Here is a 57,671-nt window from a genome sequence, read left to right as displayed (position 1 = left end):
GCGTTGTTCGGCGCGTTCCCGCTGGCCTACTCGGTGGTGCTGTCGGCGCTTTACCTGCCACTGATCCTGATGTTGATCGGGCTGATCTTCCGTGGCGTGGCCTTCGAGTTCCGTTTCAAGGCCAAGGACGACAAGCGCCACTTGTGGGACAAGGCGTTTATCGGCGGTTCCATTGCGGCGACCTTCTTCCAGGGTGTGGCGTTGGGAGCGTTCATTGATGGCATTCCGGTGGTCGACCGCCAGTTTGCCGGGGGCTCGCTGGATTGGCTCACGCCGTTCACGATGTTCTGCGGCGTTGCGCTGGTCATCGCGTATGCCTTGCTCGGCTGCACCTGGCTGATCATGAAGACCGAGGGCAAGTTGCAGGAGCAGATGCACAACCTGGCGCGGCCATTGGCGTTCGTGGTGTTGGCGGTAATCGGCGTTGTCAGCCTGTGGACGCCTCTGGCGCACCCGGAAATCGCCTCGCGCTGGTTCACCCTGCCGAACCTGTTCTGGTTCCTGCCGGTGCCGATTCTGGTACTGGTGACTATGTACGGCTTGATCCGCGCGGTGGCGCGAAATGCGCACTACACGCCGTTCCTGCTGACGCTGGTGCTGATCTTCCTCGGCTACAGCGGCTTGGGTATCAGCCTGTGGCCGAACATCATTCCGCCGTCGGTCTCCATCTGGGACGCCGCTGCACCGCCGCAAAGCCAAGGCTTCATGCTGGTGGGCACGTTGTTCATCATCCCGTTCATCCTGGGTTACACCTTCTGGAGCTACTACGTGTTCCGCGGCAAGGTCACCCACGAAGACGGCTATCACTAGGAGGGTCGTTTCATGTCCGGCAAACCTTCGTTGCACGAGATCGAACAGGCCGAGAAACAGCCGTTGTGGCGGCGCCTGGGGTGGCTGGCGATGATCTGGACCGGCAGCGTGCTGGCCCTGTTTGTCGTGGCCAGCCTGATGCGCATGTTCATGAGCGCGGCCGGCCTGACCACCCACTGACATCCCAATCCGGGCCTCGCGGCCCGGCTTTTCAGCCCTGCCACTCGCAAGAGCGGCGGGGTTTTTTTATTTGCGCGCTTTGAGAATCACAAACTTCGGCGTGGCCGCGACTTGCTCGACGCCACGGAACAGCTTCGCCAGCTTGCTGTGATAGCCCAGATGGCGGTTGCCGACGATATATAGCGCGCCACCAACGACCAGGGCGTCACGCGCCTGCTGGAACATGCGCCAGGCAAGGAAGTCACCGACCACCTGCTGCTGGTGGAAGGGCGGGTTGCACAGCACCACGTCCAGCGACTGCGGCGCCTGGCCGGCCAGGCCGTCGTCGGCGCGCAGGGTGACCTCGCGAGCGCCCAGGGCGGCCTGCCAGTTCTCGGCCGCCGATTGCACGGCCATGTAGGACTCATCCACCAGCGTGTAGTGCGCGTCGGGGTTTTGCAGGGCGCTGGCGATCGCCAATACACCGTTGCCGCAGCCCAGGTCGGCCACGCGGGCGCTGCCGAGGCTTTTTGGCAGGTGTGGGAGGAAGGCGCGGGTGCCGATGTCCAGGCCTTCGCGGCAGAATACGTTGGCGTGGTTGAGCAATTCGATGGCCGGTGCGTCCAGGGTGTAGCGGGTAGGGTAGGGCGACACGGCGGTTGGGCGAGCCTCTGCGGTGGCGATCAGCAGCCGGGCTTTTTTGACCGCAAGCGAGGCGTGCATCGGCCCGATGTAGCGCTCCAGCAGTTCACCGGCGGCCCGTGGCAGGTGTTTGATCATCGCCCCTGCGATCACTTCGGCGCCTGGCGCCAGCTGGCCTTGCAGGCGAATCAACTGTTCTTCGAGCAAGGCCAGGGTTTTCGGCACGCGGATCAGCACGCGGTCGAAAGGCCCGGTGGCTACTTGCGAGGCTGGCACAAACGCTACGGCGTCAAACGCCTTGGCGTTGCGCACCAGGTTTTTCTCAAGGCCAAGGGCTGCCAGAAACGAATCGCCACTGGAGGTCACCTGCACCTGGCCTTCGAGGCTGGCCGCCAGGGCACCGAAGCTGTCATTGAGCACCAGCACGCGGGTTGCCGAACTCAGCGACTGTTCGGCCAGGTAGTTGAGCAAGTACTCATCGGCGGCATCAAAGGCCTGCAGCGGGTCATTGTGTTGCTCTGGCTGGCGAATCAGATCGAGCTGGGCGAAGGGGCTGTCAAGCAGGGGCATGGCGGGGGAGGCTCTGGTCATCGATGGGCGTTCGACGGGCGTGGTACCCGGCGTAACCGTCTGAGTGTACGGCGAGGCGGCAACCAAGGCGCAGCTTCAACACTCAGAATTGGCCGTAAATGTTACGTTTTTTTCAGGGGGATTACATGCGGTGTTTCCAGCTTGGCTAAAACCACCCCGCTTTTGAGGCGCGCAGTACAGCTGCGATCTTGTTGGTAACGCCCAGTTTCTTCAGGCAACTGCTGATATGAAAGCCCACCGTACGCTCCGACAGGCACAGAATCGTGGCGATTTCCGAGGCGGTCTTGCCGATGGCTGACCATCTGAGAATTTCTATTTCCCGTGGGGTCAGTTTGCAAGGCGGCGTGATACTCGGTGTGTCGGCATATGTTTGCGCTACAACGGCGTGCATGGCGTGACACAGCCACAGTACCTGGCCTGCTTTCTCGTACAGCTCTTCAGGGCTGACGTTGCCGACACTTCGGGCCAGGGTCAGCATGCTGAACACACCCTGGAAGTCATGCACGGCTTGAGTCCATCCCAGATGCACGCCAAACGATTGGGCCAGCGTCCATAGATGCGGCGCGGTGCTGAACGTTTTTTCATCCCAGACCAGCGGCATTACGCTGCGTTTGCAGTGGGCGACTACGGGATCCACATCAAAAAAATGCGCTTGGTTATAAAGTGTATTCCATTCATTTGGATAGTTGTTTAATCGAATAGGTTTTGTTTGGTTAGCAGGTTGTTGGGAACTCATCGTAAATGAGCAATATTCAAAACCGAGCTGGAAAGTTTGATTGACGATCATCTCGTAAACAGTGGTGATCTTATTCTCGCCTTCCAGTTTTGGGAGTCTCGTGTTGCGCCAGTTAACCATAGGGTGAATCTCCATGGGGTAGGTGTGAGTTGGGTACGTCCTGGCTCCCAATGCGCCACGAACAGGAGTGTAGGATAAAGACTACATATTGAGATGAAAAAGATGTCAGTAAGATTGGCTATTTAAACTTCTTGAACTTGTACAACAGCTGGGCCTTTGTGAAGGTTAGTTGCTGGATGAAGAAAACTTATTGATTTTAATAGGTTGCGGAAACGGCCGATTCAGGGCTGTTTTTATGAACGCCATCATCTAATGGCCTATTGGATGAGGGGCGATAGCTAAATAGTTAGTGTGAGCACGACATTCCCGACGAAGGTGCAATTGCCTCGAAAACATCAGCGTTTCACTGGCGTTACATTCGCGAATGCCCGAGCAATGAAAATGCCAGTACAAACCACCGGTGTTTCCCAGCGACGCTTTGAGGGACACTAGGGCACCTGTTCAACGGAGCCCCCCATGACGGCCAGTGCTGAGAAATTTACCCGCCAGACCTTGCTCGACGTGCAATCGCTGACCCCCAGCCTGTTTACCTTGCGTACCACTCGCGACCCGGGTTTTCGGTTTACCGCCGGCCAGTTCGTGCGCCTGGGGGTGAACACGGCGGATGGCAGCACCGTGTGGCGCGCTTATTCGATCGTGTCCTCACCGTTTGACGAGCACCTCGACTTCTTCTCCATCGTCGTTCCGGGTGGCGAGTTCACCAGTCAATTGAGCCGCCTGCGAGTGGGCGATACCTTGATGGTCGAGCGCCAGGCCACAGGCTTTCTGACGCTGAACCGATTTGTGGACGGGCGAGATTTGTGGCTGCTGGGCACTGGCACAGGCGTGGCGCCGTTCCTGTCGATCCTGCAGGACTTCGAGGTGTGGGAGAAATTCGAGCGCATTGTCCTGGTGTACAGCGCCCGCGAGGCCAAGGAGCTTGCGTATCAGGAACTGATCCACGCGCTGGGCGAGCGTGAGTACCTGGCCGAGTATGCGCACAAGCTGGTCTACATCCCCACCGTCACCCGCGAGCAACACCCTGGCGCCTTGAACGGTCGCATCACCACCTTGATCGAGAATGGCGAACTGGAGCGCGCGGCCGGCGTCGAGTTGACCCCGGAACACTCCCGCGTGCTGATTTGCGGCAACCCGCAGATGGTCGACGACACGCGCCAATTGCTCAAGCAACGCGACATGCAACTGAGTCTGAGCCGGCGCCCGGGCCAGGTGGCAGTGGAGAATTACTGGTAATACGGCGCATAAAAAAGGCGCCTGCAACAGGCGCCTTTTTTGCCAAACCCGTGCCGGTTAAAGCGGCTTGTCGTTCTGTGCCTTGAGCAGATCGCGGATCTCGCCCAGCAACACCTCTTCCTTGGTCGGCGTCGGCGGCAGGCTCGGGGCCACAGCCTCTTCACGCTTGAGGCGGTTGATCGCCTTTACGCCCATGAAGATTGCAAACGCGACAATCAGGAAGTCGACCACGCTCTGGATAAACTTGCCGTAGGCCAACACCACCGCGGGGACGTTGCCCTGAGCGGCCTTGAGTGTGATTGCCAAATCGCCGAAGTCCACACCACCGATCAACAGACCGAGAGGCGGCATCACGACGTCGCCTACAAACGAGGAAACAATTTTGCCGAAGGCGGCGCCGATGATGATACCAACGGCCATATCGACCACATTGCCTTTGACCGCGAAGGCCTTGAACTCACTGATCACGCCCATAGGTTATTCCTTGTTACAGATGAGAAGGGTGGAGGTCAGTGTAAGTCAGTCGTAGAGGGCTTGCGCGACACAACCGTTAACACTGTCAGTTTTTATCGACACATTAAAACTCAAATAGTTTGCAAAGTGCCACCAATCGCGCGCGAAATACTCGCTATTTCAGTGGCTTACCATCGTATTTTCTTAATCGTCCCGGTGGGGTTTTTCTATTTATCTTCTGCGTCGCGGGTCACTAGCCTCTGGCAAGCACAACTGAATGTGCACTAGAAAAACCAGAGGAAACCTCGATGAAGAATCCAATCAAGCGCCGCCCGGTTATCGCGCGACACGCGCTGATACTGGCGAGCGCCAGCCTGCTTTCACTCTCCGTACACGCTGCCAACCTGACCCGCGATAACGGCGCGGCGGTGGGCGACAACCAGAACTCGCAAACGGCCGGCGCCAATGGCCCGGTGCTGTTGCAAGACGTGCAACTGATTCAAAAACTGCAACGCTTTGACCGTGAGCGCATTCCCGAGCGCGTGGTGCACGCCCGTGGCACCGGCGCCCACGGCACCTTCACCGTCACTGACGACCTCAGCGACCTGACCAAGGCCAAAGTGTTCGCGGCAGGCGAGGCCACGCCCGTGTTCGTGCGCTTCTCGGCCGTGGTGCACGGCAACCACTCCCCGGAAACCCTGCGCGACCCGCGCGGCTTCGCCACCAAGTTCTATACCGCCGAAGGTAACTGGGACCTGGTCGGCAATAACTTCCCGACGTTCTTTATCCGCGACGCTATCAAGTTCCCGGACATGGTTCATGCGTTCAAACCCGACCCACGCACTAACCTGGATGACGATTCCCGCCGTTTCGACTTCTTCTCTCATGTTCCAGAGTCCACTCGTACACTCACCGAGTTGTACTCCGACGCCGGCACCCCGGCCAGTTATCGGGAAATGGACGGCAACGGTGTACATGCCTACAAGTTGATTAATGCCAAGGGCGAAGTGCACTACGTCAAGTTCCACTGGAAGAGCCTGCAAGGCATCAACAACCTCGACCCCAAGCAAGTCACCGAAGTACAAGGGCGTGACTACAGCCACATGACCCATGACTTGGTTACCCACATCAACAAGGGTGACTTCCCCAAGTGGGACCTGTATGTGCAAGTGCTCAAGCCTGAGGACTTGGCCAAGTTCGACTTCGACCCGTTGGACGCCACTAAAATCTGGCCGAACGTACCGGAACGCAAAGTCGGGCAGATGGTGCTGAACCGCAACCCGGCGAATGTCTTCCAGGAAACCGAACAAGTGGCCATGGCGCCGGCCAACCTGGTGCCAGGTATCGAGCCTTCTGAAGACCGCCTGCTGCAAGGCCGGGTGTTCTCCTACGCCGACACGCAGATGTACCGCCTGGGCCCGAACGCCCTGCAACTGCCGATCAACGCCCCACGGGTAACCGTTAACAACGGTAACCAGGACGGCGCGATGAATGCAGGCAAAACCACTACCGGCGTGAACTACCAGCCAAGCCGCCTGCTGCCGCGCGAAGAGCCGCAAACCGCGCGCTACAGCCAGTCGGCGCTGTCGGGCAGCACCCAGCAGGCGAAGATCCAGCGTGAGCAGAACTTCAAGCAGGCCGGTGACTTGTACCGCTCGTACAACAAGAAAGAGCGTCAGGACTTGATCGACAACTTTGGCGGCTCGCTGGCCACCACCGATGACGAGAGCAAGCACATCATCCTGTCGTTCCTCTATAAGGCCGACCCGGAGTACGGCACCGGCGTGACCAAGGTCGCCAAGGGTGATTTGGCTCGCGTGAAAGCGCTGGCAGAAAAACTCACTGACTGACGTTGGTTCCGGTCGGCGCCCTTTTACGGGCGTCGACCCCCTGGCAGGAGAACACCCCCATGCGTATTTCGATTGGTTTACTGATGGCGATGCTGGCCTTTGTCGCCCATGCCGAGTCGCCTGACCCGCTCGCGCTCAAGGCGCAGTTGCAGGACTACTATTTCGACGCCGCCCGCCGTGGCGATATCGACATGCTCAACACCTTCATCGAGTCCGGCTACAGCCTCAACACCCAGGACGACAAGGGCTACACCGCGCTGATCCTCGCCGCCTATCACGGCCAGGGCCCTTTCGTGGAGCGCCTGCTCAGCGCCGGCGCCGACGCCTGCGTGCAAGACAAACGCGGCAACACCGCCCTGATGGGCGCCATCTTCAAAGGCGAGCTGAAAATCGCCCAGCGTCTGCTGGCCACCGACTGCAACCCCGACCAACGCAATGGCGCCGGGCAGACCGCGGCCATGTACGCCGGGTTGTTCAAGCGCGTCGAACTGCTCGATGAACTCAAGGCCAAAGGCGCCGACCTCAACGCTGAAGACCCGATCGGCAACAGCGCTTCACGATTGGCCAGTGGTGAAATCCGGACCCCGGCGCCGCGCTGAGCTATCATCGCGGTTTTTCGGTTGGAGGTTCTCAAATGGCAAAGGCCAAGCGCATGTACGGCTGCACGGAGTGCGGCGCGACCTTTCCCAAGTGGGCCGGCCAATGCACCGAGTGCGGCGCGTGGAACACCCTGACGGAAACCATGATCGAAAGCGGCGGCGCCGCAGCGCCCACCGGTCGTGCCGGCTGGACCGGGCAACAGGCGCAGATCAAGACCCTGGCCGAAGTCAGCGTCGAAGAAATTCCGCGTTTCTCCACCGCGTCCGGTGAGCTCGACCGCGTGCTTGGCGGCGGCCTGGTGGACGGCTCGGTGGTGCTGATCGGCGGCGACCCGGGCATCGGCAAATCGACCATCCTGCTGCAAACCCTGTGCAGCATCGCCAGCCGCATGCCGGCGCTGTACGTCACCGGCGAAGAATCCCAGCAGCAAGTGGCGATGCGCGCCCGCCGCCTGGGCTTGCCCCAGGACCAACTGCGGGTGATGACCGAAACCTGCATCGAAAGCATCATCGCCACGGCGCGCATCGAAAAGCCCAAGGTCATGGTGATCGACTCGATCCAGACGATTTTTACCGAACAGCTGCAATCGGCGCCGGGCGGCGTCTCCCAAGTGCGCGAGAGCGCGGCGCTGCTGGTGCGTTATGCCAAGCAGAGCGGCACGGCGATCTTCCTGGTCGGCCATGTAACCAAAGAAGGTGCGCTGGCCGGCCCGCGGGTACTGGAGCACATGGTCGACACCGTGTTGTATTTCGAGGGTGAATCCGATGGCCGTTTGCGGTTGCTGCGGGCGGTGAAGAACCGCTTCGGCGCGGTGAACGAACTGGGCGTGTTTGCCATGACCGACCGTGGGCTTAAAGAAGTCTCCAACCCCTCGGCGATTTTTCTCACACGCGCTCAGGAAGAAGTCCCGGGCAGCGTGGTGATGGCGACGTGGGAAGGCACCCGTCCGATGCTGGTGGAAGTGCAGGCACTGGTGGATGACAGCCATTTGGCCAATCCGCGCCGCGTGACCCTTGGCCTGGACCAGAATCGCCTGGCAATGCTGCTGGCGGTGTTGCACCGTCACGGCGGCATTCCCACCCACGACCAGGACGTGTTTCTCAACGTGGTCGGTGGGGTGAAGGTGCTGGAAACCGCCTCCGACCTGGCGTTGATGGCGGCGGTGATGTCCAGCCTGCGCAATAAACCGTTACCCCACGATCTGCTGGTGTTTGGTGAGGTTGGCCTGTCGGGCGAAGTGCGCCCGGTGCCGAGCGGCCAGGAGCGTCTGAAGGAGGCGGCCAAGCACGGCTTCAAGCGCGCGATTGTGCCCAAGGGCAACGCGCCCAAGGAAATGCCGGCAGGGTTGAAGGTGATCGGTGTAACCCGCCTTGAGCAGGCGCTGGATGCACTGTTCGAATAATTCATGGATCAGTCAGGGATGAGTGCAATGCACAACTCGAATCGCTGGGCAGCCGTTGCCCTGTTCATGGCCTTGGTAGGGTTGCCGATGGGCGCTTTGGCCGAGCCGGCCAAGCTGCCGGTCGGTTACCGATCGGCGCAGACGTTGGCAACGCAAGACGCCAGCGTGTTGCAGGTACTGGAGGACCAGCGCATCAGCGCCCAGTTGCACAAAGACAGCTGGGGCAATGGCCTGGATGAGGACTCGTTTGACGAGCCCGGTGATCTGGTTGAACACCCGCTGCTCAACGCCCGACTGCGCTTGCTGTCGGCGTCCGGAGAAGTGCTGGCAAGCGAAGAACTCGGCTACCCGTTGGCCCAGGTGGAGAACGCCCCCATCAAAGGGCTGCCGGAACCTGTGTATTTTTTGACCATCGATCAAACCGCGCCGATGGGCAGCTACAGCGGCCCCGCGACACAGCTGCTGCTGCCGAGCCGGCAGCAACTCACGCCGCTGAATTACAAAAGCGCCGACGCTAAGGTCGAGCCATTGACCCTGGCCCAGACCGGCAAAGCCGCGTGGCAGATCGCAACGCCCGCCGAAGGAGGCGCGGATGAGTTGTTGCAAGTCTCGTCATTCATGGACGGTGACGGCGATGATGATTTTGCCACCCGGTTTGAAACCTACCGTTTTGTCGACGGGCAATGGCAGGCCACGTCGAGTCAGAAGGCGGGCTACTGGGACGCAGAAAACGAGTTCCCTGCGCGTACGGCGTTTCCCTGACGCGTCACACCTGCAGCAGTGCGCCCAGTTCGCGCTCAAGTTCTTCCTGATCGCCGAGGTTCAGTTCGATCAGCCGACGTAAATGGCTGATCGAGTCCAGGTCGATGTGTTCGCACACAAACCCCAATTGCCCGTGATCGTCATGGGCCAGCTTCACCTGCATCTTTATATGCGCCTGCGGATCAAGGCGAATATCCACGTCGAACGACTCCGTGCGATTGCCCTGCCAGTCATCCGGGCGTTGCACCAGCAAACCTTTGAGCGACAGGTCCACCAGTTGCACCGGCCAATTCCAGCCGTTCTGCGCAATGGTCGTTCGTGCATCGAAGGCGATACGCCGAAAACGGCGTCGATCAGACGACTGTTCGTTCATGTCAAATCCTCTGTGGATAGAAGGATTGTAGCCCCGCGCCATCATCGAGCTTTTATTTGTGCTTTTTTTGCCCGTGCAAGGCTCTAGACCAATGTAGGGGGGTGGCCTTTAAAGCCAACAGCGCTAAACTCGGACTGGCTGTCCTTTCTGTCCACCCTGGCTGGAATATAAAAATGAAAAATAATAATAGCCTGCTACGCCACCTACCCTGGCTGGTGCTGGCAATCGTAGGAGCGTGCGCCCTTGGCGTAGTGGCCTTGCGCCGCGGCGAGGCGATCAACGCCTTGTGGATTGTGGTCGCTGCAGTCGCCATCTATCTGGTTGCGTACCGTTACTACAGCCTGTTCATCGCTAACAACGTGATGCAACTCGATCCACGGCGGGCCACCCCCGCAGTGCTCAACAATGACGGTCTGGACTATGTGCCGACCAACAAACACATCCTTTTTGGCCACCACTTTGCGGCGATTGCCGGTGCAGGCCCGCTGGTCGGCCCGGTACTGGCGGCGCAAATGGGCTACCTGCCCGGCACCCTGTGGCTGATTGCTGGCGTAGTGCTGGCCGGTGCAGTGCAAGACTTCATGGTCCTGTTCCTGTCCACCCGTCGCAATGGCCGTTCCCTTGGCGACATGGTTCGCGAAGAGATGGGCCGCATCCCGGGGACCATCGCGCTGTTTGGCTGCTTCCTGATCATGATCATCATCCTCGCGGTGCTGGCGCTGATCGTGGTCAAGGCCCTGGCCGAGAGCCCATGGGGCATCTTCACCGTAATGGCGACCATCCCGATTGCGATGTTCATGGGCGTGTACATGCGCTACATCCGCCCGGGCCGCATTGGTGAAATATCGGTGATCGGCGTGCTGTTGCTGCTCGGTTCGATCTGGCTGGGCGGGCAGATTGCCGCTGACCCGGTATGGGCCAAGGCGTTCTCCTTCACTGGGATCCAAATCACCTGGATGCTGATCGGCTACGGCTTCGTTGCCGCAGTACTGCCGGTGTGGCTGATCCTGGCACCGCGTGACTACCTCTCCACCTTCCTCAAAATCGGCACCATCATCGCTCTGGCGATCGGCATTCTGGTCACCATGCCAGAGCTGAAAATGCCGGCGCTGACCCAGTTCATCGACGGCACCGGTCCGGTGTGGAAGGGCGGCCTGTTCCCGTTCCTGTTCATCACCATCGCCTGTGGCGCGGTTTCGGGTTTCCACGCGCTGATTTCCTCGGGCACCACGCCCAAGTTGCTGGATAACGAAGTCAACGCCCGTTACATCGGTTACGGCGCGATGCTGATGGAATCGTTCGTGGCCATCATGGCAATGGTTGCCGCGTCGGTGATCGAGCCTGGCGTGTACTTCGCCATGAACAGCCCGGCCGCCGTGGTCGGTGGTGATGTGATGGCCGTGGCACAAACCGTCAGCAGCTGGGGTTTTGCGATTACGCCGGAAGCGCTGCAAGCAGTGGCCCATGACATTGGCGAAACCACCATCCTGGCACGTGCCGGCGGTGCGCCGACCCTCGCGGTGGGTATCGCGCAGATCCTGCACAGTGTGTTGCCGGGTGAAAACACCATGGCGTTCTGGTACCACTTTGCGATCCTGTTCGAAGCGCTGTTCATCCTGACGGCGGTTGACGCCGGTACCCGTGCCGGTCGCTTCATGCTTCAGGACTTGCTCGGCTCCTTCGTGCCGTCGCTCAAGCGCACCGAATCCTGGACCGCCAACCTGATTGCAACCGCAGGTTGCGTGGCAATGTGGGGTTACCTGCTGTACCAAGGCGTGATCGACCCACTGGGCGGCATCAACACCTTGTGGCCGCTGTTCGGTATCTCCAACCAGATGCTGGCCGGGATCGCGCTGATGCTCGCCACGGTTGTGCTGATCAAAATGAAACGCCAGCGCTACATCTGGGTGACCATGCTGCCGGCGGTCTGGCTGCTGATCTGCACCACCACGGCGGGCTTCATCAAGCTGTTCGACGCGAACCCTGCGATTGGCTTCCTGTCGCTGGCCAAGAAGTACAGCGATGCCCTGGCAGGCGGCCAGATCCTCGCGCCGGCCAAGAACATCGACCAGATGCAACACGTGATCTGGAACGCCTACACCAACGCAACGCTCACGGCGCTGTTCCTGTTCGTGGTGTTCAGCATCCTGTTCTATGCGCTCAAGGTCGGCGTCGCCGCCTGGGGCAACAAAGAACGTACGGATAAAGAAGCCCCGTTCCAGGCGGTTCCGGACGCGTAATCGAGGATTGCAACCATGTTCAATGACATCAGTCGCCTCGGTAAATACCTCGGTCAGGCCGCGCGCCTGATGGTCGGCATGCCCGACTACGACACCTACGTCGAGCATATGCAAACCAAACACCCGGACAAACCGGTGATGGACTACAAGGCGTTCTTCCGGGAGCGCCAGGAAGCCCGTTACGGTGGCAAGGGTGGGCCCAAGTGCTGCTGACCTGCCTTTTGGGTTAGCGCAATTGCCCTGTGAACGCAGGGCGTTATGTGGGAGCTGGCTTGCCTGCGATAGCATCACCTCGGTCTGATTGAAAAACCGAGTGGTCTGCATCGCAGGCAAGCCAGCTCCCACATTTGTTTTGTGTTCCTTCAGTCATTTCATCTGAAAAGGAGAATTTTTTTGTCCTCTCCCATCCCCGTCACCATCCTCAGCGGCTTTCTCGGCGCGGGCAAAACCACCTTGCTGCGCCACCTGCTCAAGGCCGAGCACGGCTTGAAAATCGCCGTGATCGAAAACGAATTCAGTGACGCCGGTATCGACACCCAGCTGCTGGGCGCAGAACCGGTGCAGGTCATGACCCTGTCCAACGGTTGCGTGTGCTGCACCATCCACACCGACCTGACCAAAGCCCTGTACCTGCTGCTCGAGCGCCTGGACAGCGGCGAGATTGCCTTCGACCGCCTGGTGATCGAGTGCACCGGCCTGGCCGACCCGGCACCGGTGGCCCAGACCTTTTTCATCGACGAAGAACTGCGCGAGCGCTACCTCCTCGACGGCATCATCACCTTGGTGGACGCGGCCCACGCCGAACACCACCTGACCCAGACGATCGCCCAGGCCCAGATCGGTTTTGCCGACCGCCTGCTGGTGAGCAAGCGCGACCTGGTGGACGCAGCGACCTTCGACGCCCTCAGCCAGCGCCTGACCCGCATCAACCGCCGCGCGCCGATCCGTGTGGTCGACCACGGCGCCATCGACCTGGCGGAATTGCTCGATGTGCGCGGCTTCAACCTCAACGCCGGCATGAGCCTGCGCCCGGTCAGCGCGGCGCCGGCCATCGACCGCATTTCCAGCCTGGTGCTGCGCACCGACCAGCCGCTGGATATCGACCGCCTCAGCGAGTTCATGAACGAGCTGCTGGAAGACCACGGCAAGCAACTGCTGCGCTACAAGGGCGTACTGAACATTGCCGGCGAAGACCGGCGCATGGTGTTTCAAGGCGTGCTCAAGCTTTACGGGTTCGATTGGGACACCGAATGGGCCGAGGGCGAGGCGCGTGAAAGTGTGATTGTGTTTATTGCTGATGAGTTACCGGAAGACAAAATCCGCGACGGCTTTGCCAAGGTCTACCAATCCTGACTTGAAACACGGTCCACTGTCGGAGCTGGCTTGTCTGCGATTGCGGTGGGTCAGGCAATGATGTGCCCGTTGACAGGCCGCTATCGCAGGCAAGCCAGCTCCCACAGGTGATTGCATTTCAAGTTGAAATTCGGGCATAAAAAAGCCCGGCGCTAAGGCCGGGCTTTTTATTCAAGCCACTGCAATCAAGCGCCGTACACCGGCAGCTTTTTGCAGATGGCCTTGACCTTTTCACGCACCGCGTCGATCACGGCTTCGTTGTTCAGGTCAGCCAGGATGTCGCAGATCCAGCCAGCCAGTTCCTTGCACTCTGCTTCCTTGAAGCCACGCGTGGTCACAGCCGGGGTGCCGAAACGCAGGCCGGAGGTGACGAACGGCGAACGTGGGTCGTTCGGCACGGAGTTTTTGTTCACGGTGATGAAGGCTTTGCCCAGGGCAGCGTCAGCATCTTTACCGGAAATGTCCTGCTTGATCAGCGACAGCAGGAACAGGTGGTTTTCAGTACCGCCGGACACCACGTCGTAGCCGCGTTCGATGAACACGCCAGCCATGGCCTTGGCGTTCTTGACCACTTGTTGCTGGTAAGTCTTGAACTCAGGCTGCAGGGCTTCTTTGAAGCAGATCGCTTTGGCGGCGATGACGTGCTCCAGCGGGCCACCCTGGGCGCCTGGGAATACGGCGGAGTTCAGCTTCTTCTCGATCTCGGCGTTGGCGCGCGCCAAGATCAGGCCGCCACGTGGGCCGCGCAGGGTTTTGTGCGTAGTGGTGGTGACCACGTCAGCGTAAGGCACCGGGTTCGGGTAAACGCCAGCGGCGACCAGACCGGCTACGTGAGCCATGTCGACGAACAGGTAGGCGCCGACTTTGTCAGCGATGGCGCGGAAACGTGGGAAGTCCAGGATCTGCGAGTAGGCAGAGAAACCGGCCACGATCATTTTAGGCTTGTGCTCGACCGCCAGACGCTCGACTTCGTCGTAGTCGATCAGGCCGTTGGCATCGATACCGTACTGAACGGCGTTGTACAGCTTGCCGGAGGAGGAAACGCTGGCGCCGTGGGTCAGGTGACCGCCGTGGGCCAGGCTCATGCCCAGGATGGTGTCGCCGCCTTGCAGCAGGGCCAGGTACACGGCGCTGTTGGCTTGGGAACCGGCGTGTGGCTGGACGTTGGCGTAATCGGCGCCGAACAGTTCCTTGGCACGGTCAATGGCCAACTGCTCAACCACGTCGACGTACTCGCAACCACCGTAGTAGCGCTTGCCTGGGTAGCCTTCGGCGTACTTGTTGGTCAGAACCGAACCTTGAGCCTCCATGACCGCGGGGCTGGTGTAGTTTTCCGAAGCGATCAGCTCAATGTGCTCTTCCTGGCGCACGGCTTCTTGCTCCATGGCGGCAAAGAGATCGGCGTCGTACTTGGCAATAGTCAAATCACGGCTGAACATGGCGGTCCTCAAGGATCGGGGGCAGAAAAGGAGGGCATTCTAACCCAATGGGTTTTAGATGGCATATGAAAGGACATCATGTCGCGGACAAGTGGGGCTCATCCAGGGATGGGCGGTGCCTGTACTGGCCCTATCGCAGGCAAGCCAGCTCCCACACTTGAATGGGTTCACGGATCAAAATGTGGGAGCGGGCTTGCCCGCGATGAGGCCATCAGCCGCACCGCAAGATCTCAGTCGAACATGAACAGCGCATCGTTGCTGAACTGCGCCTCAAACCGATTCGCCGGCATCGGCCGTCCAAACAGATACCCCTGCACTTCATCGCAGCCATGCTCGCGCAGGAAGTCCAGCTGCTCATGGGTTTCCACGCCCTCGGCGATCACCGCCAGGTTCAGGCTGTGGGCCATGGCGATAATGGCGCGGGCGATTTGCGCGTCTTGCTCGCCGGAGGGCAGGCCATCGACAAAGGTGCGGTCGATCTTCAACACGTCGATGGGGAATTGCTTGAGGTAGTTGAGCGACGAATAACCCGTGCCAAAGTCGTCGACCGCGATGCTCAGCCCGAGGTTTTTCAGGCTGGCGAGGATCTGCATCGCTTCGTTGACTTCGCGCATCAGGATACTTTCGGTCAGCTCCAGCTCCAGGCACGCCGGCGGCAGGCCGGTGTCCCTGAGAATGGAGGCGATGCGCTCGCCCAGTTGGCCATCGGAGAACTGCCGCGCCGAGATGTTCACCGAGACTTTCGGCACCCGCACCTTGTTCTGGTGCCAGGTCTTGAGCTGGCGACAGGCCTCGCTGAGCACCCAGTCGCCCACGTCCACCACCAGTCCCAACTCTTCCAGCACCGGAATGAAATCACCCGGCGGCACCAGCCCGCGGCGCGGGTGGCGCCAGCGCAGCAGGGCTTCGGCGCCGGTCAAGCGTTTGCCATCGCCACTGAACTGCGGCTGGTAATACAGCACGAATTCGTTCTGATCCAGCGCGTGGCGCAGGTCGCTTTCCAGCTCCAGACGCTCCAGGGCGCTGGCGTTCATGTCCGCCTGATAGAACTGGAAGTTGTTTTTGCCGCGTTCCTTGGCGTGGTACATCGCGGTGTCGGCGTTCTTCATCAGCTGGCTCAGTTCGTTGCCGTCCTGCGGGCTCAAGGCGATACCGATACTGGCGGTCACAAAGAACTCGCGGCCTTCGAGCACAAACGGTCTCACCAGGCTGGCCAGGATCTGCTCGGCCACGTGAATCGCGCGGTTCAGCGCCATGTCGCGGCTCACCCGTGGTTGCAGGAGCAAGGTGAACTCGTCGCCGCCCATGCGCGCCACGGTGTCGTCTTCGGCCACGCAGCCCAGCAGGCGCGTGGCCATTTCCTTGAGCATGCGGTCGCCGGCCGCGTGGCCCAGGGAGTCGTTGATCGGTTTGAAACGGTCGAGGTCGAGGAACATCAACACTACCCACGACTTCTGCCGTTCCGCTGCCTGCAGGGCCGTGTGCAGGCGGTCCTGGAACAGCGTGCGGTTGGGCAGGTGGGTCAGGGCGTCGTAATACGCCAGGCGGTGGATGCGCTGCTCGCTGGCCTTGCGCTCACTGATGTCGCTGAAGAAACACACGTAGCTGGCCAGGTCGCCTTCATCATCGAACACGGCGGTAATGCCGACCCACGCCGGGTAATGCTCGCCGTTGCGGCGCTTGAGCCACACTTCGCCTTCCCAGGTGCTGTGCTGGTGCAGTTGCTTGAGCACATAACGCAGGTGGGCTTCCTGTTGTTCGTCAACGGTGAGCATGTTCGGCAACTGGTCGAGCACATCCGCGACGGCATAGCCGCTGACCCGGCTGAAGGCCTCGTTGGCCTGCACGATATAACCGGCCGGGTCGGTGATCAGGATCGCCGAGGTGGAGTGTTCGAATACCGTGGCCGCCATGCGCAGGTCTTTTTCGGCGCGGCGTTGCTGGCTGATATCGCGGCCCACGCCGAGGATGCCTTCAAACGCGCCGTGTTCGTCCCACACCAGCACCAGGCGCAGCTCGATCGGCACCTTGCGGCCATCGGCGCGCAGGCAGTCGAACAGGAACAGCTGGGTTTGCACGTCATCGCGCAGCTTGTTCAGCGCCGCAGTGTCACCCAGCGAGCGGCTGACCTGCTCCATCAGGCTGTAAATGCCGGACAGTTGTTGCGGGTTGGCGATGATCGACTGCCAGCCATTCTTGAACACCCAATCCACGTCATAACCCAGCACGGCATTGACCGACGGGCTGATGTAGTTGAGGGCCAACTGGCTGTCGGTGGAGCAAATCACGTCGCTGATGCTTTCAGCCAGCATGCGGTAGCGCTGCTCGCTGTCGCGCAGGGACTCGCTGGCTTCAATCTGATCGGTAATGTCTTTGGCCACGCCGATAATCCGCGTAACCACCGCCGTCTTGTCGCGGGCCAGGGCTTGCTCGCGGATATCGAAGCGGCGCCATTGGTTGTTGCGGTGCCGAAAGCGCAGTTGGCAATGCAGCTGCGTGGTGTAGCCGACTTCACGTTGTTGCTGGCGCAGGTCGTGGTAATACTGGGCATCGTCGGGGTGCAGCAGGATTTCCCAGAAGTACTCGCCCATTTGCGCCAGTTCGGCTCTGTTATAGCCAAGGGTGTGGCCCAAATGGTGGTTGCTGAAAATCATCCGCTGGCTGATCACGTCCTGCACATACAGGTGGTCCGGCACGGTGCGCACCACGTCTGACCAGAAACGCTCACGCTCCACCAGCGACAGCTCGATCAGCTTGCGGCTGGTGATGTCACTGATACTGAGGATGACCGCCTTGAAGTCGTCTTGCTGCTCGGGCAGGCGCATCACCAGCCACAGGTACTGGTCGTTGCCGGCGAGGTCGTTGAGTTGAATTTCCAGCTCCAGCTGTTTTTGCTGGGTCAGTACGGCTTCCAGAACCTGATAGCCGATGGCCGTGGCGTTGCGCGGGCAGTCATCGATCAGACGCTCCCAGGCTTGCTCGCAAGAACTGACGTTCAACAGGCGCACAGCCACCTGGTTGACCTCGGTGACGCGTAACTCCTTGAGCAGTTGCTGGCGTTCTTCGACGTGGGTGTGCAGCCAGGCCTGTGATTGCTCGCGGGTGCGCATGTTGGTTTTGTCGAAAAAGGCCTTCAACCCCGACAGATCGAGCACACAAAGCGCTACGCCGGTGCCTTCGAAAATATCCTGATAGCGGCGCCGGCCCTCATGCACCTGGCGCTGGCGACGACGCATGTTCAGCAGCACGATCACCGGGATCAGCGAAAAGGCCAGGCCCAGCAGGCATTTGCCGATGAAGGCCGGCAGCAGTTGCTCCAGCACGGCGCTGCGGTCGAACAGCCCGCGCAGTTGCCAGTCACTTTTGCTCAGGGGCGTGACCAGTACGCTTTTGTTCAATTCGTCCGGGGTCAGCGCAGAGGCCCATTGCGCCGGCATGCCGCTGTCACGGCTGACCACGCGGTGGTTGAGGCGGTTCTCGATGGCCCACATCGGGCGCTGGCCCTGGCCGTCCTGGCGCGTCAGGTTGCTCAGGTAGTTGGGCGCCAGGCGCAGCGCCCAATACATCCGCGAGCCGCCGCTGGGCTGGTGCAGCAGCAGATAAATGATCGTGCCGTCCGGGTTGTTGCTCAGGTAATAAGGTTGCGAGTGACTGCGCTGTACCAGCTCTTCAAGCCAGGCGCTGTCCTGGCTGTCTTTGGCGCTGTCGCTGATCATCGCGCCGCTGGGGGCGAGCAGGGCGACACTGCGCAGTTCCGGCAGCGAACGTTGCAAGGTGCGCATCAGCGCCTGTTGCTGTTCGTCATTGCGCGGCGGCTCGACCATCGGCAGCAAATTCAGGGCGATTTTGGCGCTCAGGGCCATGTTCAAGCTGATCTGTTCAGCCAGGTCGGCGCTGTAGTCGATGGTGTATTGCTGTTGGTTTTTCTGGTTTTGCTGCAGTTGGTCCAGCAGTTGCCAGAACAATAACGCGAGCAGCAGCAGGACAAGCGTCGCCAATGCGCCTTTGAGGGTGCCGTGCAGGGGCGCTCCCGGCGCTATATGAGCGGCGCGCAGGGGAGTGGGCGGCGTGACTTTGGACAAGCTGTGATCCTGCGGTTTGGCTGGACTGGCGCGCGACGTGCACTATAAGCCGGACGCCCGGAGGGCGGCTAGCATGCCTTGACTTGTGGCAAAGTGCCAGCCCTGCCTGGCTGGACTGACCAAGCGCATTCAGGTAGCTTTGCCGGTTACGCGGGGGCGTTCCAGCCCCAGACATTCAGGCTTTTTGCGCACGAAGGCATTGACCACCGTCAACGGCCCGCGCGGCGCATGGCCTGCACGGGCTTCGCCCGCTCAATTCATCAGTCACTGACGCTAGGTTCACCATGGCTCAATACGTCTTCACCATGCATCGGCTGGGAAAAGTTGTTCCGCCGAAGCGGGAAATCCTGAAAAACATTTCGCTGTCCTTCTTCCCAGGCGCCAAGATCGGCGTGCTCGGCCTCAACGGTTCGGGTAAGTCCACGCTGCTGAAAATCATGGCCGGCGTCGACACCGAGTTCGAAGGCGAAGCCCGCCCGATGCCCGAGCTGAACATCGGCTACCTGCCGCAAGAGCCGATCCTGGACCCGACCAAGACCGTGCGTGAAGTGGTCGAAGAGGCCGTGGCCGTGATCAAGAACGCCCAGGCGCGCCTGGACGAGGTCTACGCCGCCTACGCCGAAGAAGACGCCGACTTCGACAAACTGGCCGCCGAACAGGCCAAGCTCGAAGCCATCCTGCAGGCCGGCGACGGTCACAACCTGGAGCGCCAGCTGGAAGTCGCCGCCGATGCGCTGCGCCTGCCGGCGTGGGACGCCAAGGTTGAATTCCTCTCTGGTGGTGAAAAGCGTCGCGTGGCCCTGTGCCGCCTGCTGCTGTCGGCTCCCGACATGCTGCTGCTCGACGAACCGACCAACCACTTGGACGCCGATTCCGTCGCCTGGCTGGAACACTTCCTTCACGATTTCCCGGGCACCGTGGTTGCGATCACGCACGACCGGTACTTCCTGGACAACGTCGCCGGCTGGATTCTGGAACTCGACCGTGGCGCCGGTATCCCTTACGAGGGCAACTACTCCGGTTGGCTGGAAGCCAAGTCCGACCGTCTGGCCGCCGAATCCAAGCAGCAATCGGCCCACGAAAAAGCCATGAAGGAAGAACTGGAGTGGGTGCGCAAAGGCGCCAAGGCCCGCCAGTCCAAATCCAAGGCTCGTCTGCAACGTTTCGAAGAAATGCAGTCGCAGGAATTCCAGAAGCGCAGCGAAACCAACGAGATCTACATCCCGGCCGGCCCGCGCCTGGGTGACAAGGTCATCGAGTTCAAGAACGTCACCAAAGGCTATGGCGACCGCGTGTTGATCGACAACCTGTCGTTCTCCATGCCAAAAGGCGCGATCGTCGGCGTTATCGGCGGTAACGGTGCGGGTAAATCCACCCTGTTCCGCATGCTGATGGGCAAGGAAACCCCGGATTCGGGCACCATCGAAGTCGGCGAAACCGTGCAACTGGCCTGCGTCGACCAGAGCCGCGAAGACCTGGATGGCAGCAAGACGGTGTTCCAGCAAATCTCCGACGGTTCCGACCAGATCCGCATCGGCAACTATGAAATCCCGTCGCGCACCTACGTCGGCCGTTTCAACTTCAAGGGCGGCGACCAGCAGAAGTTCGTCAAGGACCTGTCCGGTGGTGAGCGCGGCCGCTTGCACCTGGCCCTGACCTTGAAAGAAGGCGGCAACGTGTTGCTGCTCGACGAACCGTCAAACGACCTCGACGTTGAAACCCTGCGTTCCCTGGAAGAAGCCCTGCTGGACTTCCCGGGCGCCGCCATTGTGATCTCTCACGATCGGTGGTTCCTTGACCGCGTCGCGACCCACATCCTGGCGTACGAAGACGACTCCCAAGCGGTGTTCTTCGAAGGTAACTACACCGAGTACGAAGCGGACCGTAAAAAGCGCTTGGGCGAAGCTGCTGCCCAGCCGCACCGTGTGCGCCACAAAAAACTGGCCTGATTTGGGTTGGTTGCAAAAAACGGAGCCTTCGGGCTCCGTTTTTTTTGCGTGTGATTCAGGTGCCCGAGGTGGATTTATCGCAGGCAAGCCAGCTCCCACATTTGATCGGGTTTCCAATTTGAAATGCGGTCAAAGGTGGGAGCTGGCTTGCCTGCGATAGCGGTTTAACTGCTGGTGCATCCTCTGATTTGAAATCCCTTTTCTGGTGCAAAAAATCCCAGTTATTTATATCCAATGCACCATTTAAATTCACAAAGGCGACATTTTGCGCTTTTCAGGTGCAACATGAATTGCTAAGGTCCGGCTCAATCTCCTTTAAAAACAATCAATTTGCCGAGACTTTTTCATGATCGAATCCGTTGAATCCTTTCTTGCCCGCCTTAAAAAACGCGACCCCGACCAGCCAGAATTCCACCAGGCCGTGGAAGAAGTCCTGCGCAGCTTGTGGCCGTTTCTTGAAGCCAACCCCCACTACCTGACCTCGGGCATTCTGGAGCGCATCTGCGAGCCGGAACGTGCGATCACCTTCCGGGTGTCGTGGGTGGATGATCACGGCAAGGTCCAGGTCAATCGCGGCTTTCGTATCCAGATGAACAGCGCCATCGGCCCCTACAAAGGCGGCTTGCGCTTTCACCCGTCGGTGAACCTGGGCGTACTGAAATTCCTCGCCTTCGAGCAGACGTTCAAAAACTCCCTGACCTCGCTGCCCATGGGCGGCGGCAAAGGCGGTTCGGACTTTGACCCCAAGGGCAAGAGCGACGCCGAAGTGATGCGTTTCTGCCAGGCGTTCATGAGCGAGCTGTACCGCCACATCGGCGCCGACGTGGATGTGCCGGCCGGCGATATCGGCGTGGGCGCGCGCGAAATCGGCTTCCTGTTTGGCCAGTACAAACGCCTCAGCAACCAGTTCACCTCGGTGCTGACCGGCAAAGGCATGACGTACGGCGGCAGCCTGATCCGCCCCGAGGCCACCGGCTTTGGCTGCGTGTATTTCGCCGAAGCAATGCTCAAGCGCGACGGTCAGCGGGTTGAAGGCAAGCGCGTGGCGATCTCTGGTTCTGGCAACGTCGCGCAGTACGCGGCGCGCAAGGTTATGGACCTGGGCGGCAAAGTGATTTCCTTGTCTGACTCCGAAGGCACCCTGTACGCCGAAAGCGGGTTGACCGAGGCGCAATGGTCGGCCCTGCTGGAGCTGAAAAACGTGCAGCGCGGGCGCATCAGCGAGTTGGCTTCCCGTTACGGCCTGGAATTTCGCGCCGGTAAAACGCCCTGGGAATTGGCCTGCGACATTGCCCTGCCATGCGCGACCCAAAACGAACTCGACGCCGACGCGGCGCGCACCCTATTGCGCAACGGCTGCCTGTGCGTCGCAGAAGGTGCCAACATGCCGACCACGCTTGCGGCTGTGGATATCTTTATCGAAGCCGGCATTCTGTTCGCCCCGGGCAAAGCCTCCAATGCCGGCGGAGTGGCCGTCAGCGGCCTGGAAATGTCGCAGAACGCCATGCGCCTGCTGTGGACCGCAGGCGAGGTCGACAGCAAGTTGCACAACATCATGCAGTCGATCCACCACGCCTGCGTGCACTACGGCGAAGAAAACGGCCGGGTCAACTACGTGAAAGGGGCAAATATCGCAGGCTTCGTAAAAGTCGCTGACGCGATGCTGGCCCAAGGCATCGTCTAAACCTCGGGCTCGACGCGCAGCACTTCGATCACTTGATCACCGACGGGGCGCTTCCACAGCACCTCGTCGCCCACCTCGGCGCCCAATAATGCGCGGCCCAGAGGCGAACCCCAGTTGATCAGATTGGCGGCGGCGTCGGCCTGGTCTTCACCCACCAACTGAATGCGCTGGTGTTCGTCCTGTTCGTTGGCAAAGGTGACCCAGCTGCCGATCTGCACCCTGTGGGTGGACGTCGCCGGTGCCACCACTTGGGCGCTTTGTACCCGCTGATTGAAGTAGCGCAGGTCCCGCTCAAGATCCGCCTGGCGCTGTTTATCGTCCTTGGCAGACTCGAGGCTGTATTCGTGCTGCAACTGCGCGACCTTGGCCTGCAATTGCGCCAACCCTTGCGCGGTGAGGTGGTTGGGTTGCTCACTGACCTGGCGCTCTACCGGTTGGTCGGCCTGGGCGGCAGCGTTGTCTTCGTTAACAAAAGCTCGGCTCATGACAATCTCCTTCAATGGAGTTTGGGCCATGTTCGCCGCGCTTTAGTTTCGATGGATGTCTGAAAGCGACCTACTGCGCGCGATAAGCCTTGGCGGCGTCACGGTCTTTTTCCTGCTGCCAGTCCCGTTCGCGGTCATCCCAGTGGTTGTCCTTGTAGTCGCGCAACGCTTCGTTCTCGCGCATGGCCTTGCACTGGCGAAAGCCGTCTTCCCAGCCTTCGGCGTACTGGCGGTCTTTCAGATACCGCGGCACGTTCTTGCGAAACTCCCCGCTGATCACACCGGCGGCCTGGCGACCGCTGCTGCAACCGTCATCAAAGCCATCGGCAAAGGCCGGTGGATAACCTTTGGCCAGCAAATCCTGGTGGGTTGATTGGCAACCTGACAACCACACTACTGCGCACAGCATTACAGCAGACCGCCACATGGCGTACTCCCTGACCGTTTCACGGCTGATAGGGTGAGTCTAGTCAGGGATTTGTCGGGCCGGTGTGAAAGAGAAGTGAGAAAGGTGTTGGGTTAAAGGGCCATTACGACGCGGCGAACAATATGCCTGGACCGCGCATTAGCTGTGCGAGATGGGCAAGCCGTCGTGGACGACCTGACCCAAGCGATAACACCCGCCACCTAAAGCCTGACACCGCCACAGGTGCTGAACCGGCCTATGTGGCGAGCGGCTTGTCCTGCGTTGGGCTGCGCAGCCGCCCTAATAAACAGGAACGCGGAGTATCTGATACTCCCCGACGACAGACTTGGGGCTGCTGCGCAGCCCAACGCGGGGCAAGCCCGCTCGCCACAGAGGGGGTTATGTCGCCTGGTTGGTCGTCAGCGCGGCATGCTCGGCCAATTCTTGCTGGATAAACGCCGCAATCATCGCGCGATACACCTGCTCAGTGACCTCGGGGTTGGCACCCACCGCCTCGGATAAACCCCGCACCTTGGCGATTACCTGTTCAACCCGCTGCGGCGCCTTGACGCCATCGGCGTCTTTTTTGAAGCGCGCTGCCTGGGAGACGTAATGGCCGCGCTCGGCCAGCAGGGTGACGATGTGTTGGTCGAGGCGGTCGATGTTTGCGCGGACTTCTTCGAGGGTGGTGCAGTTAACGGCCATGTTGATGAAACTCCTGATGGGGTGGGCAACGTGGTGTGCCTGAATGCACGCGGGCCAAATGTGGGAGCGGGCTTGCTCGCGAATGCGGTGGTTCATTCAATACATCATCGCCTGACCGAGCGCCATCGCGGGCAAGCCCGCTCCCACATTTGAACTGCGGCGGGCAAGGGGTTCAGGCCAGGCACAAAACCAGTGTGGGAGCTGGCTTGCCTGCGATGGCGGTGGGGTAGTCAGTCTGGTTGTTACTGATACACCGCTTTCGCGGGCAAGCCCGCTCCCACATTTGAGCTGCGGCGGGCAAGGGGTTCAGGTCTGGCACAAAGCCAGTGTGGGAGCTGGCTTGCCTGCGAAGGCGGTCGGGCAGTCAGTATTGTTGTTACTGATACACCGCTTTCGCGGGCAAGCTCGCTCCCACAGTGGGTCTTCGCCCGGTCTCACAGGTCAGTAGTGATACCACTTCACTTCGAGCAGCACTTCATTCACTGGCGTGGACAGGTGGCTGTACTCGCGCTGGGCGCTCAGGCGCAGGCCCAGGTTGCGCGACAATTCCCACTGCTGGTTCAAGCTGACACTGCGCCGCACTTCGCCATTGGTGAAGAAATCCCCTTTGGCTTCCAGGCTCAAATTGCCCAGCGGGTTTTTCCACAGCACGCCGGTGTTGAATCCGGCAGCCGGGGAGATGGCTTCGCTGAAGTCGTTGTTGTGTTCCACGCGCACGGTGCCGAGGGCGAAGCCGAGCATGTCGTCGGTGAGTTGCCAGGTGCCGCCGGCGCCGCCGTTGACGTGGGCCACGAGGGTTTCGTCGTCGTGTTTGCCTGGCACGCGCTCCAGGCCGCCAGTCACTTGCCATGACCACGGCTGCAACAGGGCGTTGCGCGGGGTCAGGGAGCGGATGGTGGCCAGGTCCAGTTGCTGCAGTTGCCAGTGGTTGCCTTCGTACTGGCGCAGTTTCATCTGCAGGATTTCAATCTGCGCGCCCAACGGGAAGCCTTCGGCGTTGTCGTTGAGGTCGTGGTAGGCCATGCGCAGGCCGTATTCGCCGAAGGTCTTGCTGCCACGGGTGCCGATGCCGGCCTGCCAGGTGCGCGACTCATGGCCGTCTTCCGGCAGGCCGGGGCGTTCGATGTTCAGGTCTGGCGCCGGGTTCTGGTTGATCGCGCGCAGCAGTTCGAAGCTGCGTTGCGAGCGTTCGGTGTCGCGCTCAAGACCATTGGCGCGGTAGCGACCCAGGCGATAGGCGGCGTCGATGATCAGCGCCTGGCGGTCGCGGGGCAGCGCCTTGAAGGCGGGCTCCTGCAGTTGCTTCTGGTCGTCGCTGATGTTCAGTACCCATTGCTGCTCATCACTGTCCAGCGGCTTGGCACGTTCGAGCAGTTCGCGTTCACGGGACGGGCGATAGTCGATCTTCTCCACCAGGCCAGCCTCTTTCACCGCCTTGACGGTGTCGGTGGGGATCGCCGTCAGCGGGAATTGTTCGGTCAGGCGCAGGCTTGGGCGCGCCACTTGCAGCAGCTCCAGCAGGCGGTAGGAGCAGTTTTCGTCGAAAAAGAAGTAGTCGAACTGGATCTGCTTGAGCTCCCACACGTGCCGGACCATGCGTTCGGTCTCGACCTGGGTGAGGTTCAGGCGGTATTCCCACAGGTCGCGGTTCTCGAGGCTACGGTACTCCGAGAGTTTTTCCTGGTAGGGCACCAACGCAAACAGGCCCGGATAGCCGCCCATCAGGCCTTTCCAGGCGTAGAGAATGCTGTTGTCGGAGCCTTCGATGTAGGCACCGAAATTGATCGCGTAGCTGAGCAGGGCGGTCTTGTCTCTTTGCACGTCAGCCTGGTCGATGCGCAGCAACGTGTGGCCGAACATCGACGACGGGCTGTTGAGGTAGGCCGCCGGGAAGATCATCACCGCGCTGTGGGGCGCGACGTCCTTGAACCACTGAGTGAATTCTTTGCACTCCAGGGTGGGCAAGTCGGTCAGCTGCAACTGTTCCTTGAGCCAGCGCGTACGTGCGGGGTAAACACATTGGGCGTGTTTTTCGCCGAGGCTGGCCGGGGCGTACAGCGCCTCTACGGTCGCCTTGAGTTCCTCGTCCGGGTGGTGGGCGCCATCAGGGGCGAGGAAGAATTTTTTGTCGCTGACATAGCTGCGCCAGCCCTTGAGCTTGCCGGCTTCGTAATGGCCCAGAGACAGCCAGAACGGATCGTTGGCCAATTGCTGCAAACGTTGATCATCAATATGCGGGGCCGCATACAGCGGGGCGCAGGCGAAGAGTGCCAACCAGGCAAAGCGTTTGAGCATAGGGGCAACTTAAGTCGGAAATAGTGAGACCCAAAGGGGAGGCGGGTCCAAAATAAAACCCGCGCCTCGAAAGGCGCGGGCGGGTCGAGCTTAAGCCTGGGTAGCGTATTTTGCCAGGCGGGCATCGCTTTTCAGTACAGCCAAGGTGTTGTTGTGCACGTCATCGGCGGTCACGTCAGCTTTGCTGAAGATCTGCTGGAAGTGCTCGTGGGTCACGGCCGCGAAGTGATCGCGATCTTCCGGTGCAACGCCCAGTACCACCGCGTAGGTGGTCAGCGCTTCGCCGTTGCCTTTGGCCATGTCTTCGGACAGCTCGTTCATCATGCCATTCATGGCAATCCAGGACTTGCCGCCGTAGGTCAGGGCGCTGTTGGTGCTGCAACCGTTGGTGCCCGAGGTCATGCCGAAAGTGGCGTTACCCGAGGTGCCGTTGGTGGTGGAAGCGAGGAAGTGAGCTGGAGTACCGCGCTGGCCTTCAAACAACATGTTGCCCCAACCGCAGTTCGGGCCACCTGGTGCTTCTGCCATTGCATTGAGGGAGACGACGGTGAAGAGAGTACCAAGAAGGATCCGTTTCATAGCTTTGTTCTCTTTGTGTGCAAACCAATGGACAAGGGTTCAGGCGCGTTGCAGCGCCCTAGGGGCCAGTTATTAGTCCAACCCGCGCAGTTTGGAGTTTAGGCACGTTCCTGGGGTTCCGTTATTTTTTATAAAACAATCGAAGTGATCGCGCACGGTTGTCGCGATTTTTTTGTAGGACGCCTCCCGTGTCTACGCTTTCCCACAGGCGCGCCTTGCCAGAGCGCGCAACCGAGAGCCAGAATGCCGTCATCTGCCCCGCCTGATGTAAGGAAGCCCGATGCCTGATCCTGTTGCTGCCAGCTTGCGTCTAGCGCCTGAAGCGCTGACTCGCCCTTTCTCCGCTGAACAGTTCAGCTTCTCGACCACCAATGATTTGGAGCCCTTTCGCGGTGTGCTTGGCCAGGAACGCGCAGTTGAAGCGTTGCAGTTCGGTGTGGCGATGCCACGCCCCGGTTACAACGTGTTTGTCATGGGCGAGCCTGGTACCGGCCGCTTTTCGTTCGTCAAACGCTACCTGAAAGCCGAAGGCAAACGCCTGCAGACCCCGTCGGACTGGGTCTACGTCAATAATTTTGATGAGCCGCGTGAGCCACGCGCCCTGGAATTGCCGGGCGGCGGCGCAGCAGCGTTCATCGCCGATATCAACGCTCTGGTCGACAACCTGGTCGCCACCTTCCCGGCGGTGTTCGAACACCCGACTTATCAACAGCGCAAAAGCGCCATCGACCGCGCCTTCAACCAGCGCTACGACAAGGCCCTGGACGTGATCGAGCGTCTGGCCCTGGAAAAGGACGTGGCGCTGTACCGCGACAGCACCAACATCGCGTTCACGCCGATGCTTGATGGCAAGGCGCTGGACGAGGCCGAGTTTTCGCAGCTGCCGGAAGCTGATCGTGAGCGCTTCCACACTGATATTTCCGAGCTGGAAGAGCGCCTTAACGAAGAGTTGGCCAGCCTGCCGCAGTGGAAACGTGAGTCCAACAACCAACTGCGCCAATTCAACGAAGAAACCATCACCCTGGCCCTGCAGCCTTTGCTGGCGCCGCTGTCGGAAAAGTACGCAGAAAACGCAGCGGTGTGCGGCTACTTGCAAGCCATGCAGGTGTACCTGCTCAAAACCGTGGTCGAGCAACTGGTGGATGATGCCAAGACCGACGCTCAGGCCCGCAAGCTGCTCGAAGAGCAATACTGCCCCAGCCTGGTGGTGGGCCACCCGGTCAACGGCGGCGCGCCGGTGGTGTTTGAGCCGCACCCGACTTACGACAACCTGTTTGGCCGTATCGAGTACAGCACCGACCAAGGCGCGCTCTACACCACGTATCGCCAGTTGCGCCCCGGTGCGTTGCACCGTGCCAATGGCGGTTTCCTGATTCTGGAAGCCGAAAAAATGCTCGGCGAGCCGTTTGTATGGGACGCGCTCAAGCGCTCCCTGCAGTCGCGCAAGCTGAAGATGGAATCGCCGCTGGGCGAGCTGGGCCGTCTGGCCACGGTAACCCTCAACCCGCAGATGATTCCGTTGCAGGTCAAGGTCATCATCATCGGTTCGCGCCAGCTGTACTACGCGCTGCAGGACGCCGATCCGGACTTCCAGGAGATGTTCCGCGTCCTGGTGGATTTCGACGAAGACATCCCGATGGTCGACGAAAGCCTGGAACAGTTTGCCCAGTTGCTTAAAACCCGCACCTCGGAAGAAGGCATGGCGCCGTTGACGTCGGACGCGGTGGCGCGGCTGGCGACTTACAGCGCCCGCCTGGCCGAACATCAGGGGCGGTTGTCGGCGCGCATTGGCGACTTGTTCCAGCTGGTCAGTGAGGCGGATTTCATTCGCCACCTGGCGGGCGACGAGATGACCGACGCGGGGCATATCGAACGCGCGCTCAAGGCCAAAGCCACACGTACTGGCCGTGTGTCGGCACGGATTCTCGACGACATGCTTGCCGGGGTGATCCTGATCGACACCGCCGGTGCGGCGGTCGGCAAGTGCAACGGGCTGACGGTGCTGGAGGTCGGCGATTCGGCGTTCGGCGTGCCGGCGCGGATTTCCGCCACGGTGTACCCGGGCGGCAGCGGCATCGTCGACATCGAGCGCGAGGTTAACCTCGGCCAGCCGATTCACTCCAAGGGCGTGATGATTCTCACCGGTTACCTGGGCAGCCGTTATGCCCAGGAATTCCCGCTGGCGATCTCGGCGAGTATCGCGCTGGAGCAGTCCTACGGTTATGTGGATGGCGACAGTGCTTCGTTGGGCGAGGCGTGCACCTTGATTTCGGCGCTGTCGAAGACGCCGCTCAAGCAGTGCTTTGCCATCACCGGCTCGATCAACCAGTTTGGTGAAGTGCAGGCGGTGGGCGGGGTCAACGAGAAAATCGAAGGCTTCTTCCGCCTCTGCGAAGCACGCGGGCTGACCGGTGAGCAGGGCGCGATCATCCCGCAGGCCAACGTCGCCACGCTGATGCTTGACGAGAAGGTGCTGCAGGCCGTGCGCGCCGGGCAGTTCCATATCTATGCCGTGCGTCAGGCGGACGAGGCGCTGAGCTTGTTGGTCGGTGAGCCCGCCGGTGAGCCGGACGAGGAGGGCCAATTCCCTGAAGGCACCGTGAATGCGCGCGTGGTAGAGCGTTTGCGCGCGATTGCCGAGATGATCAGCGAAGACGACTTGAAGGAAGCGGAAAAGGAGCTGGCACAGCAGGCGTTGGCGGAAGCCAAGCCCACCTGATGGTGCGTAGCGAGCGGGCTTGCCCCGCGTTGGGTGGCGAAGCCGCCCCAAACCAGCCAGTCCAATCTGCCTGACAGATTGCAGTGGGCTGATTGGGGCTGCTTCGCAGCCCGACGCGGGGCAAGCCCGCTCGCCACAACAGGCCCGCTGCCACGACGAGCGCGTTCGCCACAATTTTGACTCGCGTGTAGGGCCAACGCCCGTTGGTCCCTACAAGCTTGGTTTGTACTGGTTTTCTTCTATTCTCACTTCAAGGGATATCCACAGGAGTCGCTGGACAGAGACAGCCTTGCCCTGCGCGAGGTTGAACACCGATCTACCGAGGGTCGCCGCCATGCCGCGCAACCTTTGCCTTACCCGCCAATGCCTGGGCCTGGTCACCCGTATCGAATGCTCCATTCGCCCTCTCGCCGGGGATAACGGGATGTGGACGCTGTTGTTTGCTGCCGGAATGACCGGCGAACAGCCTTCCACCATCAAGTCTCAAGGCCCGTTTCATGGGCCCTTCGTGGCAGAAACCATTCTGGGATCGATCGTCGAAAGCTTGACGCTGCACGGCTACGAGCTGGCGGACGACCCACAGATCTGGTGCCTGCACCTGCAGGCACATCTGCGACAGCTCAATGGCGGGCGAGCCCAGACGCTCAGCGATACTCGCCACTGAGCGTTTATTTGCTGTCGGGCTTGTCCAGTTTGACCTCAAAGCCGTATTGCACGGTGTCGAGGTCGGTGCGCTGGTAGCTTTCCAGGCTGGTCGGCTGGCCGTAGAAATAGTGCACGTCAAACAACGCTGTGCCGTATTCCTCGGCACGGTGGCTGACGCCGAGAATTTCCTTCAGGTAGTTGCCGCTCGCATCCTTGGCGTAGAAGCGCCAGCTGTCGGCGGGAAATTCCTTTTGATCGACGATCAATGCGTTGTCCTTGAGCGACAGGCCCTTGGGCAGCTTGGCAACGTCAATCGTGGCTTTCTCTATGGTGGCAAGAAACAGCGGAATCGAGCCCACCGCAAACGCCGGGGTTTCCGGGAACAGGTTGAGATCGTAGGTGAGCGTGCCGGTGGCGGCGTTCAGTTCGAAGGCCTCGGCCGGCAGTTCGATGGGCTCGCCGCGTTCACCTTTGTCGTCCGCCGCAAAGAAGGTGATGGGCGCGTCGCTGTTGTTGCGATCGGCACCGACCAGGTCGTCATTGAAGGTGAACGGGTGGTCAAAGACGATCTTCGCAGCGCTGGCGTCTTCGGTTGATTGGCTGATCGTCACGCTGTTTTTCAGTTGGTCCTCCGTCATTGCCGCGTCTTTGAGCCAGCTGGCAGCGCTGTCGTCATACACGGTGACCGGCATCGGCAAGGCTTGCACGGTCTTTTGCAGGCTGTTCTTGTCAAAACGCAGCACCGGCAGGTCGAGGTCCTTGCGGGTGACGGTGGCCTTGGAAAAATCCAGGACGTCGACCTGCAGGTTGTCGATCAGGCCATTGAAATACACCTTGGCGTAGTGGCTGCTTTGTTTGTGCTCGAAGGCTTTTTGCTCGTCCGTCAGTTGTTTTTCAAAGGCATCCGACCAGGCTTGCTGTTTTTGCATCTCGGCCAGTTGTTTCTCGTAAAACGCCACTTGCGCGGCGTTTTCGTTGATCGAGCCTGAGCGGGTGAGAAATTGCCCGGTGCTGTCGCGCGCCTGCACCAGCAATGGGTTTGGCGATTCGTCGCCGACTTCCGGCGCCAGTGGCTCGCTGTTGGTCAGCTCGATCTCGGCGTAGTTTTTCTCAAGCAGCAGCAGGTTGAGGGTGATGTTGCCCTCGGTGCGTTTGTGGCCGACGTCTTTTTTCGACAAATCGAAGGTCAGCACTTTGCCCGGCGCCACCACCTCGACCGCGCCCTTGAGGCTGACGGGCTGCGGCTGGCTCTTGTTCTCGGTCTCTACGCCCTCGATGAACGGGTAAGTCACCGTCAGGTCGTCGGGGTTGGTCAGGTTGGAACTGCTCGGGCTGAGCTGGATACCCGGGTCGGTTTCCGACCATTCGGGCTGAAAGGGAATGACCTTGTTGTTGCTCAACGTCACCGACTGCCATTCAAGGCCGTGGGGGAAAGGGAATTGGTCCGGGGTGTTGAAGTTGAAGGGGAACACCGGCTGCAAATCGGTCAGGTAGTCGGAATGCGAGGCTTTGCGCAGCACGAACAGGCCATTGATGTAGGTGTCCACCAGTGCCTGGGGCGTGGGGTAGTGCTTGAGCAGGGCCAGGGTGTCTTCGCCGTATTCGGCTTCGATGGGCTTGTTGGCGAGCTTGACTCGCGCCCGTTCCAGCAACAGCAGCGAGCCACCAAGGTCGGCGATGGCGTCTCTGAGCTTGGGGTCTTGAATGCTGTCCAGCGATTGTTCGAACTTCGCGGTTTTCTCTTCGAGGGTGGCCTGCTTCTGCTCTTCTTTGGGCGAGCAGCCGCCAGCCATCAGCAACACCGCACACAGGCCGAAACTGGCCAAAGGGGATCGCACATCCATTATTCGAGTCTTCCTGTTCGTCAGCATCGAGCCGATTTGATGGGCTCGACACTAGCAGAAAAATTCTCTTACAGATGCCGCTCAGGTCAGTTTTCTCGCGGTTACAGGTGTTTGGTAGCGGCTGGTATACTCGCGGCCATTCTTAGCCAGGCTGTGTGAGATTCAATGGAACGCTTTATCGAAAATGCCATGTACGCCTCGCGATGGCTGCTGGCGCCGATTTATTTCGGCTTGTCCCTGGGGTTGCTGGCGCTGGCGCTGAAGTTCTTCCAGGAAGTGATTCACCTGCTGCCGAGCGTGTTCTCGATGGCCGAGTCCGACCTGATCCTGGTGCTGCTGTCGTTGATCGACATGGCCCTGGTCGGCGGCTTGCTGGTGATGGTGATGATTTCCGGCTACGAGAACTTCGTCTCGCAGCTGGATATCGATGAGAGCAAGGAAAAGCTCAACTGGCTGGGCACCATGGACTCTTCATCGCTGAAGATGAAAGTGGCGGCGTCTATCGTGGCGATCTCGTCCATTCACCTGCTGCGCATCTTCATGGACGCCAAGAACGTCGATCCGCAGCATTTGATGTGGTACGTGATCATCCACATGACCTTTGTGATCTCGGCGTTCGCCATGGGTTACCTGGACAAGCTCACCAAGCACTGATACCCCCGCGCCAGCCTTACTGCTCGACGAAGTAGTAAGGCTGACGGTTGATCGAGATTTGCTTGATCACCGTGACCTTCTCGGCCAACTGCTCCGTGCGGTCCAGCAACGCGATGTTGCCAGGCTTGGCCGTGAGATAGCTGCGCAACTCAGCTTCGGTTTGCAGGATCGGCAAGTAGGCCTGCAGATAGAACACGCTGGCCCCGGCGATGCGTTCGTTGGGCTGGAACAGCACCACGTCCTTGCCTTGGGCCTGGTAGGCCTGAACCTGACTGATAACGGGTACAAACGACTGGCGCACGTCGGCTTTGGGCGCAAACCAGAACGCGGCCGTCAGGTAGCAGGCGATCGCCAAGGTGAAAACCCCGCCGATCACGCCACGGTGATAGCGGTACAGCGCCGGCCTGTTCGCTTTGAGCCATTCCAATAACACCCCGGCGTATTCCGCTGCCAGTACGGCGGCGGCGGGTGTGAGTGCCATCAGGTAAACCACGCGCTTGCTCGAAGCCAGGGTCAGCAGGGTGAACTGCGCCACCAGCCACACGCTGAAAAACAGCCGGTAGCGGTTACGCACCAGGCTTTTGCGAAAGTGCCACAGGCCCAGGTACACCAGGATGTTCCACGGCAGGAAAGCCTCGGGCAGTTTGGCGATGTAGTAGTAGAAGGGCTCGTAGTGCCCGGCCTCGACAAACGAACCGCTGAAACGCCCGACGCTGTTGGTCCACAGCACTTCGGCCACAGCCTGCATGCCGCCGCGCTGGAACAGGAAGCCCAACCAGATGAGCAACGGCACCAGGGCCAGCAGCGTGAACAGCGCTGGCTTGAGCCAGTCGCCAATGCGCACACGCTTATCCATCACGCTGGTGCTGGCCAGGTACACGAAGATCACAATGCCCGGCATCGCCAGGCCCAGTACACCTTTGCTCAGGGTCGCGATGACCATGCCGACGGTGAACAACGCCCAGGCCCACGTACTTGAACCTTCGCGGTCCGGCCGCACCGCTTGGTAGAACGCCAGCAGCGCGGTGGTCACGCCGAGGCTGAGCAGCGAGTCTTCACCCACGCCCCGCACGTTGCCCCAGTAACTGGCCATGGTTGCCAGAATCAGCGCTGCGCAGAATGCCATTGGCTTGGGCCGCCCAAACTTGCGCAGCATCGCGTAAAACAGCATCACGCTGAACAGGCCGGCAAATGCCGACGCCAGGCGCACGGCCCACGTCGTGCCGCCGAACAGGCGAATGGCGCCGGCGTCCAGCCATAGGCTCAGCGGCGGTTTTTCCAGGAAAGGTTCGCGGAACAGCCGCGGGATGACCCAGTCATTGTCCAGGTGCATGGCCATGGCGATCCCGGCGACGCGGGCTTCGGTGGAGCCTTGCAGCTCATGGCCACCCAAGGCAAAGAAGAACAACACACCAGCGAGAAGGAGCAGCAGAGGAGCGGGACGCGTCATGGTTTCTGGCTACCGGAGCAAGGGACCGTTCGGGGGAACGGCCGTGGCGATCGGCTAGTATCTGCCAGCACTTCTGAACATTTCATGAATGAGTGTCAGTTTTTTGTAAGGCTGGCTGGCGTGCAACTCAGGGCAGTTTCAAACTTGGCACGGCTGCCTTGCCTTGCGCTGTGAGTACCGGTTCCAACTGCTCCCAGGTGAAGGACAAGTCGTTGTCGCAGCCGTCTCCCGTGGCCGGTGTCGAGAGTTGCAGGCCTTGGGTGTTGAAGCTCAGGTCAAAGGAGGAATAGCGGCTGATGGCCGGGCAGCCCTCGTCAGTGGTGGTTTGCGTGGTCAGCCAGCGGCTGAATGCGCTGGGCAGCTTGATTTGGCCGGAGTACGGGCTGTCCCATTCTTCGCGCCCACCCAGCCAGGTCCACGGGTCTACGCTGTCGCCGGTTTGCAGGTTCCAGCTGTGCAAGCCCCAACTGATGCCGCCGCGACCGTAACCGGCTGTCCAGCGGTAAAACCGCACGGTGATCCACTGTGACGACCAGTAGAAGGGCTCTACGGTGATTTCACTGGTTGAGGTGCTGCCGCTCTGATCCAGGGCGTTGCGCCGCTCGCGGTAGAAGTCTGCCTGGCCGTCGGGGTTGACTGCCAGGCGCGCCAGGTCGCGGTTGATCTTCTCGATCGCCGGCCCGTCGCCTTCGAGCTTCAAGGTGACCTGCCCACCCTGGGTTTTCACTTGGTAGGCGTGCTCGGCGAACGTCTTCTTCTCGATCATCACCGCCGGCGGCACCGCCTCGAGCGGGTTGTTATAGGTGTCGCTGGCGCAGCTGTCCGAATCCGCCCGCTTGAGCGCCAATGCCAGGCTTTTACCGCCCAGTGTTTTACTCCAGGTTCCCGTCAGCGTGTCGCCTTGCGGTTCGTCCAGTTGCCAGAAACCGGTATTGCCCTCTTCGGCCCACGGCTCGCTGGCGTTGGCTTGGGTCAGCTGGATGGGGGTGAGAATGCGCTGGTAGTAATAACTGCCATTGGCCCCGTGAGTCCCGTTGAAACAGGCCGTAATGGAGGACTTGCCCAGCGTGCCTTTCCAGACACCTGCCAGGTCGGCAGCAGAGACGAGCAACGGCGCGCAGGCGAGTGCGAGGACAGCGAGAGGCTTGAGCACGGGTATCGGACTTCCGGTTGTCTGATAAAGGCCGTCAGGGTAATGGGAAGTGTGAGGGGTTTCCAGAGGGCGAGGCGTTGTGAGGCGGCTCGCCCTTTTGACGTCGCTTAGGGCTGAGGCGTGTGGCTGGGGAAGGGGAGGGTATTCAACACACGGTCGATGAGTAGCTCGCCTAAAACGGTCAATTGCTGAGCGGCCAGCAGCGTGTGGCGATGCGAGCCTTCAAGCTTGAAGGCCAGGTCTGTGGTCATGGCGTTCAGGGAGGCGAGGGTTTCGCTGGCTTGGATCAGCAGGGTTTCGGGATCGACGCCTTCAGTAATTGTGAAGAGCGTTGTTGGAGGATTGGGGGTGATTTTTTTCATGGCGCAAACTCCTTGATTGATGGAGTCGCCAGGCATCGCTGCTAAACGAAAAGGGTGGCGACTGTACGCGGGTTAGCAGACCAGGAATCAAGGAACCCAGCGCACCCGAAAGTGCCCCACGCACAGCCGCCATAATGCAGTCCAGCAGATGCTGGGCAGGTGGTGGCGTTGCAGGCCTTGATATTAACCGAGCTGCTAAACCCGGTCGCTGATTTTGCAGCGACTGGGGGAGGTTAGCGGGGAGGGGAAAGCGCGGCCAGTTCACCGACAGCGCGACATATTGAAGGAAAAATCCGAAGGCCCGCTGGCTGGGCTTTCCATCCTCCAGAAACAACAAAACCCGCACTGGGCGGGTTCTGTTGATGCTTCGAATTGGCCGGAATCACCACCTGGCCATCGCCATCGCCGCGCAACCAATCATCCGGTTGTACCCGCACGCCGCCCAGCGTCACGGGCGCCTGGATCGCCTTAACACGCACCCGATCCTTTCCGGTGCGCGTCCAGTTACCCCAGGAAAAAATCGGGTAATTAAGCTCCAGCGCACGGTCGACATCGCTGCAGATACCGTCAATCACCGTCCCGGCCAACTGCTTACGGGCGGTGGTAGAGGTCAGCAAGTCGCTCAATGGTGGTATCGAGCCGCGCCTGGTTGTCGATCACCACCACCTCGCATTGCTGAGGTCGGTGCAACTCAGGGCGTTGAGACGGGTAAAAATAGAGGTTTGCATGGTGTGGCCTTCCTTGTGTCCGATAGGTTAACGCACGCTGGCGGCGTTACTGAATGCATGGATCTTGTCGACGATCTGGCGCGATGCCGTCCTGATTGCCGTGGTGGTATTGCCGGCGATATGCGGCGTTAATTGCGCGCAGGGAATGCCGGTCAGTGGCGAGTCGAACCGGTCCTTTTCCAGGGCAAAGGTATCGATGGCGACCGCCTTGATATGCTTGGGAAACTGACGCATGAAGGCTGCCAGCTGGTGTTCGTCGACGATCCCGCCGCGTGCGGTATTGATCAGGATTGAACCTGGGCGCATCTGCCGGAACTCGGCAGTGCCGAACAAGCCTCGGGTCAGCGTGGTGAGCGGGACGTGGATCGAAACGATGTGCGCCTCGGCCAGTAACTGCGCAAGGTTTGCTCGTCGCTCAAGCTCAAGGCTGCGTGCCATCGGTTCGGTGAAACGCTCCGACCCGGTGGCGATCACCTTGATGCCCAGCGCCGCCGCCTTGCGTGCCACCTGCCGGGCAATGCTGCCGGTGCCCACCAGCCCAAGCGTGAGTTCGGCGTATTCGGGGCTAGGTGCCAAGGTGCCTTTTGCCCAATGGCCGTTGTGGGTTTGGGCGTTGTAGTAATCCAGGTCGCGAGACAGAAACAGCGTCTGGGCCACGACGTACTCGGCAACCGCGGCCGCGTTGGAACCTGGCGTGTTGAGTATCGCCACGCTGCGCTGCTCGCACTCAAGCCGATCAATATGATTAACCCCGGTGCCGGCCTGGGCAATAGCGCGCAGTGGCGTGGCCAACGCGGGCGAGCTGGCGGCGCGGATCAGGCTGGCGCCCAGGGGGATGTTCAAGCGCGTCTTGAACACGCTGTAACCCCCGGCCCGACTCACGGCGGCAATAAAGGCCGGCTCGTCGTGGCAGTTGATCTCGGCATACTGAATGCGCGTGGTGTAGTGCTGCCGGATGCGCTCTTTGTCCGCGAAATAGTGCAGGTTGAGGGTGACGGCCAGACCCAGCTCAAGAAAGCGATCAACTTCCTCAAACAGTAACGGTGGGCCGGGGGCATCGAGTATCAGGGTAGTAAATGCCATACAGTTGATCCTCTTGGAGGGTAGCGCCTGCCAATACCCAGGTTGCCCTGGGTATTGGGGCTGATCACCAGGTGAAATGGCGGGCGCTGATGGGATCGACCAGACCTGCATCGGTACTCACGGCCGCGAGGAACCCGCTGTAGAAATCATTCAGCGATGAAGACTGGATGAACTCGGGATTGCTCTTGGCGTAGATAAGAAACAACCGATAGATTCTCAGGTTCTTTTCCTTGCGGTAGACCTCTGCCTTGAGGCTAGGCCACAGGTTGAGCAAGCTGCCTTGTCCAGACACGACAGCGTATCGATTTCGGCGTAGATCCTCAGGCAGGCGCGAGTGTGCGGGGTTTGCGAAGCATCATCCGTGTTTGCCTTGAGTGCGTGCTCCAATGCTCGCCATAAAACGTCATACAGTAACGCGGGGTTGGTATGGCCGATTGACGGGCGAGTTGATGCATTTTCCAGTATGGAGTTGATCACATGATTCATGGGTTCAAGCCTCGATAATTACAAATCCCTTATTTGCATGGCGCCAAACAGGCACAAGCAAAATCATCAATGTCCCAGGCTTAACCCACTGCGTCGCAACGAACGGAACTCACCTGTTCGCCGACAGAAAGGCTCCTTGTCGGTACCAAAAAAAACGGCAAAAATTGAAACAACTTGTTACATCTGTGAGCAATAAAGCATGTCCCCGCTTTCCCGACAAAAGACCTTTTGGGAATAAGCGGCATCAAAAAAATGATAGGGAGCTATTCAATATTGTTGGATGAAGTTCTGATTTTGAGGGCCGACATTTTCTTAAGCTTCTGTTTTTTCGAGATGAAAAATAGCTAAAAGAAAAAATAGCCAGAAAAGCGTTGGTGCAACGGCGAGGTATTTTCTAGAGGGAGATGAAAAAAGTTTCTTGAGGCTAACAGCCGCTCCCCGCTCCCATACACGAGCCTTTATAGGATCCAAATGAACTCTCGGAGGCTAAAAATACGCCCGTTGGCGCTTCGAACCTCGTCTTTAACGACATACGCCAGCGCGACTTCGGTCAGCTCCGGATCCCACCCATGCTCATTCAGGACGGTGCTGGTCATGAGCGCACGCGGTGGCTGACCAAGCGGTCGTGAAAACCCATGCGTTTCAATGCCATGTTGGCGGTCTGGCTATTGGCGACCATCGGGGCATTCACTTCTGATAAGGGCGTTGATTTCATGCTCGGACATACATGCAGCGTGAGTGAGCACCAGATGTCTTCGGCATATGCGGGAGTGACGCAATCCTTCTTCAATTACGCGGTGGCCACGTTCTCGAACGTATATTGCGTGTCCGCTCGTTTAGCTTCCTGTAGCTCATCGCGTTGAGCTTTGGGGCCGATACCCTGCGCAAACAGCTCTCTGGCCTCAACGGTTTTCTTCCTGGCTTGCGCAAGAAAAACCTCGGGGTATGAGCCGAGTGCCATGTTGATTCGATTCTTGGTGACGTGCATCGAGCGATTGACTCTGACACGCAGCTGAAACCCGTCGCCATCGGTGAGGACGTCTTCCTTGTCTCTCGGTTTGATCGCCTCGAGCTGGCGGTCGGAGAGGCGGGTGGTTTGAGCGCACATGAGAAGTACTCCATCACGCTTTTTGGTCTTCCCAGGATTAGCCCTAGGTAGCCGGGAATACCATTGGGAATACCAGACTGCCTGGAGTTCAAAAAACCTGGAAAGCCTCCAGCAGCCCTGAAACCCCGTATTCACTGGGTTTCAGGCACAAAAAAAGACGTCCGTGGACGTCTTTAGATGTTGAAGTGGTGGAGCCGGGGGGATTTGAACCCCCGTCCGCCAGTACTCCGCTGTCGGTACTACATGCGTAGCCGTATCTATTAAGTTAACCCTCAGCGACCCGAAGGGCAGGGTGCTTTGGGCGAGTTGTGTAAGTTTTAGCCGCTTCGTCCACAACGTACTGCACGGCGATTCTGTTCTATATGACAATCACTTTGGGTTTACAGACATCCCCTGGTGATTGCTGGACCCGAAGGTACCAGAAGCTCAGGTCTAAGGCTGCTTACGCAGCGATAGCGAATTCCTGGCCGTAGTTTTCGTCATTGGCAACTATAAGAAGTTGCAACAGTGGATTTACGAGTTCTGTTACCAACTCGGCATGCACCTAAAGTTTCGCGACCGGCGTCGAATCCTAAACGGCCCCGTGCTTGTAACTCGTTGTTTCATAGTGAGTGACAAGCCTGTGCAGTGTACGCCAAACCGTCACAGAAGGCCAACCCGAAGGTTGACCTCTGCGGCTGGCGTGGTTACTGATTGCCACCTTTGTCGCTGTTCTGCAGGTCTTGCAGGGCTTTGGAGGTGATCTCGATGCACTTCTTGTCATCACCGGCCGCGTGCGCGGCTTTGGCTTGGGAGACAGCGGTATCGATTTCGCCTTTTTTGCCACTGGTATCGGTTGCGAGCAGGGCTTGGCCGTTATTGATTTTGTCCAGATTGATTTTGCACAGATCAGGCTCACCGGCAGCAAAAACAGGGGAGGCCATCATCGCAGCGGTAATGAACAAGCCAGCAAGAGCGGAACGCTTCATAGGGTATCTCCTTGCGAAAAAGGGCTCGACGCTGCTGGCGTTCAGAGGCGGCCAGCGACATCACTGTTAAGCCTCGTACGCCGAGGCCTATTCAAATGACTACGCAGACGCACAGGCGTTCGGTTTAGTGGCCATTTAATGCACTCGAGCTTGCGTTACCCGGTCCACCAGGTACACCAACCCGTGATAATCAATGCCTCCATGCTGGCTCAGGCCGATCTCGCAGGTGCGGCTGGTGGAAATGCCTTCGCTGCAATGTTGCACGGCGTCCTTGAGCGATCGCAGTGAGTGGGCGTTGAGCTCGGGCGTGGTAAAGCCTTTGTCGCCGGCAAAACCGCAGCAATGGATGCCTTCCGGGATCACCACGTTTTTTGAGCAGCGTCGCGCGAGATCAATCAACGCCTGGCTCTCGCCCAGATGCTGAGTGCTGCAGGTGACGTGCACGGCGATGGGCGCCTCCTGCGGCGTGAAGTCGAGGCGGTCCATCAGGTGGGTGCGGATAAAACGCACCGGGTCGTAGAGGTCCAGGCGTGTTTCGCCCAGGTCTTGTACCAGGCGCAGGGTGCAGGGGCTGGTGTCGCAATAGATCGGGTCGAGGCCGCCGCGGCTGGCGTGGAGCAGGGCGCCGATCAGTTCCTGGCGTTTGTGCTCGGCTTGTTCGGCATAGCCTTTGGAGGCGAAAGGCTGGCCACAGCACAGGCTGTCCTGATTGTCGGGAAAGACTACCTGGTAACCGGCTTTTTCCAGCAGCCCTCGGGTCTTTTCGTACAGCGACATCTGCTCTTTATCACCCGCCGCCGGGCCCATGGCGCGTGAGACGCAAGCTGCCAGGTAGACCACGCGCGGTCGCTCATCCGTCACGGCCGGGCTGAAGCGAATGGCTTTTTCCGGCTGAGGTATGGCGCTGCTCCACTGCGGGATTTGCCCCATGGACAGCTTGGTCACCGTCGCGGACAGTTTGGCCAGGCGTGGCGCGCCCAAGAGCATGCGCGCGCCGTTGGCGACATGCAGGGTAAAGCGCGCACCTTGCAGTGCCGTGGCGAAATGGCTGGCAAGCCATTCGGCGGTTTTCTGACTGTCAGCGTCACGGGCGCGCAGCTTTTTCACCAGGTCGCCGGTATTGATGCCTACAGGGCAGCGTTGAGCGCATAACCCGGTGGCGGCGCAGGTGTCGATGCCTTGGTAGTGGTAAGCCGCTTCCAACTCGGTGGTGTCTGCACCCGCGCGTTTCTTCGCCTGGATATCGCGCCAGATCACAATGCGCTGGCGCGGGCTCAAGGTCAGGCCCTTGGAGGGGCATACCGGCTCGCAGAAACCGCACTCGATGCACTTATCCACAATCTCGTCGGCCGCAGGCAATGGCTTGAGGTGTTTGAGGTGAATGTGCGGGTCTTGGCTGAGCACCACGTCGGGGTTGAGAATGCCATTGGGGTCGAGCAGGCGTTTGAGCTGCCACATCAACTGATACGCATCGCTGCCCCATTCCAGTTCAACGAACGGCGCCATATTGCGGCCAGTGCCGTGTTCAGCTTTCAGCGAGCCACCGAACTCGACCGCTACCAGTTGCGCGACGTCGTCCATGAACGCTTTATAACGTGCGATTTCTTCAGTGCTGTTGAAGCCTTGGGTGAACACAAAGTGCAGATTACCTTCCAGGGCATGTCCGAAAAGGATGGCTTCGTCGTAGTGATGTTTGTCGAACAACTCGATCAAGCGGTTTACGCCGATGGCCAACTGCTCGACCGGGAAGGTCACGTCTTCGATGATTACGGTGGTGCCGGTTTTACGTACAGCACCGACGGCGGGGAAGGTGTCTTTGCGGATGGCCCACAGCCGTGCGTTCTCAACCGGGTCTTCGGTGAAGTCGACCTGTTTTTCCACAGGGAAAGGTGCCAGGGACGCCATGATCAGCGACAGTTGCTCGTGCAGCAATGACGGCGACGCGGCGCGGGATTCGATCAGCAGCGCACAGGCGTTTTCCGATAACTGCTGTACGAAAGCCGGCATGCCCGGTTTGTCCTGTACCGAACGCATGCTGCGCCGGTCCAGCAATTCGACGGCCGAGACCGGCTGGGTTTTCAGCACCGTCACCGCGTTGCAGCAGGTTTCGACATCCGGGAACACGATCAGCGCCGAAGCTTTGTTCGGGTGATCGATCACCGTGTCGTAAGTCACCGCGCTGATAAAACCCAGGGTGCCTTCGGAACCCACCAGCAAGTGGCTGAGGATATCCAGTGGCTCGTCGAAATCCACCAGGGCATTGAGTGACAGGCCGGTGGTATTTTTCAGACGGTATTTGTGGCGGATTTTGGCCGCCAACTCAGCGTTTGCCCGCGTCTCACGTCCCATCGTCGCCAAGCGTTCCAGCAGCGCGCCATGTTGGTTACGAAAGGCCGCGACGCTGGCTGCATCTTCGGTATCCAGGCGGCTGCCATCGGCCAGTACCAGCCGGATGCCAGCCAGGGTGTGATAGGTGTTCTGCGCGGTACCGCAGCACATGCCGCTGGCATTGTTGGCGACGATGCCGCCAATTTTGCAGGCATTGATCGACGCGGGGTCCGGACCAATCTTGCGTCCGAACGGCGCAAGCCACGCATTGGCCTGCGCGCCAATCACGCCGGGTTGCAGGCGGATCTGTGTGCCTTGCCCACGAATCTCGCGACCGTTCCAATTGTCACCCAGCACGATCAGCACCGAGTCGCTGATGGCTTGGCCTGACAGGCTGGTGCCCGCCGCGCGGAAGGTCACGGGTACGCGATCACGCTGAGCCAATTGCAGCAGTGCAGCTACTTCGTCTTCCGACTCCACGCGAATCACCAGCTGTGGGATTAGTCGGTAAAAGCTGGCGTCGGTGCCGAAGGCCAGGGTGGAAAGTGGATCGTCGAAGCGACGATCTTTCGGGATCAGTTGTGCGGCGTCGCTCAGGAAAGCAGCAGGCAGGCTCATCGGTCCTCCAGAAATAGCTGACGCCGGCATGCGTGTCCGGCGTCGATTCTTACCCTATTACGTGCAGGTTTCAGTGCACCAGCATACCGGTGAACCAGTAGGCCTGCGCCAGCGTGATCAGCCCGACGATGGTGGCAAAAAACAGGCTGTGCTTGAGGGTAAAGCGGAACAGATCGGATTCCTTGCCCACCAGGCCGGTGGCGGCGCAGGCGACGGCGATCGACTGCGGCGAGATCATCTTGCCGGTCACGCCGCCGCTGGTATTGGCGGCAACCAATAGCACGTCGTTGACGCCGATCTGGTGGGCAGTGGTGGCTTGCAGCGAGCTGAACAGGGCATTGGACGATGTGTCAGAGCCTGTCAGAAAAACGCCCAGCCAGCCAAGGAACGGCGAGAAGAACGGGAATGCAGCACCGGTTCCGGCCAGCACCAGTGCCATGGTCGAGGACATGCCGGAGTAGTTGGTAACGAAGGCAAACGCCAGCACCATGCCAATCGAGAGGATCGGCCAGCGCAGCTCGTAGAAGGTCTCTTTTAAAGTGGTCAGACCAGTTTTTGCGTTGATCTTGAGCACCAGCATCGACACGAGTGCGGAGAAGAAAATCGCCGTGCCGGTGGCTGAAATGGGGTCCAGTTTGAACACGGCTGGAATCGCTGTTGGGGTGGTGACGATCGGGGCGACCTTGATCACCAACTGGTCCAGGTGCGGGATCGCGAAGTTGAAGACCCAGCTGTACATCGAACCGCCCGCCGCGAACATTGCCTTGAAAGGTTTGAGGGTCCAAAGGGTGACCAGGATGGTCAGGATCAGGAACGGCGACCAGGCTTTGAAAATCTGCCCCAGGCTGTAGGGCGAAGCGACCGTTTGGCGTGGTTGGCCGAAGCCGCCGGCACTGGCGGTAACTGCGGCGCTGGACGTCGCGCCGGCAATCTGCGCGCCCGCGGTGCGCTTGGGCTGCCAGACTTTCAGGAACAAGGTCAGGGCTATCAGGGCGGCCAGCGCGGAAGTGATGTCCGGCAGCTCCGGGCCGATGAAGTTGGAAGTGAAATATTGGGTAACGGCAAAGCTCAGGCCTGCCACCAAGGCGGCCGGCCAGGTTTCACGAACGCCACGCAGGCCGTCCATCATGAACACCAGCCAGAACGGCACGAACAGCGACAGCAGGGGCAGTTGGCGGCCGGTCATGGCGCCGATTTTGAATGCGTCAATGCCGGTGACCTGGCCTGCGACGATGATCGGAATACCTAGCGCGCCGAAGGCCACCGGCGCCGTGTTCGCGATCAGGCACAGACCGGCGGCGTACAACGGGTTGAAACCCAGGCCGACCAGCAGGGCGGCGGTGATCGCCACAGGTGCGCCGAAGCCGGCCGCGCCTTCGAGGAACGCGCCGAAGCAGAAACCGATCAGCAGCACTTGCAGGCGCTGGTCGTCGGTAATCGACAGCACTGAGCTGCGGATGATCTCGAACTGGCCGCTCTTGACCGTCAGTTTGTAGAGAAACACGGCTGCGACGATGATCCACGCGATAGGCCACAGGCCGTAGGCAAAGCCATAACCAGCGGCGGCCAGTGCCATGTCCACGGGCATCTGGAAGGCAAAGATAGCCACCAGGATCGACAGCCCCAAGGTGATGCTCCCGGCGACGTGGCCTTTGAGGCGAAACACGGCCAAGGCGAGGAAGAAAAATACGATTGGAGTGACGGCGGCCAATGCGGACAGGCCGAGGCTGCCGAGCGGGCTGTAGAGCTGTTGCCAGGTTTGCATATGGGGTGGCCCCTGATTGTTGTTGTTAGGTCAGCGTGGGTAATTGGTAATACCAATTTACAGTTGCTGTTGGCTAGAGTAAAAGCCTGGGATGGGGTGTGTCAATTTGCCGCTCGCGAAACTTTGGTCGTAGCTGGGCGGCGCAGAGGTTCTGCTCGGGTAAATCGAGGGCGTTCTGATAGGTGCCGCAAGCGCGGCGATAGGCCAGAATAGAGGGCCCGGCGAGTGGTCGGGATTGTGGAGAGTGAGTTATGGGGTTTGATCAGGTGCGTCAGCGCCGTTTGTCTGACGATATCGTCGAGCAGCTTGAGGGCATGATCCTCGAGGGCACGTTGAAGTCGGGCGAGCGCTTGCCGGCCGAGCGCGCGTTGGCTGAGCAATTTGGCGTGTCGCGGCCGTCGTTGCGCGAGGCGATCCAGAAGCTGGCGGCCAAGGGGTTGCTGGTCAGTCGCCAGGGCGGCGGCAACTATGTGGCGGACTCCCTGGGATCGACGTTCAGCGACCCGCTGCTGCACCTGCTGGAAAATAACCCCGAGGCCCAGCGGGATTTGCTGGAGTTTCGCCAGACGCTTGAAGCATCGTGTGCTTATTACGCCGCACAGCGCGCCACCGAGGTCGATCGTGAGCGGCTGACTGCAGCGTTTGAGGCATTACAGGACTGCTACACGCGCGTTGATGAAGTGAGTCGGGTGGAGGAGGGCGCGGCGGATGCGAGGTTTCACTTGGCTATCGCCGAGGCCAGCCATAATGCGGTGTTGCTGCACACCATCCGCGGCTTGTTTGATCTGCTCAAGCGCAACGTGGTGACCAACATCGGTGGCATGTACCAGCAGCGTACGGAAACCCGCGACATGCTGATCAGTCAGCACCGGGATTTGTACCTGGCGATTATCGAGGGACGGGCCGAACAGGCGCGTGAAGTTTCAACACGCCATCTGCTGTATGTGCAGGAGGTCTTGGAGGAGGTGCGTCAGGAGGTCCAGCGCGTGGCGCGGGCGGAGCGACGTAAAGGCCTGTAGCCCGGGTGAGTCACCCAGGGCTACATCGTCACAAGGATTATTCTTCCTTGCCCTTGTTACGTACGGCGCGATGCAGCTCACGATTGGAGTCGCGCTCGCGCTCGGTATCGCGCTTGTCGTATTCCTTTTTACCCTTGCCCAATGCGATCTCGCACTTGACCAGGTGCTTGCTCCAGTACCACGACAGGCAGATGCAGGCATAGCCCTTCTGCTGTACAGCGGCGGCGAGCTTTTCGAGTTCGCGGGCATTGAGCAACAGCTTGCGCGTGCGCACCGGGTCAGCAATCACGTGGGTGCTCGCGGTGGTCAGCGGGGTGATATGACTGCCGAGCAGCCATGCCTCGCCATCCTTGAGCAATACGTAGCTGTCGACCAGTTGCAGCTTGCTGGCGCGCAGACTTTTTACTTCCCAGCCGGCCAGGACCAGACCAGCCTCGAACCGATGTTCGATGAAGTAATCGTGTCGCGCCTTTTTATTTTGCGCGATGGTCCCTGTGGGGTGTTTCTTTTGTTTAGCCATAGGGGCGGCATTATAGGGAGTTGCGAGCGTGTCGGCTACGGTCAACCTGCGTGCTTGAGCGTGTTGGACGAATCCCGGACAATACCGGCAGTTCTTTGGTTTTTTTCTCTCGCGGATTGGGCTGTTCTTTCGCGATGTTTGCCTCAGCAGTGGAAGTAACGCTCACATGACGACGCATATTCAACGTTCGGCTTTATTGCCTTATCCGGCGCAGGCGCTCTATGACCTGGTCAATGACGTGGCGCGTTACCCGGAATTCCTGCCATGGTGCAACACCGCCGAGGTGCTGGAGAGCAGTGATGAGCACATGGTTGCCAGTGTCGGTGTGGCGAAGGGCGGCCTTAGCCAGCATTTTGTTACGCGCAATGTGTTGGTCCCTGGGCAATCCATCGAAATGAATTTGCAAGAGGGGCCGTTCACCCAGCTTCATGGGGTGTGGGTGTTCAAGGCGCTGACTGACAAGGCCTGCAAGATCAGTCTGGACCTGTCTTTTGATTATGCGGGGCCAATTGTGCGGGCAACGTTGGGGCCTTTGTTCAACCAGGCGGCCAATACGCTGGTGGACGCGTTCTGCCAGCGGGCCAAGCAACTGCATGGTTGAGATTGAGGTGGTGTATGCCGCCGAAGACCGCCAGGTCTTGTTGGCGGTCACGGTGCCGGCGGGCACAAGCCTGAGGGCTGCGGTGCAGGCGTCGGGTATCGCAGTGCACTTTCCAACAGTGGTCTTGGCTGATTGCCCTTTGGGCATATTCGGCAAGGTAGTTGCGGATGCGGATACGCGCGCTGTGCGGCCGGGTGACCGTATCGAGATTTACCGGCCCTTGCTGGCAGACCCCAAGGAAGTGCGCAGGCTGCGCGCGGCCAAGGCGGCGAGAGCACGGCAGAAATTTTCATGACCCCCTGCTAAAAGGCAGGCAACAAAAAGCCCGGCATGCCGGGCTTTTTATCGAGCGCCGCAAACTTACTGCGGGTCGGTGTCCAGAGGCTGAGGCGTCGGGACTGGAACGGTTTGCACGCCGTCCACGTCCTTCTGGATCTGATCCAGCAAGGAGCCTGGCTTGGCCGGTACTTCAGACTTCGGCTTCTCTGCTTCCTGCGCGGGCGCAGTCACATTGGTGCCGTTGTCCTTGCCCAGCAAGGCTTCATCACGGCTTACGCCAGGCATGAAGTCACCGGACAGGCTGACAAGCTGGTCACTGCCATTGAAAATGACACTGACGCGTTCCTGCTGGCGTTCACCGCCACCAGGCTGGATGCTGTAGAGATAATCCCAGCGATCGGCATGAAAAGTGTCGGTCAGCAGGGGGTTGCCCATAATAAACCGTACTTGCCGTCGGGTCATTCCCGGGCGTAACTGGTCTATCATGTCCTGCGTGACGACATTGCCCTGCTGGATGTCGATTTTGTAAACCCCGGGGAATGAACAACCGGCGAGTGCGAGCAGTCCCACAAGGGTGAAACTGGTTAGCAAGAGCTTGGTGTTTTGCATCGGTGGGCGACTTCCACTATCTTGGCTGGGACAACGTAAACGCCGATCATACCCGTATTAAGAGAAGCTGCGAAGCAGCATCCGCGAGAAAGCTAACCATGGTTGAAAATAGCGAACTACGCAAAGCCGGTCTTAAAGTGACTCTGCCACGAGTCAAGATTCTACAAATGCTCGATTCTGCTGAGCAGCGCCACATGAGTGCCGAGGATGTTTACAAGGCGCTGATGGAGTCTAACGAGGACGTTGGCCTGGCCACGGTTTACCGTGTGCTGACCCAGTTTGAAGCCGCAGGGCTGGTGGTTCGTCATAATTTCGACGGCGGTCATGCGGTGTTCGAATTGGCTGACGGTGGTCATCACGACCACATGGTTGACCTGGATACCAACGAGGTTATCGAGTTCACCAGTCCGGAAATCGAGAAGCTCCAGAAGGCTATCGCCGAAGAGCATGGTTTCGATTTGGTGGACCATAATCTGGTGCTGTACATCCGTAAGAAAAAGTAAAAATCGACGCAGATTTGCTCTGCAAAACGATTGAAGGCGACCCTAGGGTCGCCTTCGTGCTTTCTAAATAGAAGAAATAACCGGGTTTTAGGCCTTGGCTGCCACGACCATTTTCTTCGCGTGGGCCAAAGACTCTTTGGTCAGGTCGATCCCGCCCAGCATCCGCGCCACCTCTTCCACGCGTTCCGACTTGTTCAGTTTGGAGACGGCCGTGTGGGTTGCATCGCTGCCGCGTACTTTATGTACAAACAGGTGCTGATGCCCTTGAGCGGCCACTTGCGGCAAGTGGGTCACGGTCAAGACCTGCCCACGTTCTCCCAGGCGGCGCAGCAATTGGCCAACAATTTCCGCAGTCGGCCCGCCGATACCCACGTCTACTTCATCGAATACCAGTGTGGGTACCCGCGAGGTTTGCGCGGTAATGACCTGGATCGCCAGGCTGATTCGCGACAGCTCGCCGCCAGACGCCACTTTCGCCAACGCCTTGAGCGGCTGACCGGGGTTGGCGCTCACCAGCAGCTCCACCTGTTCCAGGCCGTGGGGTTGCAGCTCATTGCTGGTGTTGGCATGCAGTTCGATGGTGAAGCGCCCGCCCGGCATGCCCAGGCGCTGAATTTCCTGTTCTACCGCTGCGGCCAGGCCTGTGGCCGCCTGCTGGCGCAGGTCGCTTAATTCGTGAGCTTTCTCCTGGTAGTGGCGAGCAAAGGAGGCGAGCTCGTCACCGAGGCGCTCAATGGATTCGTCATTCGCGTTCAAGGTTTCGATTTCATCCAGCAACTTCTGCTGCATCGTCGCTACTTCGGTTGGCTGAATTCGATGTTTGCGGGCCAGGGTGTAAATAGTGTCCAGACGTTCTTCGATTTCCTGCAGGCGCGCTGGGTCCGCGTCGAAGTGATCAAGGAAGCGATTCAGTTCGCCCACGGCCTCTTCGACCTGGATCTGTGCGCTGGTCAACAGTGTTGTGGCTTCACTCAGCGAGCCGGACGCGTTGTTCACGCTGGACAGTCGATTGAGGCTGGCGGTCAATGCGTTCAGGACATTGCCCGAATCACTTTCGCTGCACTGCTCCACCACTTGGCGACAGATACCCAGCAGGGTTTCGGCATTGGTGAGGTTCTTGTGCTCCTGCTCGAGCTGCTCAAGCTCGGTTTCGCCAAGGCCCAGGCTTTCGAGCTCTTCAAGCTGATAGCTAAGCAACTGATGGCGAGCGCGCTGCTCGTCGCCGGAATTGGAAAGACGCTCCAGCTCCTGACGAGTCTGACGCCAGCGCTGGGCGGCAAGTTGTACCTGCCGGGCCAGGTCGGTGGCGCCGGCATATTCATCGAGCAGGCGGCGATGGGTATCGGTTTTCAGCAGGGATTGGTGTTCGTGCTGGCTGTGGATATCGATCAGCAGCTCGCCCAGTGCTTTCAAGTCGCCAAGAGGGCAGGGCGTGCCATTGATGTAGCCGCGGGAGCGGCCTTCCGCGGTGATGACCCGGCGCAGGATGCACGGGCCTTCATTATTAAGGTCGCGCTCGGCCAGCCAGATTTCGGCTTCTGGAATGTCTGCCAGGTCGAAGGTCGCCAGGATATCGGCCTTGTCCGCACCGGGTCGCACCACGCCGCTGTCGGCACGGTCGCCAAGCGTCAGGCCCAAGGCGTCGAGCATGATCGACTTGCCGGCACCGGTTTCGCCTGTGATTACGCTCATCCCGCGATCCAGTTCGAGGTCCAGATGTTCAACGATGGCGTAGTTATGTACAGACAGGTGCACGAGCATGGCGGCCGCTCCGAGGCGTTAGGTCTGGTTATTTATACAGTGTTTTGTTTGAGGCTGACAATCCTGATGCTTAGCTCGATTTGCTTGATTGCAGAAGTTTCTTAGCTCAATGAGGAATGAGTGCGCAGGAATTGATCCAGAGCAGGCGAAAGACTTTTGGTAACGCCTGCGCTCTTGAACCTGGAAATTGTGGCCCCATATACCGGAACAGAAGCGCGAGTTGAGTTCGCGCATGATTTTGAAAGGAGAAATCTATGGCTGACGAACAGACGCAGGATACGCAAACTCCAGACGCCAATTCGGCTGCCGGTGATGAGCTGGCGACTCGTGTGCAAGTGCTCGAAGAGCAATTGGCTGCTGCGCAGGATCAGTCTTTGCGTGTTGCCGCCGATCTGCAGAACGTCCGCCGCCGTGCCGAGCAGGATGTCGAGAAGGCTCACAAATTCGCGTTGGAAAAATTCGCCAATGACCTGCTGCCGATTATCGATAGCTTGGAGCGTGGCCTTGAGCTGTCCAACCCGGACGATGAAAACATCCGCCCGATGCGCGAAGGAATTGAGCTGACGCTGAAAATGTTCCAGGACACCCTCAAGCGTTATCAGCTGGAAGCTATCGATCCGCAAGGCGGCGAGCCGTTCAATGCAGAGCATCACCAAGCCATGGCGATGCAGGAAAGCCATGACCTGGAGCCCAACAGCGTATTGAAAGTGTTCCAGAAGGGTTATCAGCTTAACGGTCGCTTGTTGCGCCCGGCGATGGTGGTGGTGAGCAAGGCTCCTGCACCTGTTGCACCTTCTATTGATGAGCAGGCTTGAAATCAGTCGTAACGGCCCCATCTATAAGTCAAGCGTTTAAGTGCTACCGCAGTTAGCCACCACTGCTGCGGCAACCAAATTAAAGTTTCGGGAGAGTAAATCATGGGCAAAATTATCGGTATCGACCTGGGGACTACCAACTCCTGCGTCTCCGTGCTGGAAAACGGCGTTGCTAAAGTTATCGAAAACGCCGAAGGCGCGCGTACCACGCCGTCGATCATTGCATACGCCAACGACGGTGAAATCCTCGTAGGTCAGTCGGCCAAGCGTCAGGCTGTGACCAACCCGCACAACACCCTGTACGCGGTGAAGCGTCTGATCGGTCGTAAGTTCGACGAAGAAGTCGTACAGAAAGACATCAAGATGGTCCCTTACAAAATTGCCAAGGCTGACAACGGTGACGCCTGGGTTGAAGTAAACGGCCAGAAAATGTCGCCGCCGCAGATCTCGGCTGAAATCTTGAAAAAGATGAAGAAAACCGCCGAAGACTACCTCGGTGAAGCAGTGACTGAAGCGGTGATCACCGTTCCGGCCTACTTCAACGACAGCCAGCGCCAGGCGACCAAAGACGCCGGCCGCATCGCGGGCCTGGACGTAAAACGTATCATCAACGAACCTACCGCAGCGGCTCTGGCTTACGGTATGGACAAGGCCAAGGGCGACCACACTGTGATCGTTTACGACCTGGGTGGCGGTACTTTCGACGTCTCCGTGATCGAGATCGCTGAAGTTGACGGCGAGCACCAGTTTGAAGTGTTGGCCACCAACGGCGACACCTTCCTGGGCGGCGAAGACTTTGACATTCGTCTGATCGACTACCTCGTTGACGAATTCAAGAAAGAAAGCGGCATGAACCTCAAGGGTGACCCGCTGGCCATGCAGCGCCTGAAAGAAGCCGCTGAGAAAGCCAAGATCGAGCTGTCTTCCGCTCAGTCGACCGACGTGAACCTGCCGTACATCACTGCAGACGCCACCGGTCCTAAGCACTTGAACGTGAAGATCTCGCGTTCCAAGCTGGAAGCACTGGTTGAAGACCTGGTTCAACGCACCATCGAGCCTTGCCGCATCGCGCTGAAAGACTCCGGTATCGACGTTGGCTCGATCAACGACGTGATCCTGGTTGGCGGTCAGACCCGTATGCCACTGGTTCAGAAGCTGGTCACCGAGTTCTTCGGCAAAGAAGCCCGTAAGGACGTGAACCCGGACGAAGCCGTTGCCATGGGTGCTGCTATCCAAGGTGCGGTACTGGCCGGTGACGTGAAAGACGTGCTGCTGCTGGACGTCAGCCCGCTGACTCTGGGTATCGAAACCATGGGCGGCGTGATGACCGCGCTGATCGAGAAAAACACCACGATTCCTACCAAGAAATCGCAAGTGTTCTCGACTGCCGACGACAACCAGGGCGCTGTGACCATTCACGTGCTGCAAGGTGAGCGTAAGCAAGCGGCGCAGAACAAGTCTCTGGGCAAGTTCGACCTGGCTGAGATTCCACCAGCACCACGTGGCGTGCCGCAAATTGAAGTGACCTTCGACATCGACGCCAACGGCATTCTGCACGTAGGCGCTAAAGACAAGGCCACAGGCAAAGAGCAGAAGATCACCATCAAGGCCAACTCCGGTCTGTCTGATGAAGAAATTCAACAGATGATTCGTGATGCTGAAGCCAACGCTGATGCAGATGCCAAGTTTGCTGAGCTGGCCGGCGCCCGTAACCAAGGCGATGCCCTGGTTCACTCGACGCGCAAAATGATCTCCGAAGCAGGCGACAAAGTGACTGCTGAAGAGAAAACCGCAATCGAAGCAGCTGTGGTTGCCCTGGAAGCCGCCATCAAAGGCGACGACAAGGCTGCCATCGAAGCCAAGGTTGAGGAGCTGTCGAAAGTTTCCGCACCGGTTGCTCAGAAAATGTACGCCGAACAAGGCCAGCCGGCAGAAGGCGCTGCGCAGCACGCAGAGCCTGAAGCCAAGCACGACGATGTTGTCGATGCCGAGTTCGAAGAAGTTAAAGACCAGAAGTAAGTTGGTCGCCCGGTTGACCGCTATCAAGCGGTGACTGGTAGGATGTCGCCGCGCGGGAGCTTGCTCCCGCGTTGGCGTGTCTGGGGTATGCGAATTTTTACAACATGCGACAAGGTTCGGATGTTGGCGGTGTGACTGGGAATGCTCCTGCTTCCTGGCGACAGTCACCGCGTTTTTGGCCGGCTCCCTGGCTAAAAGCAGTTATGACCAGGATCGTTGAATTGACGTGAGTTGGGTCCGGGCCTGTATTGGGGCTCAACGAGTTTGGCAAGGCTCAGGAGGGTCTGGCCGAACGTCCTTAAGAGTGCAAAGACTTATGGCAAAGCGTGACTATTACGAAGTGTTGGGTGTGGAGCGTGGCTCCAGCGAGGCGGACCTGAAAAAGGCATACCGTCGCCTGGCGATGAAGCACCACCCGGACCGTAATCCGGATAGCAAAGAATCCGAAGAACTGTTCAAAGAGGCCAATGAGGCCTACGAGTGCCTGTCTGATCCCAACAAGCGTGCGGCCTACGACCAGTATGGTCATGCGGGTGTTGACCCAAGCATGGGCGGCGGCGGTGCTGGCTTTGGTGGTCAGAATTTCTCCGATATTTTCGGCGACGTATTCAGCGACTTCTTCGGCGGTGGTCGAGGCGGCCAGCGTGGCGGCGCTCAGCGTGGCAGCGATTTGCGCTACACCCTGGAGCTGAACCTGGAAGAAGCCGTGCGCGGCACCAGCGTCAATATCCGTGTGCCGACGCTGGTCAATTGCAAACCGTGCGATGGCTCGGGCGCCAAGAAAGGCTCCTCGCCGATCACGTGCCCAACCTGCGGCGGTATTGGCCAGGTGCGTATGCAGCAGGGCTTCTTCTCGGTGCAGCAGACCTGCCCGCGTTGCCATGGTCAGGGCAAGATCATTTCTGATCCGTGCGACTCCTGCCACGGCGAAGGCCGCGTAGAAGAGTACAAGACCCTCTCGGTGAAGGTGCCGGCGGGTGTCGATACCGGTGATCGCATTCGTCTGTCGGGCGAAGGTGAGGCGGGGACTCAAGGTGGGCCTACGGGCGACCTGTATGTGGTGATCAATGTGCGCGAGCACTCGATCTTCCAGCGCGATGGCAAACACCTGTTCTGTGAAGTGCCGATCAGCTTTGTCGATGCGGCCCTGGGTGGCGAGTTGGAGATTCCGACGCTGGACGGTCGGGTCAAACTCAAGATTCCTGAAGGTACGCAGACCGGCAAACAGTTCCGTATTCGTGGCAAAGGCGTTGCGCCGGTACGCGGTGGCGGTGCTGGCGACCTGATGTGTCGCGTGGCGGTGGAAACACCGGTCAACCTCGGGCGTCGTCAGCGCGAACTGCTGGAAGAGTTCCGCAGTTCGTTGGAAGGTGATGACTCCCATTCGCCGAAAACCACCGGCTTTTTCGATGGCGTGAAGCGCTTCTTCGGCGACCTGTAAGGAAGTGAGTATGCGACGTATAGCCGTAATGGGCGCTGCCGGGCGCATGGGCAAGACGCTGGTCGAAGCGGTGCAGCAGCGTTCGCCGGCCTCGGGGCTGACGGCGGCGATTGTTCGCCCGGGCAGCACGTTGATCGGTGCGGATGCAGGTGAGCTGGCCTCGCTGGGGCGCATCGGCGTTTCGTTGTCTGGCAACCTGGAGCAGGTGGCTGACGAGTTCGACGTGCTGATCGATTTCACCCTGCCGGAGGTGATGCTGAAAAACCTGGCGTTCTGCCGCAAGGCGGGCAAAGCCATGGTGATCGGTACTACGGGCTTGAGTGCTGAGCAGAAGCAGTTGCTGGTGGAGGCGGGCAAGGATATTCCAATCGTCTTCGCTGCCAATTTCAGTGTGGGCGTGAACCTGTCGCTCAAGTTGCTGGACCTGGCCGCTCGCGTGCTGGGTGATGAGGCGGATATCGAGATCATCGAAACCCATCATCGCCACAAGATCGACGCGCCGTCGGGTACCGCATTGCGCATGGGCGAAGCCATCGCCGATGCGCTGGGGCGTGATCTGTCGAAAGTCGCGGTGTATGGCCGTGAAGGTCATACCGGGGCGCGTGCGCGTGACACCATCGGTTTTGCCACTGTGCGCGGTGGCGATGTGGTGGGTGATCACACCGTGCTGTTCGCCTCCGAAGGCGAGCGCCTGGAGATCACGCACAAAGCCTCAAGCCGCATGACATTCGCCAAGGGTGCGGTACGTGCCGCCCTCTGGTTGGAAGGTCGTGAAGCGGGGCTGTACGACATGCGTGATGTGCTGGATCTGCACTAATCAGTAGCTAAAACGGGGCCTCAGGATTATCCTGAGGCCCCGTTTTTACCCGCTAGGCGACTTCCTGTCGCATTCCCCTGCCTTTAAGGCTCATTAGCGGTGGACCAAAAAAGCCTTTTTCTGTAAGCTACAGCTTTAGTGTGTCCACTAAAAGCGCGCAGAATAATTCAGTGAAGAAGCGGGGTGACGTGTCCATACGTCACTCCGCTTTTTTACAACCTGCGATCGCCCTTTCAGGCTTTATTTACGGGAGGTCTTCTTGACTAAGCCAGCCATACTCGCCCTTGCTGATGGCAGCATTTTTCGCGGCGAAGCCATTGGAGCCGACGGTCAAACCGTTGGAGAGGTAGTGTTTAACACTGCCATGACCGGCTATCAGGAAATCCTTACCGATCCTTCCTACGCCCAACAGATTGTTACCCTGACCTATCCGCACATCGGCAACACCGGTACTACACCGGAAGACGTCGAGTCTGATCGTGTCTGGTCGGCTGGTCTGGTCATTCGTGACCTGCCGCTGGTTGCGAGCAACTGGCGTAACACGATGTCGCTGTCCGATTACCTGAAAGCCAACAATGTTGTGGCAATCGCCGGTATCGACACGCGCCGCCTGACACGCATCCTGCGTGAAAAAGGCTCGCAGAACGGCTGCATCATGGCGGGTGACAATATTTCCGAAGAAGCGGCGATTGCCGCAGCGCAAGGCTTCCCTGGCCTGAAAGGCATGGACCTGGCGAAAGTTGTCAGCACCAAAGAGCAGTACGAGTGGCGCTCCACTGTCTGGGACTTGAAGACCGACAGCCACGAGACCATCGACGCTGCCGACCTGCAATACCACGTGGTCGCCTACGACTACGGGATCAAGTACAACATCCTGCGCATGCTGGTTGAGCGCGGTTGCCGCGTGACCGTGGTGCCGGCGCAAACCCCGGCCAGCGACGTGCTGGCCCTGCAGCCGGACGGTGTGTTCCTGTCCAACGGCCCGGGTGACCCCGAGCCTTGCGACTACGCCATCAAAGCGATCAAGGAAGTGCTGGAAACCGAGATTCCGGTATTCGGTATCTGCCTCGGTCACCAGCTGCTGGCCCTGGCCTCCGGCGCCAAGACCCTGAAAATGGGTCACGGCCACCACGGCGCCAACCACCCTGTGCAAGACCTGGACACTGGCGTTGTGATGATCACCAGCCAGAACCATGGTTTTGCGGTGGATGAAGCGACTTTGCCGGCTAACGTTCGCGCTATTCACAAGTCGCTGTTCGACGGTTCCCTGCAAGGCATCGAGCGCACCGACAAGAGCGCGTTCAGCTTCCAGGGCCACCCTGAAGCCAGCCCGGGCCCTAACGACGTAGCGCCGCTGTTCGACCGTTTCATCAATGAAATGGCCAAGCGACGCTGACTGAGCGGCCTGCGGGCGGCCCCGAATGTCGGTGGCCCCCGCAGGCTCTTCAAAGAGTGTTCAAGACGGCTTGCCGACTGACCTGCGGATTTGAGTGACAAACCCATGCCAAAACGTACAGACATAAAAAGCATCCTGATTCTCGGCGCTGGCCCGATCGTGATCGGCCAGGCCTGCGAATTCGACTACTCCGGCGCCCAGGCCTGTAAAGCCCTGCGCGAAGAGGGTTACCGCGTCATCCTGGTGAACTCGAACCCGGCCACCATCATGACCGACCCGGACATGGCCGACGCCACCTACATCGAGCCGATCAAGTGGCAGACCGTTGCCAAGATCATCGAGAAAGAGCGTCCGGACGCGCTGCTGCCAACCATGGGCGGCCAGACCGCACTGAACTGCGCCCTGGACCTGGAGCGCGAAGGCGTCCTGGAAAAATTCGGCGTAGAGATGATCGGCGCCAACGCCGACACCATCGACAAGGCTGAAGACCGCTCGCGTTTCGACAAGGCCATGAAGTCCATCGGCCTGGATTGCCCGCGTTCCGGTATCGCCCACAGCATGGAAGAGGCCAATGCGGTCCTCGAAAAGCTGGGCTTCCCGTGCATCATCCGTCCGTCTTTCACCATGGGCGGCACCGGTGGCGGTATCGCCTACAACCGTGAAGAGTTCGAAGAAATCTGCGCCCGTGGTCTGGACCTGTCGCCGACCAAAGAGCTGCTGATCGACGAATCCCTGATCGGCTGGAAAGAGTACGAGATGGAGGTTGTCCGCGACAAAAAGGACAACTGCATCATCGTCTGCTCGATCGAAAACTTCGACCCGATGGGTGTGCACACCGGCGACTCGATCACCGTTGCTCCGGCGCAGACCCTGACGGACAAGGAATACCAGATCATGCGTAACGCCTCGTTGGCGGTATTGCGTGAGATCGGCGTGGAAACCGGCGGTTCCAACGTTCAGTTCGGCATCTGCCCGGACACCGGCCGCATGGTCGTGATCGAGATGAACCCGCGTGTATCGCGTTCTTCGGCG

General features: G+C 59.5%; 49 protein-coding genes, 1 other RNA gene and 1 pseudogene (2 of these 51 cut by a window edge). 25 read left to right on the top strand and 26 right to left on the bottom strand.

Features of this window, described 5'->3' with window-relative positions; translation table 11 throughout:
- Positions 1-810, top strand: partial view of a cytochrome d ubiquinol oxidase subunit II gene (gene cydB, locus FPT15_RS14740; protein ID WP_124418507.1) — the 3' portion only. The gene continues 198 nt to the left of window position 1, outside the view; only the last 810 of its 1,008 coding nucleotides appear in the window; its start codon lies off the left edge, out of view; the stop codon is at positions 808-810.
- 12 nt (positions 811-822) lie between these two features.
- Complete coding sequence (locus FPT15_RS14735; RefSeq protein ID WP_071489954.1) at positions 823-990, top strand: DUF2474 domain-containing protein; 168 nt, start codon at positions 823-825, stop codon at positions 988-990.
- A 66-nt stretch (positions 991-1,056) separates the two neighbouring features.
- Here FPT15_RS14735 and FPT15_RS14730 read toward each other — a convergent pair whose 3' ends face one another.
- Positions 1,057-2,181 carry a methyltransferase gene (locus tag FPT15_RS14730; protein ID WP_145162233.1) on the bottom strand — a complete coding sequence of 375 codons (1,125 nt, stop codon included), beginning with the start codon at positions 2,179-2,181 and terminating at the stop codon, positions 1,057-1,059.
- Positions 2,182-2,347: 166 nt separating this feature from the next.
- On the bottom strand, positions 2,348-3,058 hold the full coding sequence (locus tag FPT15_RS14725) for a LuxR family transcriptional regulator (RefSeq protein WP_145162230.1): 711 nt from the start codon (positions 3,056-3,058) through the stop codon (positions 2,348-2,350).
- A 456-nt stretch (positions 3,059-3,514) separates the two neighbouring features.
- On the opposite strand from FPT15_RS14725, the gene FPT15_RS14720 reads away from it, so the two are divergent.
- Positions 3,515-4,291 (top strand): ferredoxin--NADP reductase, encoded by a 777-nt coding sequence (locus FPT15_RS14720; protein WP_145162227.1) that lies wholly within the window; start codon positions 3,515-3,517, stop codon positions 4,289-4,291.
- A 57-nt stretch (positions 4,292-4,348) separates the two neighbouring features.
- On the opposite strand, the gene mscL is transcribed toward FPT15_RS14720, so the two are convergent.
- Positions 4,349-4,765 carry a large-conductance mechanosensitive channel protein MscL gene (mscL, locus tag FPT15_RS14715; RefSeq protein WP_106579295.1) on the bottom strand — a complete coding sequence of 139 codons (417 nt, stop codon included), beginning with the start codon at positions 4,763-4,765 and terminating at the stop codon, positions 4,349-4,351.
- A 287-nt stretch (positions 4,766-5,052) separates the two neighbouring features.
- Here mscL and katB point away from each other — a divergent pair, with 287 nt between their 5' ends.
- From katB to FPT15_RS14695, 4 genes are read left to right on the top strand one after another with little or no spacing between them, the layout of a single operon-like run.
- Positions 5,053-6,594, top strand: coding sequence for a catalase KatB (katB, locus tag FPT15_RS14710; RefSeq protein ID WP_119740979.1), 1,542 nt, complete (start codon positions 5,053-5,055; stop codon positions 6,592-6,594).
- A 59-nt stretch (positions 6,595-6,653) separates the two neighbouring features.
- On the top strand, positions 6,654-7,193 hold the full coding sequence (locus tag FPT15_RS14705; RefSeq protein ID WP_145162225.1) for an ankyrin repeat domain-containing protein: 540 nt from the start codon (positions 6,654-6,656) through the stop codon (positions 7,191-7,193).
- A 35-nt stretch (positions 7,194-7,228) separates the two neighbouring features.
- Complete coding sequence (gene radA, locus FPT15_RS14700) at positions 7,229-8,596, top strand: DNA repair protein RadA (protein WP_017139308.1); 1,368 nt, start codon at positions 7,229-7,231, stop codon at positions 8,594-8,596.
- 27 nt (positions 8,597-8,623) lie between these two features.
- A complete protein-coding gene (locus FPT15_RS14695) occupies positions 8,624-9,358 on the top strand; it encodes a hypothetical protein (RefSeq protein ID WP_145162223.1) in 735 nt (244 codons plus the stop codon).
- Positions 9,359-9,362: 4 nt separating this feature from the next.
- On the opposite strand, the gene FPT15_RS14690 is transcribed toward FPT15_RS14695, so the two are convergent.
- Positions 9,363-9,731, bottom strand: coding sequence for a PilZ domain-containing protein (locus tag FPT15_RS14690; protein ID WP_106579292.1), 369 nt, complete (start codon positions 9,729-9,731; stop codon positions 9,363-9,365).
- A gap of 173 nt (positions 9,732-9,904) precedes the next feature.
- Here FPT15_RS14690 and FPT15_RS14685 point away from each other — a divergent pair, with 173 nt between their 5' ends.
- From FPT15_RS14685 to yjiA, 3 genes are all read left to right on the top strand, one after another.
- Complete coding sequence (locus tag FPT15_RS14685; RefSeq protein ID WP_106579291.1) at positions 9,905-11,971, top strand: carbon starvation CstA family protein; 2,067 nt, start codon at positions 9,905-9,907, stop codon at positions 11,969-11,971.
- 15 nt (positions 11,972-11,986) lie between these two features.
- Positions 11,987-12,184, top strand: a complete 198-nt coding sequence (locus FPT15_RS14680) for a YbdD/YjiX family protein (RefSeq protein WP_003194308.1) — start codon at positions 11,987-11,989, stop codon at positions 12,182-12,184.
- Between the two features lie 180 nt (positions 12,185-12,364).
- Positions 12,365-13,324 carry a GTPase gene (yjiA, locus tag FPT15_RS14675; protein WP_145162221.1) on the top strand — a complete coding sequence of 320 codons (960 nt, stop codon included), beginning with the start codon at positions 12,365-12,367 and terminating at the stop codon, positions 13,322-13,324.
- A 185-nt stretch (positions 13,325-13,509) separates the two neighbouring features.
- On the opposite strand, the gene glyA is transcribed toward yjiA, so the two are convergent.
- Together glyA and FPT15_RS14665 are read right to left on the bottom strand one after the other, a co-directional pair.
- Positions 13,510-14,763, bottom strand: coding sequence for a serine hydroxymethyltransferase (glyA, locus tag FPT15_RS14670; protein ID WP_145162219.1), 1,254 nt, complete (start codon positions 14,761-14,763; stop codon positions 13,510-13,512).
- Between the two features lie 230 nt (positions 14,764-14,993).
- Complete coding sequence (locus FPT15_RS14665) at positions 14,994-18,845, bottom strand: bifunctional diguanylate cyclase/phosphodiesterase (protein ID WP_145162217.1); 3,852 nt, start codon at positions 18,843-18,845, stop codon at positions 14,994-14,996.
- A 284-nt stretch (positions 18,846-19,129) separates the two neighbouring features.
- Here FPT15_RS14665 and ettA point away from each other — a divergent pair, with 284 nt between their 5' ends.
- The gene (gene ettA / locus FPT15_RS14660) at positions 19,130-20,794 is read left to right on the top strand and encodes an energy-dependent translational throttle protein EttA (RefSeq protein WP_145162215.1); all 1,665 of its coding nucleotides are present in this window, start codon (positions 19,130-19,132) and stop codon (positions 20,792-20,794) included.
- 346 nt (positions 20,795-21,140) lie between these two features.
- Entirely contained in the window at positions 21,141-22,478 is a 1,338-nt protein-coding gene (gene gdhA / locus FPT15_RS14655) for an NADP-specific glutamate dehydrogenase (RefSeq protein ID WP_145162213.1), read from the top strand.
- Here gdhA and FPT15_RS14650 read toward each other — a convergent pair.
- The 5 genes from FPT15_RS14650 to FPT15_RS14630 form a co-directional block, all read right to left on the bottom strand.
- Positions 22,475-22,963, bottom strand: a complete 489-nt coding sequence (locus FPT15_RS14650; protein ID WP_145162211.1) for a GreA/GreB family elongation factor — start codon at positions 22,961-22,963, stop codon at positions 22,475-22,477. The genes gdhA and FPT15_RS14650 overlap by 4 nt on opposite strands.
- Before the next feature lie 70 nt (positions 22,964-23,033).
- On the bottom strand, positions 23,034-23,390 hold the full coding sequence (locus FPT15_RS14645; RefSeq protein WP_145162209.1) for a hypothetical protein: 357 nt from the start codon (positions 23,388-23,390) through the stop codon (positions 23,034-23,036).
- A 378-nt stretch (positions 23,391-23,768) separates the two neighbouring features.
- A complete protein-coding gene (locus tag FPT15_RS14640) occupies positions 23,769-24,074 on the bottom strand; it encodes a chorismate mutase (protein ID WP_145162207.1) in 306 nt (101 codons plus the stop codon).
- A gap of 441 nt (positions 24,075-24,515) precedes the next feature.
- On the bottom strand, positions 24,516-26,369 hold the full coding sequence (locus tag FPT15_RS14635; RefSeq protein ID WP_145162205.1) for a DUF4105 domain-containing protein: 1,854 nt from the start codon (positions 26,367-26,369) through the stop codon (positions 24,516-24,518).
- Positions 26,370-26,459: 90 nt separating this feature from the next.
- A complete protein-coding gene (locus FPT15_RS14630) occupies positions 26,460-26,948 on the bottom strand; it encodes a DUF3015 domain-containing protein (protein WP_083356699.1) in 489 nt (162 codons plus the stop codon).
- Between the two features lie 280 nt (positions 26,949-27,228).
- Here FPT15_RS14630 and FPT15_RS14625 point away from each other — a divergent pair, with 280 nt between their 5' ends.
- Positions 27,229-29,667 carry a Lon protease family protein gene (locus FPT15_RS14625; RefSeq protein WP_145162203.1) on the top strand — a complete coding sequence of 813 codons (2,439 nt, stop codon included), beginning with the start codon at positions 27,229-27,231 and terminating at the stop codon, positions 29,665-29,667.
- Positions 29,668-30,001: 334 nt separating this feature from the next.
- Positions 30,002-30,331: a hypothetical protein gene (locus FPT15_RS14620; protein WP_145162200.1), complete on the top strand. Its 330-nt coding sequence runs from the start codon at positions 30,002-30,004 to the stop codon at positions 30,329-30,331.
- A 4-nt stretch (positions 30,332-30,335) separates the two neighbouring features.
- On the opposite strand, the gene FPT15_RS14615 is transcribed toward FPT15_RS14620, so the two are convergent.
- A complete protein-coding gene (locus FPT15_RS14615) occupies positions 30,336-32,156 on the bottom strand; it encodes a hypothetical protein (RefSeq protein ID WP_145162196.1) in 1,821 nt (606 codons plus the stop codon).
- Between the two features lie 165 nt (positions 32,157-32,321).
- On the opposite strand from FPT15_RS14615, the gene FPT15_RS14610 reads away from it, so the two are divergent.
- Positions 32,322-32,810 (top strand): TIGR00645 family protein, encoded by a 489-nt coding sequence (locus FPT15_RS14610; RefSeq protein WP_106579278.1) that lies wholly within the window; start codon positions 32,322-32,324, stop codon positions 32,808-32,810.
- 16 nt (positions 32,811-32,826) lie between these two features.
- On the opposite strand, the gene FPT15_RS14605 is transcribed toward FPT15_RS14610, so the two are convergent.
- From FPT15_RS14605 to FPT15_RS14555, 11 genes and pseudogenes are all read right to left on the bottom strand, one after another.
- Positions 32,827-34,260, bottom strand: coding sequence for a glycosyltransferase family 39 protein (locus FPT15_RS14605; protein ID WP_145162193.1), 1,434 nt, complete (start codon positions 34,258-34,260; stop codon positions 32,827-32,829).
- Positions 34,261-34,387: 127 nt separating this feature from the next.
- Positions 34,388-35,413 carry a hypothetical protein gene (locus FPT15_RS14600; protein ID WP_145162190.1) on the bottom strand — a complete coding sequence of 342 codons (1,026 nt, stop codon included), beginning with the start codon at positions 35,411-35,413 and terminating at the stop codon, positions 34,388-34,390.
- Between the two features lie 107 nt (positions 35,414-35,520).
- Positions 35,521-35,775 (bottom strand): DUF6124 family protein, encoded by a 255-nt coding sequence (locus FPT15_RS14595; protein ID WP_145162187.1) that lies wholly within the window; start codon positions 35,773-35,775, stop codon positions 35,521-35,523.
- A 233-nt stretch (positions 35,776-36,008) separates the two neighbouring features.
- Entirely contained in the window at positions 36,009-36,401 is a 393-nt protein-coding gene (locus FPT15_RS30025; protein WP_256676457.1) for a hypothetical protein, read from the bottom strand.
- Positions 36,402-36,530: 129 nt separating this feature from the next.
- Entirely contained in the window at positions 36,531-37,586 is a 1,056-nt protein-coding gene (locus FPT15_RS14585; protein WP_145162184.1) for a D-isomer specific 2-hydroxyacid dehydrogenase family protein, read from the bottom strand.
- Positions 37,587-37,650: 64 nt separating this feature from the next.
- Positions 37,651-37,878, bottom strand: coding sequence for a hypothetical protein (locus FPT15_RS14580; RefSeq protein WP_256676456.1), 228 nt, complete (start codon positions 37,876-37,878; stop codon positions 37,651-37,653).
- A 688-nt stretch (positions 37,879-38,566) separates the two neighbouring features.
- Positions 38,567-39,180 (bottom strand): annotated as a pseudogene (locus FPT15_RS14575) (integrase arm-type DNA-binding domain-containing protein); the annotation flags it as partial.
- Between the two features lie 186 nt (positions 39,181-39,366).
- Positions 39,367-39,763, bottom strand: a transfer-messenger RNA (tmRNA) gene (ssrA, locus tag FPT15_RS14570).
- A gap of 103 nt (positions 39,764-39,866) precedes the next feature.
- Complete coding sequence (locus FPT15_RS14565; RefSeq protein WP_106579272.1) at positions 39,867-40,148, bottom strand: hypothetical protein; 282 nt, start codon at positions 40,146-40,148, stop codon at positions 39,867-39,869.
- Between the two features lie 135 nt (positions 40,149-40,283).
- Entirely contained in the window at positions 40,284-43,094 is a 2,811-nt protein-coding gene (locus FPT15_RS14560) for an FAD-binding and (Fe-S)-binding domain-containing protein (protein ID WP_145162180.1), read from the bottom strand.
- A gap of 70 nt (positions 43,095-43,164) precedes the next feature.
- The gene (locus tag FPT15_RS14555) at positions 43,165-44,859 is read right to left on the bottom strand and encodes a lactate permease LctP family transporter (protein WP_145162177.1); all 1,695 of its coding nucleotides are present in this window, start codon (positions 44,857-44,859) and stop codon (positions 43,165-43,167) included.
- Positions 44,860-45,110: 251 nt separating this feature from the next.
- Here FPT15_RS14555 and FPT15_RS14550 point away from each other — a divergent pair, with 251 nt between their 5' ends.
- Positions 45,111-45,878, top strand: a complete 768-nt coding sequence (locus FPT15_RS14550) for an FCD domain-containing protein (RefSeq protein ID WP_106579269.1) — start codon at positions 45,111-45,113, stop codon at positions 45,876-45,878.
- 37 nt (positions 45,879-45,915) lie between these two features.
- Here FPT15_RS14550 and smpB read toward each other — a convergent pair whose 3' ends face one another.
- Positions 45,916-46,398, bottom strand: a complete 483-nt coding sequence (smpB, locus tag FPT15_RS14545; RefSeq protein ID WP_003176160.1) for an SsrA-binding protein SmpB — start codon at positions 46,396-46,398, stop codon at positions 45,916-45,918.
- Between the two features lie 166 nt (positions 46,399-46,564).
- Between smpB and FPT15_RS14540 the strand changes: the two genes are divergently transcribed.
- A complete protein-coding gene (locus FPT15_RS14540; protein ID WP_124418492.1) occupies positions 46,565-46,999 on the top strand; it encodes a type II toxin-antitoxin system RatA family toxin in 435 nt (144 codons plus the stop codon).
- Positions 46,992-47,294 (top strand): RnfH family protein, encoded by a 303-nt coding sequence (locus FPT15_RS14535; protein ID WP_145162174.1) that lies wholly within the window; start codon positions 46,992-46,994, stop codon positions 47,292-47,294. Before FPT15_RS14540 ends, FPT15_RS14535 begins: the two co-directional genes overlap by 8 nt.
- A gap of 65 nt (positions 47,295-47,359) precedes the next feature.
- Here the strand turns inward: FPT15_RS14535 and FPT15_RS14530 are convergent, their stop codons facing one another.
- Positions 47,360-47,887, bottom strand: a complete 528-nt coding sequence (locus FPT15_RS14530) for an outer membrane protein assembly factor BamE (protein ID WP_145162171.1) — start codon at positions 47,885-47,887, stop codon at positions 47,360-47,362.
- 98 nt (positions 47,888-47,985) lie between these two features.
- On the opposite strand from FPT15_RS14530, the gene fur reads away from it, so the two are divergent.
- Positions 47,986-48,390: a ferric iron uptake transcriptional regulator gene (fur, locus tag FPT15_RS14525; protein ID WP_024077449.1), complete on the top strand. Its 405-nt coding sequence runs from the start codon at positions 47,986-47,988 to the stop codon at positions 48,388-48,390.
- A gap of 87 nt (positions 48,391-48,477) precedes the next feature.
- Here fur and recN read toward each other — a convergent pair whose 3' ends face one another.
- Positions 48,478-50,151, bottom strand: a complete 1,674-nt coding sequence (recN, locus tag FPT15_RS14520) for a DNA repair protein RecN (RefSeq protein WP_145162168.1) — start codon at positions 50,149-50,151, stop codon at positions 48,478-48,480.
- Between the two features lie 254 nt (positions 50,152-50,405).
- Here recN and grpE point away from each other — a divergent pair, with 254 nt between their 5' ends.
- From grpE to carB, 6 genes are all read left to right on the top strand, one after another.
- The gene (gene grpE / locus FPT15_RS14515) at positions 50,406-50,966 is read left to right on the top strand and encodes a nucleotide exchange factor GrpE (RefSeq protein WP_017139264.1); all 561 of its coding nucleotides are present in this window, start codon (positions 50,406-50,408) and stop codon (positions 50,964-50,966) included.
- Between the two features lie 102 nt (positions 50,967-51,068).
- A complete protein-coding gene (gene dnaK / locus FPT15_RS14510) occupies positions 51,069-52,985 on the top strand; it encodes a molecular chaperone DnaK (protein WP_106579264.1) in 1,917 nt (638 codons plus the stop codon).
- Positions 52,986-53,301: 316 nt separating this feature from the next.
- Positions 53,302-54,426 carry a molecular chaperone DnaJ gene (gene dnaJ, locus FPT15_RS14505; RefSeq protein ID WP_119741042.1) on the top strand — a complete coding sequence of 375 codons (1,125 nt, stop codon included), beginning with the start codon at positions 53,302-53,304 and terminating at the stop codon, positions 54,424-54,426.
- Positions 54,427-54,436: 10 nt separating this feature from the next.
- Entirely contained in the window at positions 54,437-55,243 is an 807-nt protein-coding gene (gene dapB / locus FPT15_RS14500; protein WP_145162164.1) for a 4-hydroxy-tetrahydrodipicolinate reductase, read from the top strand.
- Positions 55,244-55,502: 259 nt separating this feature from the next.
- On the top strand, positions 55,503-56,639 hold the full coding sequence (gene carA / locus FPT15_RS14495; RefSeq protein ID WP_145162161.1) for a glutamine-hydrolyzing carbamoyl-phosphate synthase small subunit: 1,137 nt from the start codon (positions 55,503-55,505) through the stop codon (positions 56,637-56,639).
- Positions 56,640-56,744: 105 nt separating this feature from the next.
- Positions 56,745-57,671: the 5' portion of a carbamoyl-phosphate synthase large subunit gene (gene carB, locus FPT15_RS14490; RefSeq protein ID WP_145162157.1), read on the top strand. 2,295 nt of this gene lie beyond the right edge of the window; only the first 927 of its 3,222 coding nucleotides appear in the window; the start codon lies at positions 56,745-56,747; the stop codon falls past the right edge of the window.

Source organism: Pseudomonas sp. RGB, from assembly GCF_007713445.1.
Lineage (GTDB): Bacteria > Pseudomonadota > Gammaproteobacteria > Pseudomonadales > Pseudomonadaceae > Aquipseudomonas.
This window is presented reverse-complemented; position numbering and strand designations above follow the sequence as displayed.

Bases quoted from the DNA above. Each gene is read 5' to 3' on its own strand.
- FPT15_RS14685 (WP_106579291.1), top strand. From the start codon at position 9,905: ATGAAAAATAATAATAGCCTGCTACGCCACCTACCCTGGCTGGTGCTG.
- glyA (WP_145162219.1), bottom strand. From the start codon at position 14,763: ATGTTCAGCCGTGATTTGACTATTGCCAAGTACGACGCCGATCTCTTT.
- FPT15_RS14605 (WP_145162193.1), bottom strand. From the start codon at position 34,260: ATGACGCGTCCCGCTCCTCTGCTGCTCCTTCTCGCTGGTGTGTTGTTC.
- dapB (WP_145162164.1), top strand. From the start codon at position 54,437: ATGCGACGTATAGCCGTAATGGGCGCTGCCGGGCGCATGGGCAAGACG.
- FPT15_RS14535 (WP_145162174.1), top strand. From the start codon at position 46,992: ATGGTTGAGATTGAGGTGGTGTATGCCGCCGAAGACCGCCAGGTCTTG.
- FPT15_RS14595 (WP_145162187.1), bottom strand. From the start codon at position 35,775: ATGAAAAAAATCACCCCCAATCCTCCAACAACGCTCTTCACAATTACT.
- FPT15_RS14585 (WP_145162184.1), bottom strand. From the start codon at position 37,586: ATGGCATTTACTACCCTGATACTCGATGCCCCCGGCCCACCGTTACTG.
- katB (WP_119740979.1), top strand. From the start codon at position 5,053: ATGAAGAATCCAATCAAGCGCCGCCCGGTTATCGCGCGACACGCGCTG.
- FPT15_RS14555 (WP_145162177.1), bottom strand. From the start codon at position 44,859: ATGCAAACCTGGCAACAGCTCTACAGCCCGCTCGGCAGCCTCGGCCTG.
- FPT15_RS14640 (WP_145162207.1), bottom strand. From the start codon at position 24,074: ATGGCCGTTAACTGCACCACCCTCGAAGAAGTCCGCGCAAACATCGAC.
- FPT15_RS14530 (WP_145162171.1), bottom strand. From the start codon at position 47,887: ATGCAAAACACCAAGCTCTTGCTAACCAGTTTCACCCTTGTGGGACTG.
- FPT15_RS14650 (WP_145162211.1), bottom strand. From the start codon at position 22,963: ATGAGCCGAGCTTTTGTTAACGAAGACAACGCTGCCGCCCAGGCCGAC.
- FPT15_RS14635 (WP_145162205.1), bottom strand. From the start codon at position 26,369: ATGCTCAAACGCTTTGCCTGGTTGGCACTCTTCGCCTGCGCCCCGCTG.
- recN (WP_145162168.1), bottom strand. From the start codon at position 50,151: ATGCTCGTGCACCTGTCTGTACATAACTACGCCATCGTTGAACATCTG.
- mscL (WP_106579295.1), bottom strand. From the start codon at position 4,765: ATGGGCGTGATCAGTGAGTTCAAGGCCTTCGCGGTCAAAGGCAATGTG.
- FPT15_RS14560 (WP_145162180.1), bottom strand. From the start codon at position 43,094: ATGAGCCTGCCTGCTGCTTTCCTGAGCGACGCCGCACAACTGATCCCG.
- FPT15_RS14645 (WP_145162209.1), bottom strand. From the start codon at position 23,390: ATGTGGCGGTCTGCTGTAATGCTGTGCGCAGTAGTGTGGTTGTCAGGT.
- FPT15_RS14705 (WP_145162225.1), top strand. From the start codon at position 6,654: ATGCGTATTTCGATTGGTTTACTGATGGCGATGCTGGCCTTTGTCGCC.
- FPT15_RS14730 (WP_145162233.1), bottom strand. From the start codon at position 2,181: ATGCCCCTGCTTGACAGCCCCTTCGCCCAGCTCGATCTGATTCGCCAG.
- gdhA (WP_145162213.1), top strand. From the start codon at position 21,141: ATGATCGAATCCGTTGAATCCTTTCTTGCCCGCCTTAAAAAACGCGAC.
- FPT15_RS14680 (WP_003194308.1), top strand. From the start codon at position 11,987: ATGTTCAATGACATCAGTCGCCTCGGTAAATACCTCGGTCAGGCCGCG.
- FPT15_RS14615 (WP_145162196.1), bottom strand. From the start codon at position 32,156: ATGGATGTGCGATCCCCTTTGGCCAGTTTCGGCCTGTGTGCGGTGTTG.
- FPT15_RS14720 (WP_145162227.1), top strand. From the start codon at position 3,515: ATGACGGCCAGTGCTGAGAAATTTACCCGCCAGACCTTGCTCGACGTG.
- FPT15_RS14565 (WP_106579272.1), bottom strand. From the start codon at position 40,148: ATGAAGCGTTCCGCTCTTGCTGGCTTGTTCATTACCGCTGCGATGATG.
- FPT15_RS14620 (WP_145162200.1), top strand. From the start codon at position 30,002: ATGCCGCGCAACCTTTGCCTTACCCGCCAATGCCTGGGCCTGGTCACC.
- FPT15_RS14610 (WP_106579278.1), top strand. From the start codon at position 32,322: ATGGAACGCTTTATCGAAAATGCCATGTACGCCTCGCGATGGCTGCTG.
- radA (WP_017139308.1), top strand. From the start codon at position 7,229: ATGGCAAAGGCCAAGCGCATGTACGGCTGCACGGAGTGCGGCGCGACC.
- FPT15_RS14725 (WP_145162230.1), bottom strand. From the start codon at position 3,058: ATGGTTAACTGGCGCAACACGAGACTCCCAAAACTGGAAGGCGAGAAT.
- smpB (WP_003176160.1), bottom strand. From the start codon at position 46,398: ATGGCTAAACAAAAGAAACACCCCACAGGGACCATCGCGCAAAATAAA.
- FPT15_RS14690 (WP_106579292.1), bottom strand. From the start codon at position 9,731: ATGAACGAACAGTCGTCTGATCGACGCCGTTTTCGGCGTATCGCCTTC.
- dnaJ (WP_119741042.1), top strand. From the start codon at position 53,302: ATGGCAAAGCGTGACTATTACGAAGTGTTGGGTGTGGAGCGTGGCTCC.
- FPT15_RS14625 (WP_145162203.1), top strand. From the start codon at position 27,229: ATGCCTGATCCTGTTGCTGCCAGCTTGCGTCTAGCGCCTGAAGCGCTG.
- FPT15_RS14540 (WP_124418492.1), top strand. From the start codon at position 46,565: ATGACGACGCATATTCAACGTTCGGCTTTATTGCCTTATCCGGCGCAG.
- FPT15_RS14695 (WP_145162223.1), top strand. From the start codon at position 8,624: ATGCACAACTCGAATCGCTGGGCAGCCGTTGCCCTGTTCATGGCCTTG.
- FPT15_RS14630 (WP_083356699.1), bottom strand. From the start codon at position 26,948: ATGAAACGGATCCTTCTTGGTACTCTCTTCACCGTCGTCTCCCTCAAT.
- dnaK (WP_106579264.1), top strand. From the start codon at position 51,069: ATGGGCAAAATTATCGGTATCGACCTGGGGACTACCAACTCCTGCGTC.
- grpE (WP_017139264.1), top strand. From the start codon at position 50,406: ATGGCTGACGAACAGACGCAGGATACGCAAACTCCAGACGCCAATTCG.
- FPT15_RS14735 (WP_071489954.1), top strand. From the start codon at position 823: ATGTCCGGCAAACCTTCGTTGCACGAGATCGAACAGGCCGAGAAACAG.
- FPT15_RS14550 (WP_106579269.1), top strand. From the start codon at position 45,111: ATGGGGTTTGATCAGGTGCGTCAGCGCCGTTTGTCTGACGATATCGTC.
- fur (WP_024077449.1), top strand. From the start codon at position 47,986: ATGGTTGAAAATAGCGAACTACGCAAAGCCGGTCTTAAAGTGACTCTG.
- ettA (WP_145162215.1), top strand. From the start codon at position 19,130: ATGGCTCAATACGTCTTCACCATGCATCGGCTGGGAAAAGTTGTTCCG.